The organism is Rhodohalobacter sp. (genome assembly GCF_034521535.1).
Classification (GTDB): domain Bacteria; phylum Bacteroidota; class Rhodothermia; order Balneolales; family Balneolaceae; genus Rhodohalobacter.
On sequence record NZ_JAXHMF010000006.1, the window covers coordinates 173015 to 230685 of the forward strand.

At 41.9% G+C, this 57671-nt stretch carries 52 protein-coding genes, 2 tRNA genes and 2 pseudogenes (2 of these 56 running past the window's edge); 23 read left to right on the forward strand and 33 right to left on the reverse strand.

Features of this window, described 5'->3' with window-relative positions; translation table 11 throughout:
• Both leuS and U5K35_RS13090 read right to left on the reverse strand, forming a co-directional pair.
• A pseudogene (gene leuS, locus U5K35_RS13085) lies at positions 1 to 1670 on the reverse strand (leucine--tRNA ligase) (it extends 917 nt beyond the left edge of the window).
• A 116-nt stretch (positions 1671 to 1786) separates the two neighbouring features.
• Complete coding sequence (locus U5K35_RS13090) at positions 1787 to 2644, reverse strand: carbon-nitrogen hydrolase (protein WP_416221648.1); 858 nt, start codon at positions 2642 to 2644, stop codon at positions 1787 to 1789.
• Between the two features lie 280 nt (positions 2645 to 2924).
• Between U5K35_RS13090 and pckA the strand changes: the two genes are divergently transcribed.
• From pckA to U5K35_RS13120, 5 genes and pseudogenes are all read left to right on the forward strand, one after another.
• Positions 2925 to 4529 carry a phosphoenolpyruvate carboxykinase (ATP) gene (gene pckA, locus U5K35_RS13095; RefSeq protein WP_322571940.1) on the forward strand — a complete coding sequence of 535 codons (1605 nt, stop codon included), beginning with the start codon at positions 2925 to 2927 and terminating at the stop codon, positions 4527 to 4529.
• Positions 4530 to 4696: 167 nt separating this feature from the next.
• Positions 4697 to 5605, forward strand: coding sequence for a deoxyribose-phosphate aldolase (deoC, locus tag U5K35_RS13100; RefSeq protein ID WP_322571941.1), 909 nt, complete (start codon positions 4697 to 4699; stop codon positions 5603 to 5605).
• A gap of 61 nt (positions 5606 to 5666) precedes the next feature.
• Positions 5667 to 7188, forward strand: a pseudogene (locus U5K35_RS19785) (aldehyde dehydrogenase family protein).
• Between the two features lie 35 nt (positions 7189 to 7223).
• On the forward strand, positions 7224 to 8087 hold the full coding sequence (locus tag U5K35_RS13115; protein ID WP_322571944.1) for an aldehyde dehydrogenase family protein: 864 nt from the start codon (positions 7224 to 7226) through the stop codon (positions 8085 to 8087).
• A gap of 5 nt (positions 8088 to 8092) precedes the next feature.
• Complete coding sequence (locus tag U5K35_RS13120; protein ID WP_322571945.1) at positions 8093 to 8731, forward strand: SPOR domain-containing protein; 639 nt, start codon at positions 8093 to 8095, stop codon at positions 8729 to 8731.
• Positions 8732 to 8769: 38 nt separating this feature from the next.
• Here the strand turns inward: U5K35_RS13120 and ychF are convergent, their stop codons facing one another.
• The 3 genes from ychF to nusB are packed head-to-tail and all read right to left on the reverse strand — an operon-like array spanning position 8770 to position 10997.
• Positions 8770 to 9864, reverse strand: a complete 1095-nt coding sequence (ychF, locus tag U5K35_RS13125) for a redox-regulated ATPase YchF (protein ID WP_322571946.1) — start codon at positions 9862 to 9864, stop codon at positions 8770 to 8772.
• 11 nt (positions 9865 to 9875) lie between these two features.
• The gene (locus U5K35_RS13130; RefSeq protein ID WP_322571947.1) at positions 9876 to 10538 is read right to left on the reverse strand and encodes a metallophosphoesterase family protein; all 663 of its coding nucleotides are present in this window, start codon (positions 10536 to 10538) and stop codon (positions 9876 to 9878) included.
• 3 nt (positions 10539 to 10541) lie between these two features.
• Positions 10542 to 10997, reverse strand: a complete 456-nt coding sequence (gene nusB / locus U5K35_RS13135; protein ID WP_322571948.1) for a transcription antitermination factor NusB — start codon at positions 10995 to 10997, stop codon at positions 10542 to 10544.
• A 115-nt stretch (positions 10998 to 11112) separates the two neighbouring features.
• Here nusB and U5K35_RS13140 point away from each other — a divergent pair.
• Positions 11113 to 11186, forward strand: a tRNA-Val gene (locus tag U5K35_RS13140).
• Positions 11187 to 11409: 223 nt separating this feature from the next.
• On the opposite strand, the gene U5K35_RS13145 is transcribed toward U5K35_RS13140, so the two are convergent.
• A complete protein-coding gene (locus U5K35_RS13145) occupies positions 11410 to 11913 on the reverse strand; it encodes a hypothetical protein (RefSeq protein ID WP_322571949.1) in 504 nt (167 codons plus the stop codon).
• A 345-nt stretch (positions 11914 to 12258) separates the two neighbouring features.
• Here U5K35_RS13145 and U5K35_RS13150 point away from each other — a divergent pair, with 345 nt between their 5' ends.
• Positions 12259 to 14376, forward strand: coding sequence for a M3 family metallopeptidase (locus U5K35_RS13150; RefSeq protein ID WP_322571950.1), 2118 nt, complete (start codon positions 12259 to 12261; stop codon positions 14374 to 14376).
• A gap of 56 nt (positions 14377 to 14432) precedes the next feature.
• On the opposite strand, the gene U5K35_RS13155 is transcribed toward U5K35_RS13150, so the two are convergent.
• Positions 14433 to 16937, reverse strand: a complete 2505-nt coding sequence (locus tag U5K35_RS13155; RefSeq protein ID WP_322571951.1) for a PAS domain S-box protein — start codon at positions 16935 to 16937, stop codon at positions 14433 to 14435.
• A 148-nt stretch (positions 16938 to 17085) separates the two neighbouring features.
• Here U5K35_RS13155 and thrS point away from each other — a divergent pair, with 148 nt between their 5' ends.
• From thrS to U5K35_RS13215, 12 genes are all read left to right on the forward strand, one after another.
• A complete protein-coding gene (thrS, locus tag U5K35_RS13160; protein WP_322571952.1) occupies positions 17086 to 19035 on the forward strand; it encodes a threonine--tRNA ligase in 1950 nt (649 codons plus the stop codon).
• A gap of 18 nt (positions 19036 to 19053) precedes the next feature.
• The gene (gene infC, locus U5K35_RS13165; RefSeq protein ID WP_322572675.1) at positions 19054 to 19596 is read left to right on the forward strand and encodes a translation initiation factor IF-3; all 543 of its coding nucleotides are present in this window, start codon (positions 19054 to 19056) and stop codon (positions 19594 to 19596) included.
• A 72-nt stretch (positions 19597 to 19668) separates the two neighbouring features.
• On the forward strand, positions 19669 to 19872 hold the full coding sequence (rpmI, locus tag U5K35_RS13170) for a 50S ribosomal protein L35 (RefSeq protein ID WP_322571953.1): 204 nt from the start codon (positions 19669 to 19671) through the stop codon (positions 19870 to 19872).
• A 42-nt stretch (positions 19873 to 19914) separates the two neighbouring features.
• Positions 19915 to 20262 (forward strand): 50S ribosomal protein L20, encoded by a 348-nt coding sequence (gene rplT, locus U5K35_RS13175; RefSeq protein ID WP_322571954.1) that lies wholly within the window; start codon positions 19915 to 19917, stop codon positions 20260 to 20262.
• 116 nt (positions 20263 to 20378) lie between these two features.
• The gene (gene pheS / locus U5K35_RS13180; RefSeq protein WP_322571955.1) at positions 20379 to 21389 is read left to right on the forward strand and encodes a phenylalanine--tRNA ligase subunit alpha; all 1011 of its coding nucleotides are present in this window, start codon (positions 20379 to 20381) and stop codon (positions 21387 to 21389) included.
• A 58-nt stretch (positions 21390 to 21447) separates the two neighbouring features.
• A complete protein-coding gene (gene pheT / locus U5K35_RS13185; RefSeq protein ID WP_322571956.1) occupies positions 21448 to 23865 on the forward strand; it encodes a phenylalanine--tRNA ligase subunit beta in 2418 nt (805 codons plus the stop codon).
• Positions 23866 to 23878: 13 nt separating this feature from the next.
• The gene (locus U5K35_RS13190; RefSeq protein ID WP_322571957.1) at positions 23879 to 24127 is read left to right on the forward strand and encodes a hypothetical protein; all 249 of its coding nucleotides are present in this window, start codon (positions 23879 to 23881) and stop codon (positions 24125 to 24127) included.
• A 1-nt stretch (position 24128) separates the two neighbouring features.
• Positions 24129 to 24419: a cell division protein ZapA gene (locus tag U5K35_RS13195; protein ID WP_322571958.1), complete on the forward strand. Its 291-nt coding sequence runs from the start codon at positions 24129 to 24131 to the stop codon at positions 24417 to 24419.
• Positions 24420 to 24494: 75 nt separating this feature from the next.
• Positions 24495 to 25109, forward strand: a complete 615-nt coding sequence (gene trhA / locus U5K35_RS13200) for a PAQR family membrane homeostasis protein TrhA (protein ID WP_322571959.1) — start codon at positions 24495 to 24497, stop codon at positions 25107 to 25109.
• 86 nt (positions 25110 to 25195) lie between these two features.
• A complete protein-coding gene (locus U5K35_RS13205; protein WP_322571960.1) occupies positions 25196 to 26011 on the forward strand; it encodes a TIGR00282 family metallophosphoesterase in 816 nt (271 codons plus the stop codon).
• Positions 26008 to 26706, forward strand: coding sequence for an ABC transporter ATP-binding protein (locus tag U5K35_RS13210; protein WP_322571961.1), 699 nt, complete (start codon positions 26008 to 26010; stop codon positions 26704 to 26706). The genes U5K35_RS13205 and U5K35_RS13210 overlap by 4 nt, the downstream gene beginning before the upstream one ends.
• Positions 26707 to 26808: 102 nt before the next feature.
• On the forward strand, positions 26809 to 27495 hold the full coding sequence (locus tag U5K35_RS13215) for a tetratricopeptide repeat protein (protein ID WP_322571962.1): 687 nt from the start codon (positions 26809 to 26811) through the stop codon (positions 27493 to 27495).
• A gap of 94 nt (positions 27496 to 27589) precedes the next feature.
• On the opposite strand, the gene U5K35_RS19790 is transcribed toward U5K35_RS13215, so the two are convergent.
• The 19 genes from U5K35_RS19790 to U5K35_RS13305 all read right to left on the reverse strand — a co-directional run bounded on the left by U5K35_RS19790 (position 27590) and on the right by U5K35_RS13305 (position 49047).
• A complete protein-coding gene (locus U5K35_RS19790) occupies positions 27590 to 27760 on the reverse strand; it encodes a DUF433 domain-containing protein (RefSeq protein ID WP_416221649.1) in 171 nt (56 codons plus the stop codon).
• Positions 27754 to 28467, reverse strand: coding sequence for a hypothetical protein (locus U5K35_RS13220; RefSeq protein ID WP_322571963.1), 714 nt, complete (start codon positions 28465 to 28467; stop codon positions 27754 to 27756). Before U5K35_RS13220 ends, U5K35_RS19790 begins: the two co-directional genes overlap by 7 nt.
• Positions 28468 to 28698: 231 nt before the next feature.
• The gene (locus tag U5K35_RS13225) at positions 28699 to 29550 is read right to left on the reverse strand and encodes a DUF5694 domain-containing protein (protein WP_322571964.1); all 852 of its coding nucleotides are present in this window, start codon (positions 29548 to 29550) and stop codon (positions 28699 to 28701) included.
• Between the two features lie 230 nt (positions 29551 to 29780).
• Positions 29781 to 29960, reverse strand: a complete 180-nt coding sequence (locus U5K35_RS13230; protein WP_322571965.1) for a hypothetical protein — start codon at positions 29958 to 29960, stop codon at positions 29781 to 29783.
• 97 nt (positions 29961 to 30057) lie between these two features.
• Positions 30058 to 30831, reverse strand: coding sequence for a TerC family protein (locus U5K35_RS13235; RefSeq protein ID WP_322571966.1), 774 nt, complete (start codon positions 30829 to 30831; stop codon positions 30058 to 30060).
• A gap of 310 nt (positions 30832 to 31141) precedes the next feature.
• Positions 31142 to 32341 carry a 6-bladed beta-propeller gene (locus U5K35_RS13240; RefSeq protein WP_322571967.1) on the reverse strand — a complete coding sequence of 400 codons (1200 nt, stop codon included), beginning with the start codon at positions 32339 to 32341 and terminating at the stop codon, positions 31142 to 31144.
• A gap of 68 nt (positions 32342 to 32409) precedes the next feature.
• Positions 32410 to 35880 carry a methylmalonyl-CoA mutase family protein gene (locus U5K35_RS13245; RefSeq protein WP_322571968.1) on the reverse strand — a complete coding sequence of 1157 codons (3471 nt, stop codon included), beginning with the start codon at positions 35878 to 35880 and terminating at the stop codon, positions 32410 to 32412.
• A gap of 198 nt (positions 35881 to 36078) precedes the next feature.
• Entirely contained in the window at positions 36079 to 37029 is a 951-nt protein-coding gene (locus tag U5K35_RS13250; protein ID WP_322571969.1) for an alpha/beta hydrolase, read from the reverse strand.
• Between the two features lie 11 nt (positions 37030 to 37040).
• The gene (locus U5K35_RS13255) at positions 37041 to 38639 is read right to left on the reverse strand and encodes a hypothetical protein (protein ID WP_322571970.1); all 1599 of its coding nucleotides are present in this window, start codon (positions 38637 to 38639) and stop codon (positions 37041 to 37043) included.
• A gap of 120 nt (positions 38640 to 38759) precedes the next feature.
• On the reverse strand, positions 38760 to 39260 hold the full coding sequence (locus tag U5K35_RS13260) for a hypothetical protein (RefSeq protein WP_322571971.1): 501 nt from the start codon (positions 39258 to 39260) through the stop codon (positions 38760 to 38762).
• A 26-nt stretch (positions 39261 to 39286) separates the two neighbouring features.
• Entirely contained in the window at positions 39287 to 39709 is a 423-nt protein-coding gene (locus U5K35_RS13265; RefSeq protein WP_322571972.1) for a MaoC family dehydratase, read from the reverse strand.
• Positions 39706 to 41226 carry a long-chain fatty acid--CoA ligase gene (locus U5K35_RS13270; RefSeq protein ID WP_322571973.1) on the reverse strand — a complete coding sequence of 507 codons (1521 nt, stop codon included), beginning with the start codon at positions 41224 to 41226 and terminating at the stop codon, positions 39706 to 39708. The genes U5K35_RS13265 and U5K35_RS13270 overlap by 4 nt, the downstream gene beginning before the upstream one ends.
• Entirely contained in the window at positions 41223 to 42281 is a 1059-nt protein-coding gene (locus tag U5K35_RS13275) for an alpha/beta hydrolase (protein ID WP_322571974.1), read from the reverse strand. Before U5K35_RS13275 ends, U5K35_RS13270 begins: the two co-directional genes overlap by 4 nt.
• Entirely contained in the window at positions 42278 to 43831 is a 1554-nt protein-coding gene (locus U5K35_RS13280) for a sodium/pantothenate symporter (RefSeq protein ID WP_322571975.1), read from the reverse strand. The genes U5K35_RS13275 and U5K35_RS13280 overlap by 4 nt, the downstream gene beginning before the upstream one ends.
• A 30-nt stretch (positions 43832 to 43861) precedes the next feature.
• The gene (locus U5K35_RS13285; RefSeq protein ID WP_322571976.1) at positions 43862 to 44851 is read right to left on the reverse strand and encodes a ketoacyl-ACP synthase III; all 990 of its coding nucleotides are present in this window, start codon (positions 44849 to 44851) and stop codon (positions 43862 to 43864) included.
• The gene (gene fabG, locus U5K35_RS13290; protein ID WP_322571977.1) at positions 44848 to 45588 is read right to left on the reverse strand and encodes a 3-oxoacyl-ACP reductase FabG; all 741 of its coding nucleotides are present in this window, start codon (positions 45586 to 45588) and stop codon (positions 44848 to 44850) included. Before fabG ends, U5K35_RS13285 begins: the two co-directional genes overlap by 4 nt.
• 73 nt (positions 45589 to 45661) lie before the next feature.
• Positions 45662 to 46165 carry a hypothetical protein gene (locus U5K35_RS13295; protein WP_322571978.1) on the reverse strand — a complete coding sequence of 168 codons (504 nt, stop codon included), beginning with the start codon at positions 46163 to 46165 and terminating at the stop codon, positions 45662 to 45664.
• Between the two features lie 277 nt (positions 46166 to 46442).
• Positions 46443 to 47267 (reverse strand): mechanosensitive ion channel family protein, encoded by an 825-nt coding sequence (locus tag U5K35_RS13300; RefSeq protein ID WP_322571979.1) that lies wholly within the window; start codon positions 47265 to 47267, stop codon positions 46443 to 46445.
• A 31-nt stretch (positions 47268 to 47298) separates the two neighbouring features.
• On the reverse strand, positions 47299 to 49047 hold the full coding sequence (locus U5K35_RS13305; protein ID WP_322571980.1) for an Ig-like domain-containing protein: 1749 nt from the start codon (positions 49045 to 49047) through the stop codon (positions 47299 to 47301).
• A 128-nt stretch (positions 49048 to 49175) separates the two neighbouring features.
• Here U5K35_RS13305 and U5K35_RS13310 point away from each other — a divergent pair, with 128 nt between their 5' ends.
• From U5K35_RS13310 to U5K35_RS13325, 4 genes are all read left to right on the forward strand, one after another.
• Positions 49176 to 49982: a hypothetical protein gene (locus U5K35_RS13310; protein WP_322571981.1), complete on the forward strand. Its 807-nt coding sequence runs from the start codon at positions 49176 to 49178 to the stop codon at positions 49980 to 49982.
• 74 nt (positions 49983 to 50056) lie between these two features.
• Positions 50057 to 51463, forward strand: a complete 1407-nt coding sequence (locus U5K35_RS13315; protein WP_322571982.1) for a nicotinate phosphoribosyltransferase — start codon at positions 50057 to 50059, stop codon at positions 51461 to 51463.
• A gap of 4 nt (positions 51464 to 51467) precedes the next feature.
• On the forward strand, positions 51468 to 52082 hold the full coding sequence (gene pncA, locus U5K35_RS13320; RefSeq protein WP_322571983.1) for a bifunctional nicotinamidase/pyrazinamidase: 615 nt from the start codon (positions 51468 to 51470) through the stop codon (positions 52080 to 52082).
• Positions 52083 to 52135: 53 nt separating this feature from the next.
• Positions 52136 to 52222, forward strand: a tRNA-Ser gene (locus U5K35_RS13325).
• A 327-nt stretch (positions 52223 to 52549) separates the two neighbouring features.
• Here the strand turns inward: U5K35_RS13325 and U5K35_RS13330 are convergent.
• From U5K35_RS13330 to U5K35_RS13360, 7 genes are all read right to left on the reverse strand, one after another.
• The gene (locus tag U5K35_RS13330) at positions 52550 to 52882 is read right to left on the reverse strand and encodes a type II toxin-antitoxin system PemK/MazF family toxin (RefSeq protein WP_322571984.1); all 333 of its coding nucleotides are present in this window, start codon (positions 52880 to 52882) and stop codon (positions 52550 to 52552) included.
• Entirely contained in the window at positions 52875 to 53114 is a 240-nt protein-coding gene (locus tag U5K35_RS13335; RefSeq protein ID WP_322571985.1) for a hypothetical protein, read from the reverse strand. The genes U5K35_RS13330 and U5K35_RS13335 overlap by 8 nt, the downstream gene beginning before the upstream one ends.
• Positions 53115 to 53321: 207 nt before the next feature.
• The gene (locus U5K35_RS13340) at positions 53322 to 54002 is read right to left on the reverse strand and encodes a hypothetical protein (RefSeq protein WP_322571986.1); all 681 of its coding nucleotides are present in this window, start codon (positions 54000 to 54002) and stop codon (positions 53322 to 53324) included.
• Positions 54003 to 54082: 80 nt separating this feature from the next.
• Complete coding sequence (murQ, locus tag U5K35_RS13345; protein ID WP_322571987.1) at positions 54083 to 55006, reverse strand: N-acetylmuramic acid 6-phosphate etherase; 924 nt, start codon at positions 55004 to 55006, stop codon at positions 54083 to 54085.
• A 3-nt stretch (positions 55007 to 55009) separates the two neighbouring features.
• Complete coding sequence (gene accC, locus U5K35_RS13350; RefSeq protein ID WP_322571988.1) at positions 55010 to 56509, reverse strand: acetyl-CoA carboxylase biotin carboxylase subunit; 1500 nt, start codon at positions 56507 to 56509, stop codon at positions 55010 to 55012.
• Between the two features lie 9 nt (positions 56510 to 56518).
• A complete protein-coding gene (locus tag U5K35_RS13355; protein ID WP_322571989.1) occupies positions 56519 to 57232 on the reverse strand; it encodes an alpha/beta hydrolase-fold protein in 714 nt (237 codons plus the stop codon).
• Between the two features lie 251 nt (positions 57233 to 57483).
• Positions 57484 to 57671, reverse strand: partial view of a phytoene/squalene synthase family protein gene (locus U5K35_RS13360; RefSeq protein ID WP_322571990.1) — the 3' end only. Its footprint extends 808 nt past the window's final position; only the last 188 of its 996 coding nucleotides appear in the window; the start codon falls outside the window, past its right edge — the gene reads right to left on this strand; its stop codon occupies positions 57484 to 57486.

The window sequence follows — 57671 nt, forward strand, 5'->3', positions numbered from 1 at the left end:
CTGTACTTACCACACCGCAGTCGAACAAAACTTTATGCCAAAAACGTGCATAAAGAAGGTGTAATACGGAGTGTTCCGCTCCGCCGACATAGAGATCAACCGGCATCCAGTATTTCTCTTCGTCTGCTTCCACCGGTCCGCCGTCAAATTCAGGACTGATATATCTAAGGTAGTACCAGCATGAACCCGCCCATTGAGGCATGGTGTTGGTTTCACGAATAGCTTCTTTACCTGTTTCGGGATCGGTAGTCTTTACCCACTCTTCCGCCCTTGCCAGCGGCGGTTCACCTGATTTAGTAGGCTGAAAATCATCAACTTCGGGTAACGTTCACCGGAAGTTCTGATTCAGGAAGCGGTTTGGGTTCTCCGTCCACATGAATAATGGGAAACGGTTCACCCCAGTAGCGCTGACGGGAGAATAACCAGTCGCGAAGTTTGAAGTTCACACTTTTCTTTCCAACTCCATTCTCTTCAAGCCAGTCCGTGATTTTCTCTTTTGCCTCAGCTATGTGAAGGCCATTCAGAAAATCACTGTTGATAGCCGGACCATCTTCCGTGTAAGCTTTTCCATCAAAATCCTCAGGCGGTTGAACGGTGCGAACAATTGGCAGATCAAATTTTTCGGCGAACTCCCAGTCTCTTTCATCCTGTCCCGGTACCGCCATGATTGCACCTGTTCCATAATGTGCCAGTACATAGTCAGCTACCCAAATCGGGATCTCTTTTCCATTCACAGGATTGATGGCGTAGGCTCCGGTAAATACTCCGGTTTTATTCTTCACTTCCTGCCGTTCCAGATCGGACTTATGCCCTGCTTTCTCAACGTATACCTCAACTTCGGGTCGCTGTTCTTTTGTTGTAATCTCTTTTACAAGATGATGCTCAGGCGCAAGCACCATATAAGTTGCCCCAAAAAGTGTATCCGGGCGCGTAGTGAATACTCTCAGCTTATCATCGTAATCCTTAATCTGAAAATCCAGCTCTGCTCCAATGGATTTCCCTATCCAGTTCCGCTGCATCTCTTTGGTTGAATCCGGCCATTCAAGATCATCCAGATCTTTCAACAGCCTCTCTGCATATTCAGTTATTTTTAAAACCCACTGGCGCATCGGTTTTCTAACCACCGGATATCCGCCAACTTCACTCTTGCCGTCAATCACCTCTTCATTCGCAAGAACAGTTCCGAGTTCGGGACACCAGTTAACAGGCACTTCATCTTCGTACGCTAATCCTTTATTGTAGAGCTGCAAAAAGATCCACTGAGTCCATTTGTAGTAATCGGGATCCGTGGTATTAACTTCCCGGTCCCAGTCATAAGAAAAGCCGAGCATTTGAAGCTGCTCTCTGAACCGGTTGATATTCTTCTCGGTCGTATCTCGCGGATGTGTGCCCGTTTTTACAGCATACTGCTCAGCCGGAAGTCCAAAAGCATCCCATCCAATCGGGTGTAACACGTTGAACCCCTTCATCCTTTTGTATCGAGCTAAAATATCTGTAGCCGTGTATCCTTCAGGGTGACCAACATGCAAACCGGACCCGCTTGGATACGGAAACATATCCAGGATATAGTACTTAGGCTTGTCTTGATCTTCGGGTGTTTTAAACGTTTTATTTTCCAGCCAGTATTTTTGCCAGCGGGTCTCAACTTTTGAAGGATCGTACGAACTCATTAATTCTTTATGATTACGTTAATTTGATCAGTGAAATCGATTTATCAGTAGCTAGTAAAGATAAAGAAATAATAGGTCAGGGTCATCTCTATCTCAGCCACGATTGGAATGTGATATTATTTAAATCGCTTCAGAATATCCTGATAGGAATCAATTCTGCGATCTCTGAAGAAAGGCCAGGTTTGTCGCTGTTTTTCTATGGATTTCAGATCAAGATTTATATTTAGAATTTCTTCCTCTTCTCCCGCCTGTGCAAGAATCTGTCCGAATGGTCCTGCTACAAATGAGTTGCCCCAAAACCTGGTACCCGATTCCACTCCTACCCTATTGATTCCGGCAACGAAGCATCCGTTGGCAATGGCATGACTTCGCTGAATGGTTAGCCAGGCATCCATAAATTCCTTCTTTTCCACATCGCTCTCTTCAGGCAACGTGCCGATAGCCGTTGGATAGACCAGTATCTCGGCTCCGTCAAGTGCAGCAAGGCGGGCTGCTTCGGGAAACCACTGATCCCAGCAGATCAGAGTGCCAATTTTACCCGCTGAGGTGTCAAAAACCTTATATCCTTTATCTCCGGGCGTGAAGTAGAACTTTTCAAAAAATCCTGGATCGTCGGGTATGTGCATTTTCCGATATGTTCCCAAAATGCTTCCATCCTTTTCAAAAACGACCATCGTATTGAAATATACACCGGGTGCTTTCTTTTCGAACATTGGAAGTAAAAGAACGATTTTAAGTTCAGCAGCCAGACTGCTAAATCGTTTGGTTACAGGCCCCGGAATCGGCTCAGCCCAGTCGAAATATTTCTGATCGATTTCCCGGCAGAAATAGGTAGTGTGAAACAACTCCTGAAGGGCAACAACCTCAGCCCCATTCTCAGCTGATTTTCTAATCAATAATTCGGCCTTCTCAATATTCTCGTCGATGTTTGTACTGCAGCTGTTTTGTATAGCAGAAAATTTCACGATGCTCAGAAATGATTTAAAAATTACCTGTAGATCTGTTTAAAAATGAATGTAAGAAAATTGATTGTAATACCCATTTAAGTTCAATCCGGCATTTGTAGTAAATAGCTTTTGAAAGCGCTTTTCTTTTCAAAATACGAGGGGAAAGCTATACCTTATGTCAACCATAACATGTAATCTGCCAATTCATCACCACCGGGGTATTTTGGGTGGTTTAATAAAGATGAAAGCCGGTACAATCTGCTAACTGATTTCTCTAAGAACTAAATCTTTAAAGAAAAGCATACTAATGAAAATCGACTACAAAAATCAGCCGAAAAGCAATATTGGGCTCGATTATCTTGGACTAAAAAATACTGATAAAGCACTGTGGAATCTGAACCCTTCTCAGCTTTATGAGCAAGCACTGAATAACGGAGAGGCGAAACTTACTGACAAAATGGTTCTTTTGGTTCAGACCGGAAAATATACAGGCCGCTCACCAAAAGATAAATTTCTCATTGAACAGCCATCAGTTAATGATGATATCGATTGGGGACCCATCAACCAGCCTATTTCTGAAGATGTATTTGATAATCTGCACAAAAAAGTGGTTGACTATCTGGACGGTAAAAAACTGTACGTGAAAGATCTTTATGCAGGCGCTGATCCTAAATATAGGCTAAATGTGCGCATAGTCAGTGAGGCTGCCTACCATGGTCTGTTTTCTCACAACATGTTTATCAATCCGTCAGACGAAGAGCTCAAAACTCATGAACCCGAGTTTACTGTTCTTGCCGCACCGAATTTTGAGGCAGACCCTGAAGTTGATGGCACACGTTCCGGTACATTTATTTTCTGCAATTTTGAGAAAAAAATCATTCTTATTGGCGGTACGCTTTACTCAGGTGAAGTGAAGAAAGGTATTTTTGCCGTTATGAATTATCTTTTGCCCAAAAAGAACGTCATGGCAATGCACTGTTCTGCAAATGTGGACAAAGACGGTAAAACCGCTGTCTTTTTTGGATTATCGGGAACCGGTAAAACCACACTGTCTGCCGATTCCAGTAAAACATTGATCGGTGACGACGAACATGGTTGGAGTGATGATGGAATCTTTAATATCGAAGGCGGATGCTACGCTAAGACCATCAATCTCTCCCCTGAAAATGAACCCGAGATTTTTCAGACAACTCAAATGCCCGGCACAATTTTAGAAAATGTTGTTCTGGATAAAAATAGAGTCCCCGATTTTACTGATGACAGCCTGACACAAAATACGCGGTGTGCCTACCCGATTCACTACATCCCAAATGCAAGTGATACAGGGCGTGGCGGTCATCCCAAAAATGTAATCTTCCTTACAGCTGATGCATTCGGTGTACTCCCTCCCATTTCAAAACTTACCCCGGAACAGGCTATGTATCACTTTATAAGCGGATACACGGCCAAAGTTGCAGGAACTGAGCGTGGAGTTACAGAACCTCAAGCCACATTTTCGGCATGTTTTGGAGCTCCTTTTATGCCTCTGCATCCAACAGTTTATGCTGAACTGCTTGCTGAAAAGATCAGAAAGCACAATTCAAACGTATGGCTGGTAAATACCGGCTGGACCGGTGGAATGTACGGTGTAGGTAACAGAATGAAGCTTTCTCATACACGAAAAATGCTGAATGAAGCATTGGAAGGGAATCTGGATGATCAGGAATTTTTCACTGAACCGATTTTTGGACTTCAAGTACCAACATCCATAGAAGGCGTTCCGGACAAAGTACTTCAACCAAAACAGACATGGTCTGACAAAGACGCTTATGACAAGAAAGCTTCTGAGTTAGCCGGAATGTTTAAAGAGAATTTCAGAAAATTTAGCGACCAGGCCAGTGAGGACCTCCTTGCCGCCGGACCGAATATCTAAATTTTCAGAATCATTTACTCAAAACCCCGGTTTTACATTAAGTAGGCCGGGGTTTTTTATTTCTTCATGTTTTTCTTACACGTCAGGATATCTCTATTGAATACTTTTAGACAGTGTTGAATATCCTTACATTTACATCAAATAAATTGAATAAGAGATTTAATTGAATGAAAACAGAACAACTGCCGGATTTTAACAGTACTGTCTCGATTGACAAAGTAGGTGTTGAAGAACGCGTTAGCCGATTAAATACGAGAAGTATCAAAAAAGAGTCGAAAATGCAGGCTTTGAAGCTTGCATTGAGCATGATCGATCTTACCACTCTTGAAGGAAAAGATTCGGAAGGGAAAGTAATCCAACTTTGCAGCAAGGCCCGAACACCTTATGCGCCGATGCCCGATCTACCCTCTGTAGCCGCTGTTTGTGTATATCCAAGCATGGTTAAAACCGCAAAAAATGCTTTGAAAGGAACGAGAATAAATGTTGCCAGCGTTGCCACTGCATTTCCCAGCGGAATGGCATCACGTCAAGTAAAGCTGGAGGACACAAAATTTGCAGTTGATGCCGGTGCGGATGAAATTGATATGGTAATTTCTCGCGGAGAATTTTTAAAAGGAAACTACAATTTCGTTTTTGATGAAATTGCTTCCATAAAAGAAGCGTGCGGTGATGCACATCTTAAAGTAATTCTTGAAACCGGTGAGCTGGAGACGTATGAAAATGTCCGAAAAGCCAGCGACATCGCCATGTATGCCGGTGCTGATTTCATCAAAACTTCAACCGGTAAGATTTCACCCGCTGCAACACAGCCCGTAACTCTTGTTATGCTGGAAGCTATTCGGGACTACTATCAGGCTACCGGAAAAATGATAGGAATGAAACCTGCCGGCGGAATCCGGAAGGCGAAACAGGCTTTACAATATCTGGTTTTGGTTAAAGAAACACTTGGTGCCGCCTGGCTTACTCCCGAGTGGTTTAGATTTGGTGCCAGCTCCTTAACGAACGATCTTTTGATGCAGATTGTGAAACAGGAAACCGGTGTGTATCAAAGTTCGCACTACTTTTCTAATGACTAACTACTGCTGTACAACACTTTACTAAGAATATCTATTTTTTATATAAGTATAATTTCACACTATGGCTCAATCAACAAAAGAGAAGTCGCAAAACGGAGAAGTTAAACCAACCTCTCCAAACTCAGATCTGAAACTGGACTTCGATTCTTTTTGGTCCTACAGCGATGCACCCGAAAGCAGCGATCATATTAAATTGAAAGAAAAGTATGATCTGTTTATTAATGGAGAGTTTGTTGCCGGGAAAAAAGGCCGGATGATGAGTACCATCAACCCGGCTACCGAAAAGCCCCTGGCAGAATTTACTGAAGCAACTTCTGAAGATGTTGACCTTGCGGTGAAATCAGCCCGAAAGGCTTATGACAGAACATGGAGCAAACTGTCAGGTAAAGAGAGAGGAAAATATATCTATCGCCTCGCCAGAATGATGCAGGAGCATGCGAAAGATCTGGCAATTATTGAATCCATGGATGGCGGAAAACCAATTCGTGAATCCCGCGATGTGGATGTTCCGTTAGCAGCAGCTTACTTTTTCTACTATGCCGGCTGGGCTGACAAATTGGATTACGCGTTTCCCGGCCGTAAAGCTGAACCTGTCGGTGTGTGCGGACAAATCATACCATGGAATTTTCCGCTGTTGATGCTATCCTGGAAAATCGCTCCTGCCCTTGCTGCAGGAAATACCGTTGTTCTCAAACCTGCAGAAACCACTCCCCTAACAGCCCTCAAATTTGCGGAAATATGTCAGGATGCGGGTTTACCGGACGGTGTGGTTAATATTGTTACCGGAGCCGGCCAAACGGGCGCAGCCATTGTAGATCATCCTGATGTGGATAAAATAGCTTTTACCGGCTCTACCGAAGTTGGGAAGATTATTCAAAAATCCCTGGCCGGTACAGATAAGAAATTCACTCTTAGAACTGGGTGGAAAAGGGCCAAATATCGTATTTGAAGATGCTCCAATAGATCAGGCCGTTGAAGGAATCATAAATTCAATATTCTTCAATCAAGGCCATGTATGCTGTGCAGGATCACGGCTTTTGGTTCAGGAAGGTATTGCAGACAAACTTCTCAAAAAACTAAAAGAGCGAATGGAGACATTGATTGTTGGTGATCCGCTTGATAAAAACACCGACATTGGCGCCATCAACTCTAAAATGCAGTACGATAAGATCAACGAATATCTTGAAATTGGAGTAAACGAAGGTGCTACCATTCATCAAAGTAGCGTTGAACTTCCGGAGAATGGTTACTTCTGCAAACCGACCCTGTTTACAGATGTGGGCCAGAGTAACCGAATTGTCCAGGAAGAGATATTTGGACCTGTATTGACCATTCAAACCTTCAGAACGCCGGAAGAAGCCATCGATAAAGCAAACAACACACCGTTTGGGCTTGCCGGTGGAATCTGGACGGACAAAGGATCAAAGATTTTTAAGATGAGCCAAAAAATGCGATCCGGAGTGGTTTGGGCCAATACCTACAATAAATTTGATCCTACTTCTCCATTTGGCGGATATAAAGAGAGTGGAATGGGCCGGGAAGGTGGCTTGCATGGACTCTATCCCTATGTAAATCTGAAATAACGGAAAAGAAATTCAAGTTTAATTAATTCATCACCATGTCAGATAGAATTGAAGTATTAAAAACCTACAAAACATATGTGGGCGGTAAATTTCCAAGAAGTGAATCGGGAAAAACGTATCCCATCAAAGATGCATCCGGCAGTGTAATTGCCAATGCCTGCCGATGTACCCGTAAAGACGTTCGTGATGCCATGCTGCCGGCCCGATCTGCTTTTGGTGACTGGAGCAACCGATCCGGTTACAACCGCGGACAAATCCTCTATCGGATTGCTGAAATGCTGGAAGGCAGAAAAGAGCAATTCATTAACGAACTTGAACTGGGTGGCATGAAACCCAAAGCAGCCGAAGAAGAAGTGGATTTGTCTATTGACAGATTGGTTTACTATGCCGGTTGGACAGATAAATATCCTCAGGTGTTCGGAACAATCAATCCTGTGGCAAGCCAGCACTTTAACTTCACATCACCCGAACCAACCGGGGTCGTTGCGATCATCAGTACGGATGAATCTCCTCTCCTGTCTATTGTATCACAGGTAGCACCGGTCATAGCAGGTGGAAATACATGTGTGGTGTTGGCGTCCGAAGTTAATCCACTTGTAGTTGTCAGCTTTGGTGAGGTACTAAACTCATCTGATGTTCCCGGTGGAGTGGTAAACATACTGACTGGCTTCAGAGATGAAATGCTTGACCATCTTACAAAACATATGGACGTGAACGCCGTTTTCAATTCTATTGATGATCAGGAAACAAGGAAACTTATTGACCTGAATGCATCTATAAGTGTGAAACGCGTACATCACTACCCTGTTGAAGACTGGAATGATGAAAAACACGAAAATCCATACCTGATACTTGAATTTCAGGAAAGTAAAACCACATGGCATCCGGCCGGCGTATAGTCAATATGAAAAAACTGATCCTAAGCTTATTATTTTTTCCACTTCTGTTAAGCTGCTCTACTACAGAGTCTGTAACAGAAGACGATGATCGTAACGGCACAGAACGCTCTCCTTACCTTGAAATTTCTGATGAAGCCCTGGAAGAGTTTGCCCTTGAGGAGCTGGATGAATTTGAACGTACACTTTATCTGAACAGAACCCGGTTAACAGATCGCTTTGCTACTATTCAGCATGATATGCCTGAACTTTTCACGAGGGAAGTGGCAGTTGAAGAAAGAGAAACCGATCAATTTGCCGGCTACAGGGTTCAAATACTATCAACGCGCGATGTGATACATGCTGATACGACCCGGGATAATTTCGTGGCTTGGTCAGATACAACTATGGAAGCGTACAAGCCAAACGCATACATTCATTTTCGTCAGCCTTATTACCGTGTACAAGCCGGTGATTTTCAAAATCGGGAGAAAGCGATAGAGTTTTCACGACTCATTAAGCAGCAATATCCGGAAGCATGGGTCGTGCACGATCGAATAGAACCTCAAAATGTACCGGCAGATACCACTACATTTCGCTTTAGAGAAATTATCAACGAAGTCGATCCTGAATCAGAGCAAAACGCACAAGAAAATGATATCCGGTAAGTATTTTGTGCAGGAGTAATAATTTGTGCTATTCAAGCCTAGACATTAAATCTGAATAGCATCACATCACCGTCTTTTACAGTATACTCCTTGCCTTCCTGTCTCATTTTACCGGCTTCTTTTGCAGCTTTTTCGGACTTTAACTCTGCATAGTCATCAAATGAGATGGTTTCAGCCCGGATAAATCCTTTCTCAAAATCGGTATGAATTACCCCGGCAGCTTGGGGCGCTTTTGTACCCTCTGTGATAGTCCAGGCACGAACTTCTTTTGGCCCTGCAGTAAAGTAGGTTATGAGACCCAGGTTTTTGTAAGCGGCCTGAATCAAACGGTCCAGCCCGGCAGACTCTACTCCGAGTTCCTCCAAAAACATCTCCTTTTCTTCCTCGTCCAGCTCTGCAATTTCCGCTTCAATTTTTGCACAAAACGTTACGATCTCGTCATCAAACTTGTCGGCAATTTTGCGAACCGTTTCTACATACTCGTTTCCGCTGTTCAATTCATCTTCTGCTACATTACAAGCGTATAAAACAGGTTTGTCGGATAAAAGTGACAGATCACGATACGCTTTTCTCTCCTCTGCATCAGCTTCAAATGTGCGGGCACTGTTGCCATCACCTAAATGATCTGCCAGTTTTTGTATAACCTCGAGATCGGCTAGTATTTTTTTATCACCGCTTTTGGATTCTTTTTTTAGTTTTTCCAGGCGTTTCTCAACCGATTCCAGATCTTTAAGAATCAACTCATCCTCAATGATGTGAATATCGCGCTCGGGGTCAACAGAACCTTCAACATGAATGATATCATCATCATCAAAACATCGAACAACGTGTACCAGCAAATCCACTTCACGTATGTGTGAAAGGAAAGCATTCCCTTTTCCTTTTCCCTCTGATGCACCTTTAACCAATCCGGCGATGTCTACAAACTCAATGGTAGCCGGCACGGTTTCTTTTGGGTCTATGAGATTTGTAAGTGTGTTTAGCCGCTCATCAGGAACGGTAACCAGACCTACATTTGGATCGATTGTGCAAAATGGAAAGTTCGCTGATTCTGCTCCTGCATTGCTCAGGGCGTTAAAAAGTGTGGATTTACCGACGTTTGGCAATCCAACAATACCACATTTTAAATTCATAAATATTGAGCTTAAATATCGAGTGAAGTTTGTTGTATAAATTTTTGATCGGGTAGAATTACGGCGGTCAATTTTCCATAACCTAGTTTTTCATAAACACAACCGGTATCTATGCCAATCATTTTTTTCTTTTGGATAGGATGAGGTCTTGGAGTGTGGCCAAAAACAACCGTTTTTTCCCAGGGAGTCTCAAACGAATCTATGTGATCTCTTCCCCAAAGGAAAAAATCATGAAACTCATCAGATTCTGTACTTTTACTTATGGGTTGAAAAGGAGGCACTCCTGCATGAACAAAAAAGTAGTCGTCAGTTTCGTAATAAAGCTCTGTATTCTTGTAGAACTCTATGTGATCTTCCGGCAGCTGTTCAACACCTTCCGCATCATATGACTGAAGTGTTGTATCACCGCCATTGAGCAGCCAATTATAATCTCTTTTCGATTCGAGAGAATCTATAAGCATCTGTTCGTGATTTCCTCTCAGAAATATACATTCCCTCTCCTTTTGAGCTTCTAAAAGAAAATCGACAACCCCTTTCGAGTCAGGGCCGCGGTCAATATAATCGCCAATAAATATAAAGGTTGAATCGGAGTACGCATCGAGCTTATTCCATAGCGCTATTAACGATTGAGAACACCCATGTATATCTCCTATTGCAATAAGTTGGTTAGACATTAATTAAGAGGATTCAATAAGGCCTCTGCCTTTTTTTGTGATTTTTCCATCTTCTGAGAGCTGATTCAAAACCGCATCTAAAATACCGTTTACAAAATTTCCGCTTTTCCTGGTAGAGTACTCTTTAGCTAACTCAATAGATTCATTTATTGTTACTTTTGTCGGTACTTCTTTAAAGTGGAGAAATTCAGAAATTGCCATTCTCAGAATTAACTTATCTAGAGTGGCAAGGCGCTCAACCTTCCAGTTTTTAATATGTTTTTGTATGATCTCGTCGTATTCGTGAGCGTTATCTACTGTGATAAGTAAAAGTTTTTCGGCAAACTTCACAGCATTTGTGTCGTCTGTTAAATCAGCTTTGATAATATTTTTAGTAACATCCTGTGTACGGCTTTTTCCAATTTCTACAGCATATATAGCTTTCAATGCTGATTCCCGGGCTGCTCTTCTGTTTGACATACTTTTGTATAAATTTTCAAAGACTTTAAAAATACAAAGCTTTCTGTTCAGCCGAAAGAAAAGTCAATGATTTCTTTTGCTATTCAAACGTTCTGTATCGTATATTTGAATTCTTGGGTTCATAGCTCAGTTGGTTAGAGCGCTACATTGACATTGTAGAGGTCGGCAGTTCGAATCTGCCTGAACCCACATTTAAATCTTCCCCTTCTACTAAATCTCTTATTTTGAGATTAGCCCAAATGTTTCATTAAAGAGTTTCTTTTCTGTTTTAGGCGTTATCTGAGTCAAAAGATCAAATAACAATTGCCAGATAAGCCGATAGTTTACCAAAGCTCCGTATTTATATAGATAAGCGAAGATACCTTCCCGGAAGTGTCAAAAATTTTATTTTCGACTACATATTTTTGGGAAATTAATTTTCGGAGCGTTCCTGAACAAATAGCTCGTTCAAAAGCTTCAGGTTGATAGAGTCGCGATATGTGACCGTTCTCTCTCCTTTCATGGCTGTAATCACAAAGTGTGCCGTGTCAGAACAATGAATAACATTTTCCCAGGTCTGATCGCATGCAAAAATCTCTGTAGAAACTGAGTCTGCATTATGGGTTATTTCAAATGTAACTCTGTGCACATCAGGTGAGGATTGACGATGTTCCCAATCAACATTTTCTATTAATTCATCAGCTAAAAATAGGTCCGATGAATCAGCAAATGATTGATTTAAAGAGAGCGAATCCGACAATTGGTTTTCTATTAAATAATCAGGTGAGGTTGGAGTATATTGAATCATCACTTTTTGTTGAAAACGATCCGAATCAGAAAGAGAATTCTGGAAGTGTGAATTACATCCAAAATTAATAATAGCCGCAACAATAAGGAATATACCCACTGTATTGGAAAATGTATTAATCAACTTCATTTTAATCCTCTGATTAGAATACCCTTTAAAATCAGGACGTTGCCAACTCCTGTGTGCTGTTCTGCAGGATCTCTACTTCTGCAGTGTCTGATTGCTAAATCGTACATGAATGTAATAATTTTATTGAACTCTTACTTATAATAACGAGTCAATAAAGCCTTTATTAGAAAATTTTCACGTAGGTATTTTTTACTACTTCTGAGGTGCTTTATAAGCTATAGAATCCGACAATGAGCAGAATTAATAGACAGATTGCCGAAACAATTTTTCTTACCAAAATTGCCTTGTATTCTAATAGAGTAGGCTTTAGTTTATTTAATATATCCATCAAAATTAATTTCTATTATGAAAAAAACAGCAATATTAATTCTATTCATCCCAGCCCTGTGGATTGCAGGGTGTAGCAGTAATGATACTACTATGAGTGAAAATCCATTTTATACAGAAAGCACGCTTCCGTTTGAAGCACCGGACTTTGATGTCATTGAAAACCGGCATTTCATGCCTGCGTTTGAACGCGGAATGGAGGAACAATTAAGTGAGATTGACAGCATTGCAACTCAGGATTCTGAACCTACATTCGAGAATACGATTGTGGCGATGGAGCTGAGCGGTGATCTACTTACCAGAGTACAAAGAGTATTTTATAATCTCACTTCCGCACATACGAATGAAGAGATTCAGAATATTCAATCTGAACTTGCCCCAAAACTGGCTGCTCATTCAGATAACATCTACCTGAACAGGGATCTGTTTAACAGAGTTGAAACACTTTATCAAAATATTGATCAATTGAACCTCGATGAAGAGTCGGAAAAACTTCTTTCTGACACCTATCGTGACTTTGTCCGTGCAGGTGCGCAATTAACGGAAGAGCAGCAATCACGAATGAGACAGATCAATGAGCGCATATCTTCACTGACAACCGAATTTCAAGAAAAACTTCTGGAAATGACCCGGGAACGAGCAGTAGTTGTTGAAGATGTGGATATGCTTGAAGGTTTAAGCGATGATCGAATCGCCTCTGCAAAACAAGCGGCCGAAGAGCGAGGCCTTGAAGACAGCTATTTAATCAATATATCCAATACAACCCGCCATCCTCTTCTCTCCTCCTTAGATAATCGGGAAATGAGAAAACAAATATGGGAAGCATCTGCTTATCGTGGACTTGGCGAAAATGGCGGAATTGATACCCGTCCCATCGTACTTGAGCTTGCAGAGCTAAGAGCTGAACGCGCAAATCTACTGGGATACGATACCTATGCAGACTATGCACTGGAACCTCAAACCGGTGAATCACCCGAAAGAGTTCTAGATCTTCTAAAAGACCTCATCCCTCCTGTTATAAGAAACAGTGACGTTGAAGCTGAACTGATCAAAGAATTTATGATCCAGGACGGAATCGAAGATGATCTTCAACCGTGGGACTGGGAGTACTATGCAGAAAAAGTGAGACAGGATCGATATGATATCAACGAAAGTGAAGTTAGGAAGTACTTTGAGCTTGATAAAGTCCTTAACGACGGAGTTTTCTACACAATGGAAAGACTCTTCGGAATCACATTTGAAGAGAGATTTGACCTGCCCGTTTATCATGAAGATGTTCGGGTTTGGAATGTAATGGATGAGGACGGTTCACAAATAGGACTTTTTTACGGCGATTTCTTCAGTCGTGACTCCAAACGCGGTGGTGCCTGGATGAACTCCTTTGTTGTACAGTCTCATCTCAAGGAGAAAAAACCGGTGGTTGTTAATGTTCTAAATATTACTCCACCTGCCGAAGGAGAACCGGCTCTTGTTAGTTTTAGCAACGTCACTACACTCTTTCACGAAATGGGACATGCCGTACACGGATTATTTTCTGATGTAACCTACCCTTCCCTGGCAGGAACGTCCGTTCCACGCGATTTTGTGGAATTTCCTTCCACATTTCAGGAAGACTGGGCTACCCTTCCTGAGGTACTTGAAAATTACGCTGTTCACCACGAAACCGGAGAGCGGCTACCTCAGGATCTTCTGGATAAACTGATTGAAGCACGGAATTTTAATCAGGGATTTGATACCTATGAATATCTAGCAGCAACACTTTTAGATATGGAATGGCATCTTCTTGAACCTTCTGAAATTCCTTCAGATGTAGTGGCGTTTGAGCAAGCTTCACTTGCTAAGTATAATCTGGCGAATCCTGCAATACCACCGAGATATAAATCACCTTATTTCTCACACATCTTCTCCGGCGGATATTCAGCAAATTATTATGCTTACATCTGGAGTGAAATCCTCGCCGCAGATGCATTTTCATTTATGAAAAATCAGGGCGGATTAACTCGTGAGAACGGGGATCGATTCAGAAATTATATTTTGTCACAAGGTGGAAGTGATGAGGCGATGGATCTATACAGAGAATATAGAGGTGATGAACCGGATGTTCAGCATCTCCTGGAAAGACGTGGCCTTAACTAAACCCTTTCACTTTTTAGTATTTTAACACAAGCCTCGCCTGATTCAGGTGGGGCTTTTTATTTTTCGAGATCAAACGAAAACTGATATGATGTTCCGCTTTCTCCGTTCACGGTCATCTCAGCATCGATCTGACGACTCAACGTCTTAATCAATGTTAAGCCCAGTGAGGATTTCCCAAGCTTATCAAAATCATCCGGTAGTCCTACCCCATTATCTTTTACCTGAAGATTTACCTGATCATTATCACCCAGATTTAATGAAATCCGTATCGAAGCTTCTTTTGTAGAATTATCTCCAAAAGCGTGTTTATAGCAGTTTGTAAGAATTTCATTCAGCATCAGTCCACACGGAATCGCTTGTGTAATCGTAAATTCAATCTCCTCGAGTTCTAAATCCAGCTCCATCGGTCTCGACTTGTTTCGGTGTGATTTATCAATCACATCAACCAATTCGCGGATGTAACGGGAAAAATCGATACTTGATAACGTCTCATTCTGATAGAGTTTCTCATGTATCAGTGCCATTGTGTTAATTCGCATCTGGCTATCCTTCAGAGCATCCCGCACATCACTATTTTCTGTACTGTGTGATTGAAGCTCCAGCAGGCCGGTAATTACCGCCAGATTGTTTTTCACCCTGTGGTGAATTTCTGCCAGCAATACCTCTTTTTCCTTCAAGGAACTCTTCAGGTTCGATTCAGCCTCTTTTTGATCGGTGATGTCTACATAGATTCCGAAGATTGCTATCGTTTTGCCATCAACCTTAACCGGCACACCGTAAATGAGTACATCTACAAAGCTGCCATCCTTTTTTCTGCGAACTCCTGTTATTTCAAATGTCTCTGTACTGTTTGAAAGTTTTCTTGCAACATCCAGATCTTGAGCAGGCGCTATCAGGTCATCAATATTTACACCCCTGATTTCATCAATATTGTACTCAAATATCTCTTCAAAGCTTCTATTCACCATTTGAACTTCATTCTGGCTGTCCAGCATAGCAATTCCAACCGGAGCATTCTGGAAAAGCTGCCTGAATAGCTCCTCATTATGTCGCAACTCCTTCTGTTGATCGTGCTGAGTACTTATATCCCTCGCAACTGCAATAACTGCATTTTTACCGAAGTATTTACCCGGAGTTAAAGTCACCTCAATTGGAAATACTTCTCCGTTTTTTCGCACGGCCCACCACTCGAAACGCTGTCTTTCTCCATTTAAAGCACTTTCAATGTATTCGAAGGTTTGTTTTTCATCTACCTTACCCGGAGCGGCAAACATCATAGGATCATTTCCAATCAGTTCTTCCCGGTTGTATCCGAATATCTCTTCTGCCGTTTTATTTACTTCCGCAAACTTTCCGTTTTCATCATGGATGTAAATGGCATCACCAATTGAGTTAAATAGATCTCTATAGCTTTGTATGGACTGATTGAGTTTACCTTGAACCTCCATCTGCTTGGTTTGATCAATAACTACACCCATGATAGCCAGCTCTCCCTTCAGCACTATTTTTGATCCATAGATCTTTACAAAAATCTCAGAACCATTCTTCGAATTAGCTCTGACTTCCACTTCAAATGAATCAATTTCTGAATTATTGAACCTCTCGCGTATCATTACCAGTTTATTCACATCCTCCTTGTGAATCAGTTCAAATGGATCAAAATTGTTCATTAATTCCCATTTGCTGTATCCGGAAATTTTAGAAAACATCGGATTTACATAAAGCAGTTTTCCCTTTTGAATTAAATAAACGCCTACGGTGGATGCTTCACTCAACACTCTGAATCGCTGTTCCGAATCTTTAAGCCTCTCTTCCGCAAGTTTACTCTCGGTATCGTCTTCAATCAGTGAAAGAATACTGATCAGCTTTCCACTCTGATCGTAATTGGCTGAGTTGTGCCAGTTGGTGTGAATTTCTTCTCCTTTGTCATTTTTAACTACAGAACTGAAGGTGAAATAGGTAGTATGATGAGCGGCCATCTCTTGAATTTTACCTTCAATAAATGGTTTCATCCCATTCTCAACTATACCGGATGTGAATAGTGAATTCCCTAAAATGTTTTCAAAGTTCCACCCAAAAATCTCCTCTGCCTTAGGCGACCAATCCCTTATTTTTGCCTTCCTATCCCACTCTACGGTAGCAAGCGGAAGCTGTTCTTTGTAAGAATCTATTCTTGGAAGATGATGGAGGTTTTTATTCAACTCGGGAATTTCTTCTGAAATATCATGCAAAACACAGAGCTGAATATTTTTTCCATCCTTCTTCATTTGATGGAATGTAAACTGAACATAAAATGAAGAACCATCTTTCCTGTAGTGCTTCCAGATAGCAGGCAGCTTAAACTGCTCATCATTCGATAATTGATCGGCTACACTTTCCCGGTACTTATCACCAAGGTCAGTAATTTTTTTACTTCTAAACTCTTCTTCGCTATACTGATATTTTTCTATGCACGCACTATTAACCTCAAGTATATCAAGAGTATAATAATCATAGATTAGCATGCACTCATCGGCAAAAAAACTGCCATCGGGTGCAAAATTTTGAGCAGGTTTATCCATCACGATGATATTCTTTACAATACTTTTCTGAATAGAATTCTGAAACCAATTTCATTCAGAGATAACAGTTTAAAGGATTGTCAGGATTTTGTATTTTAAGGCGTTCACATGTTAATGAATTAAAGTTTTACCTCACAGACAAAATTTAATGCCAGATAATTTTATTACGCTCACCTTTCCTGACGGTGCGAAAAAAGAGTACGAAAAAGGGATATCAGGATATGAAGTTGCAGAAAGCATTTCCAAGGGATTAGCTCGCAACGCATTAAGTGTAACCGTCAACGGTTCTATTAAAGATCTTGACGCACCTATCACAGAAAATGGAACCATTGAAATTAATACGTGGGATTCTGAAGACGGACAGTATACATTCTGGCACTCCTCGGCTCACTTGCTCGCAGAGGCCGTACAGGATCTTTATCCGGAAGCCAAGTTTGGAATAGGCCCTCCAATCGAAAATGGATTTTATTACGATATAGACTTTGGAGATAAGACTGTTGGTTTAGATGACCTTCCGGAAATTGAGGAGAAGATGATTGAACTTGCCCGAAATAAATCGGAGTTCAAGCGGCGTGAAGTATCTAAAGAAGAAGCCCTCTCCTTCTACAAAGAGAAAGGAAATGAGTATAAAGTAGATCTGATTGAAGATCTGGAAGACGGAACAATCACTTTTTACGAGCAGGGAGAATTTACGGATCTCTGCAAAGGTCCGCATATTCCCAATACTTCACTGATCAAAGCAGCTAAGCTGACCAGTATTTCCGGGGCTTATTGGCGCGGTGATGTAGACAGTGAACAGCTTACTAGAATTTACGGGATTACTTTTCCCAAGCAGAAGATGCTAAAGGAACATCTTGAGCAGCTTGAAGAGGCCAAAAAACGGGATCACAAGAAGCTTGGCAAAGAACTTGGCATTTACATGATGGACCGTATGGTTGGCTCCGGCCTTCCGATGTGGCTTCCAAATGGAACCGTATTAAGAAGAACCCTGGAAGCTTTTCTGCGTGATGAGCAGAAAAAACGAGGGTACAAAGAGGTCATTACACCTCACATTGCAAATATTGAACTTTACGAAACATCCGGACACTATCCCTATTACAAGGATTCGCAGTTTGATCCGATGGAAGTTGACGATGAGAAGTACATGCTCAAACCGATGAACTGTCCGCATCATCACAGAATTTATTCCAACGAACTGCGCAGTTACCGGGATCTTCCCCTTCGTTTGGCCGAGTTCGGTTCAGTTTACAGATACGAGCAGAGTGGTGAATTAAACGGTCTTTCCAGAGTGCGGGGTTTTACCCAGGATGACGCACATATTTACTGTACTCACGATCAGCTAAAAGATGAGATTAAGAACACCATTGAGCTGACTCAGTTTGTGTTTAGTACGTTCGGCATGCCGGTTGATATTCGTCTCTCCTTCAGGGATGATAACGACAAAAAATATGGCGGCAATAACGAATATTGGGAACGTGCTCAGAAAGAGATCAGAGAAGTAGCCGATGAGATGGAGCTTGATTATAAGATCGCAATTGGTGAAGCCAGTTTCTATGGTCCAAAAATTGACTTTATTATCCGGGATGCTATCGGACGTAAATGGCAGCTTGGAACCGTACAGGTAGATTATGTGATGCCGGAGCGGTTTGATCTGACCTATGTGGGATCAGACAACAATAAGCACAGACCGGTGATTATCCACAGGGCACCTTTTGGGTCTATGGAAAGATTTGTAAGTATTTTGATTGAACATTTTGCAGGAGATTTTCCGCTTTGGCTCTCACCTCTTCAGATGAAAGTGCTGCCTATTTCGGAGGATTTCAACGAATATGCAGAGAAGTGCGCTGCCAAATTTGAAAAAGAAGGTGTTCGGGTAGAAACCGATACACGATCTGAAATGATTGGCGGAAAAATTAGGGATGCAGAAAATGCAAAAATTCCCTATATGTTAATAGTTGGAGCCAAAGAGCAGGAAAACGACACCGTATCGGTTAGAAGACACAAAAAAGGCGATATTGGAACGTTTTCGCTAGATGAATTTTTCAACAATGTGATGGAAGAGATAAACTCAAAGTCACTAACTTCTAATCATAACTAAAAATACAGAGGATTACTTATCGCAAGACCACGACCAACAAGAAGACCACGGAATGACGACAAACCGAGGGTGAACAATGAAATTCGGGCTTCAGAAGTGAGGTTAATTAGACCTGATGAAGAGCACGAAATCGTTTCAGTTGAAAAAGCCCTTGAAATTGCAGAGTCATTCAAGATGGACTTAGTAGAAGTTGCGCCGAATGCAAATCCACCCGTTTGTAAGGTGATCGACTTCGGTAAGTTCATGTACGAAAAGAAGAAAAAGGAGAAAGAAGCCAAGAAAAAACAACATACCATTCAGGTGAAAGAGTTGCGGTTTCGCCCTACCACTGATGATCACGATCTGGAGTTTAAAACACGCCATGCAAGGGAGTTTTTGGAAGATGGCGACAAAGTTAAAGCTACCGTTCAGTTCAGAGGCCGGGACATGCTCTATACAGAACAAGGTGAAGAGCTTCTCAATAATCTCGCTGAAGAACTTAGTGACGTAAGTAAAATTGAATCGAAGCCTACCCTGGAAGGCCGTAGAATGATCATGATACTTTCACCATCAAAAGATTAAAGTTTGACTTTTATCAGAACTCAAACATTTTTATCTTTCTGTTCTTTATAATTTCAGACAATTACGCTAATTATGCCTAAAATGAAATCGAACAGTGGCGCCAAAAAGCGTTTTAAAATTACCGGTTCCGGTAAAATTAAGCGCAAGAAAGCTTATAAGCGTCATATTTTGACTAAGAAAACATCGAAGCGGAAAAATAACCTCGGAAAAGATGCATTGGTTGACAAAGCTGATGAGTCTTCAATCAAGGATATGCTCCCTTACGGTGGTAAGTAAAGTAATTTAATTAAATCAATAACATTTAAACGTTAAGTAAAAATGCCACGATCTAGAAATCTGGTGGCTTCCCGTCGCCGTCGCCGAAAAATATTAAGTAAGGCGAAAGGCTATTGGGGCAGACGCAAAAACGTTTACACCGTTGCCAAAAATGCGGTAGAAAAAGGTCTTCAGTACCAATACCGCGACAGAAAGGTTCGTAAAAGAATGTTTCGTCGGCTTTGGATTACGCGTATAAATGCAGCTGCTCGATTAAACGGAACCACTTATGCCAAGTTTATTCACGGCATGAAGCAAAATAACATAGAGATTAATCGAAAAATGTTGGCCGACATCGCTGTTCGCGATCCGGAGACATTCGCTGCTATTGTCAAAGAAGCAGTAAACTAATTGTTATTTCATGTTTATAGCCGGCAGATCTTATAAGGTTTGCCGGTTTTTTTTTATCTAATTTTGAAGCTACAATCTATAACCCCCTTCACAAAGACTTTAAAGCGAATATCGGCATGATCGACACCATTGATAAGATCAAAAAAGAGATTCAGGATTTTAAAATAACCAACGAAGAAGAGCTGGAAGCTTTCCGTTTGGAGTTTCTTTCCAGAAATGGAAAAGTCCAAAACATGTTCGGTATGATGGGTAAAGTACCCAATGAGAAAAAGGCCGAGGTTGGAAAAGCGATGAACGGCGTTAAAGTTCTCGCTCAACAGAAATTTGATGATGCTCAGCTGAATCTCAAAAAATCTTCCCAAAAGGAATTCGGTGCCGCCGATGACATCACACTGCCTGTAGAACCTACCTACAGTGGGTCTTACCATCCGCTTACTCAAGCACTTAACGAGATGAAGCAGATATTTTTGAGACTTGGTTTCAACATTGCTGACGGACCGGAATTAGAGGATGATTTTCACAATTTTACGGCTTTGAACTTCCCGCCTGATCACCCGGCACGTGATATGCAGGATACTTTTTTCGTTAGAAAAACAGATGATCAAAGCGAACAGGATTTGGTTTTAAGAACTCATACCTCCCCTGTTCAAATCCGTTTGATGAAAGACCAGAAGCCGCCATTGCGATCTATCATGCCGGGACGCGTTTATAGAAATGAGGCCGTTACCGCAAAATCCTATTTTCAGTTTAACCAGGTTGAAGGGTTATATGTTGATAAGAATGTAAATATGGGCGAGCTGATTGAAACGCTTGTCATGTTTGCAAAACTGATGTATGGCAGTGATGTTAAATATCGCGTGCGTCCCTCCTTTTTCCCGTTTACCGAACCGAGTATTGAAATGGATGTATGGTGGGAGAATGAAAAAGGCGGTCAGTGGCTCGAAATCCTGGGTGCGGGAATGGTTGACCCTAACGTTTTTGAATCGGTTGACGTGGATCCCGAAATATATACCGGTTTTGCCTTTGGAATGGGTGTAGATCGAATTGCGATGCTTCGCTACGGAATTGATGACATTCGACTGCTTTATGAAAACGACCTCCGATTTCTGGAGCAATTTAAGTCGTAATAAGTATATCTACCATTCAAAACAATTTCTGATTACCAAAAATCTATAGTTTTACTGTATGGACATCTCTTACAACTGGTTAAAACAGTACATTGATATTGATTTAACACCGGAAGAAACCGCTGACAAGCTGACTCTTTCCGGACTTGAAGTGGAAGGCCTGGAACAGATCGGATCCGATTTTGAGGGATTTGTGGTCGGCGAAGTTCTTGAAGTGAAATCCCATCCTAATGCGGACAAACTCCAAATTTGTGATGTTAACCTGGGTGATAAAGAAGTTCAAATCATCTGCGGTGCTCCTAATGTTGCGGCCGGACAAAAAGTACCCGTAGCTACCGTCGGATCTGTCATGCCGGTTCCAATGGAAGATGGAAGCTATCTGAAAATTAAGAAAGCTAAACTCCGCGGTGAAAAATCAAACGGAATGATCTGCTCTGAATCTGAACTTGGACTGAGTGATGACCACTCCGGGATTATGGTACTCAATTCAGATTTGAAAATTGGGACTCCGCTGAAGGAAGCGTTAAATGTAGAAAAAGACACCATTATTGAAATCGGTCTTACCCCCAATCGCCCTGATGCAGCTTGCCATGTTGGCGTGGCCCGAGACTTATCAGCACTGACAGGTAAGCCCCTCAAAAATCCATATACCGACCTGACAGCCAAAGATGGATCCATTGATGAACATATCAACATCTCTATCAAGGATGAAGATAAGTGCCATCGCTATGTAGGAATGATGGTTAAGGGTGTGGAAATTAAAGAGTCACCTGCCTGGCTCAAGCAGCGATTAAGTGCTATTGGTCTGCGTCCCCGAAATAATGTGGTGGACATCACCAACTACGTACTGCACGAAATCGGACAGCCACTTCACGCTTTCGATTACGATAAAATTGCTAACAAAAAGATTGAAGTTAAAACCTTTGACAAGAATATTAAATTCACCACCCTGGATGACGTTGAGCGCAATGTACCAAAAGGCTCTCTGTTTATCTGCGACGGAAACGGTCCTGTGGCAATCGCCGGAGTAATGGGCGGTGAAAACAGTGAAGTGTCCGATTCAACTACAAACATTCTGATAGAGAGTGCCTATTTTGAACCCTCTTCCATCAGAAAGACTTCAAAAAGCCTGGCGCTCCAAACTGACAGCTCCTATCGCTTTGAACGAGGCATTGATCCTGAAATTCAACTGAAAGCGGCTCAGCGGGCAGCTGAGTTGATTGTGGAGTTAGCCGGCGGGGAAATTGTTGAAGGCTTCACAGACGCTCATCCGGTTAAATTCGAGCAGAGAGAAGTTACGCTTCGTCTTTCACGAATCAACCACGTGTTGGGCACAAGCCTAAGCCTGAAAGACGCTGAAAAGATTCTAAATGATCTGGAGTTTGAAACTACACTTTCAGGGAAAGAAGAACTGAACTGCAAGGTTCCTTCATTCCGACCGGATGTATCCCGTGAAATTGATCTGATTGAGGAAGTAGGCCGTATATTTGACTACAATAACATTCCTACACCGACAACATCTCCGTTTTTTACTCCTGAGACACTTTCAGAAACTGAAGTTTACCATCAAAAAATACGTGAATTTGCCCGTAGTTTAAGCTACAAGGAGATTACAACAAACTCCCTCCTGTCTCAAAATGAAGCGGATGTGCTGGCTGACAAAGAACTTCAGATTGCAACGCTTAATCCCGTTTCTCAGGAGAATACAACACTGAGGACACATCTTTACGGCGGGTTTTTAAAATCAGTGCGATATAATTTAAACCGGAACGCCGAAAATATTCGATTCTTTGAAATCGGCCATGTTTTCAGAAATTCCGACAAGGATAACAGCACATGGATTAAGGGTGTTCAAGAACACACACGTCTCTTAATGGGTGTTTGTGGTCAGAAGAAAACTGCAGACTGGCTTGGTTCCAAAGAGCCATACTCTGTTTTTGACATCAAGTCGGATCTTGAATCTTTGATACGATACTTGAGTATCGACAAGCAAATTGCTCGGGAAGCTGTGGATAACTACACTCTTCATTATACTTTGGATGGGAAAAAAGTAGCCACCCTCCTTCAAGTTGATGAAGAGAAGCTCAAGAGTTTTGATGTTGAGCAGGATGTGTTTGTTGCTGAAGTTGATCTCACAACACTTTTTGAGCTGGGTGCCGGCCGAACCGAGACCACATATTCTCCGGTAGCAAAATTCCCGTCTTTCGAATTTGACGCGGCATTTACCGTCGATAAATCCATCCGCGCGGGTGAACTCTCATCGGCAATTCATAAATCTGCGGATGAAACCCTGAAATCCGTTTCGGTTTTTGATGTTTATGAGGGTAAAAATATCGGAGAAGAGAAAAAAAGTATTGCATTTCGTCTCACTTTTTTAGATCCTAATAAAACGTTGACAATCAAAGATGTAGAACCGAAAGTTCAAAAAATTGTTCAATCTTTGGAGAACGACTTTGGAGCAAAACTGAGATCTTAAAAAAGCTAACACTATGGCTGTCAGTGATATTCAAAAGGAGACCTTTTTCAATCTTCTTGAACAGATTCGTACAGAGGTTCAAACTCTGCGAAAGAAAAATAAAGATCTGAGTCGCGATAACCTGAAGCTGAAGTCGAAACTTGAAGAGATCCAGAAGGAACAGACAGACATCTTCTCTTCTATCAGTGAATCGGAGCGCATAGCCATGAGGCACAAAGTTGACGGACTAATCGAGAAATTGGATAAACACTTAAACAGCTAGTATGGAGTCCATAAAAGTAAACATCATGGGTAAGCAGATTCCTCTTAGAGTAGAGGAAAGTGAAGTTGAAAATACCCGGAACATTGCTCAATATGTGGATGAAAAGTTCAGGCTTTATAGAAATCAATTGTCCAATCAGCCCGACTCTACCGTAATGATTTTAGCTTGTTTGAATATTGCTGAAGAGGTATTCGAATTGCGATCCAAACTGCAGCATCAGGATGATAAAGAGAGTGAATTGATGGATCACGTAAATCAAAAACTTGAAGATTTTATCAACGATTTATCATAATTTTTATTTAATAGAATCTTTTACCGGTATTTCTCGTTCTTGGCTTAAAGCAACTACTATTTTTCATTATATCTGATGTATAAAGGCGAACGCTTCAACTCCATTTCCCACCTGATAGGCACGATTGCTGCAGTTGTCGGTTTCTTTGTTTTAATGTATATAGCCGTGAGTCAGGGTGATCCATGGAAAATCGCTTCCTTTACTATCTATGGAGTTACGTTAATTATGCTCTATCTATTTTCTACTCTTTATCACAGCTTTAGAGGGCGCTGGAAAAAAATCTTTCAAAAATTTGATCACATTGCCATCTATCTGCTGATCGCGGGTTCCTATACCCCTTTTACACTGGTAACCCTTCCGGATAGCGTGGGCTGGACTTTTTTCGCAGTCATCTGGGGACTGGCCATGATTGGAATTGTTATCGACCTGCTTCCTCAAAAAGGGCATAGAATATTACCGCTTATTATTTACCTACTGATGGGATGGCTTGTTATGTTGGTTATTGAGCCGCTGACTCAAAATTTACCTTCTTTGGGTTTCGAGTTTCTGATCGCCGGAGGAATGTTTTATACCATGGGTGTGATCTTTTATGTGCTCGACAGCAAACACAAGCTTGCTCACGGAATCTGGCATCTATTTGTTCTCGCAGGAAGTGTGAGTCATTTTATTACTGTAGCAATGTTTGTTTGATTATTGCCTCGCCAACCATTTGTTATGGTTCTGCCCTCTACTTTCGTTACCTTTCCGCTGATTTTTTAATGATTTAAATTTTTTAGATGTCCAAAAAGCTTAAGATTTTTTTTATTTCTGATATTGTTGGCGAATCCGGTTTAAATTTACTCGAAACCATGTTCCCACCCATCCGCGACAAATACTCACCTGATTTTATTATTGCAAACGCTGAAAACTCTCATGAGGGACGCGGAGTAAACCGTTCTATTGTACAGCGGCTATACGATTTGGATGTTGATGTGATTACAGGCGGAAATCATTCATTCGACAAATGGAAGATATTTTCATATATGAAAACAGATGAAAAACTGCTGCGTCCAATGAACTACCCTAAAGGAAATGCCGGATATGGTTATGGAATTTATTCTGTTAAAGATTCAGACCTGAAAATCGGAGTTTTAAATCTTCAGGGCAGAACATTCATGCCGCAAATCGACGATCCTTTTTCTACCGGGGACTGGGCATTAGAGAGAATCAAACAGGAAACAGATATTGTTTTTGTTGACTTTCATGCTGAAGCTACTGCAGAAAAGCTGGCTTTTGCATGGGATTTTGACGGTAAAGTCTCGGCCGTGATTGGAACTCATACTCACATTCCCACCAATGATGCGAGAATTCTGCCTAAAGGCACCGGATATCTGACAGACGCCGGAATGACCGGCCCCTTTGATTCTGTAATTGGAATGAATAAAAAAACCTCGATCAATCGCTTTCGATTGGGTACTCCGCAAAGATATCAAGTAGCTGATAAAGACAATCGCATGTGTGGCGTCTACCTCGAAATAGATCCGGGTACAGCAAAATGTACACACATTGAACCTGTGATTTTCCCTGAATTTAATAACACATCTACATCATGAGCTCATCTGATTCAATCGTTCTTCAGTGTGAGAATATCCACAAGAAATTTAAATCTGAATCCGGAACAGAGGATCTGCACATTCTCAAAGGCGTTGATTTAAGTGTCAAGTCTGCTGAAATGATCTCTATTGTGGGCTCGAGCGGTTGCGGAAAAAGTACATTACTCCATATTCTTGGAGGGCTGGATCACCCAAACGATGGCTCCGTTTACTGGAATGGTGAATCCATTTATGATTACAAAAAGGATAACCTGGCAGATTTAAGAAATAAAAGTGTAGGCTTTGTCTTTCAATTTCATCACTTGCTTCCGGAGTTTACGGCCATCGAGAACGTAATGATGCCTGCTTTGATCAAGGGAGAGAATCAGAAAGTGGCTGATGAAAGAGCAGCAGGTTTACTTGATCGGTTTGGATTGCAAGATCGAATTTATCACCGGCCATCCCAGCTTTCCGGCGGAGAACAACAGCGGGTATCTATGGCGAGAGCTTTAATGAACAATCCCTCCATAATTTTGGCAGATGAACCGACCGGGAATCTGGATGAAAAGAATACCGAAATTATTCTGGACCTGCTTTTTGAGCTTAGAGAAACAGAACAGGTAACCCTGGTTCTAATCACTCATGAAAAGGAGATCGCTCACCGCTGCGATACCCTCTACTCTCTTCAGTCCGGTGTGCTTGAAAAAGAAAACTGACCTTACTTAAAACTTGGTTAAATGCACAAACAATGATATTTTTGAAAGTCTAAATATCATCCTAAAAATCTACTACAGAAACAGTAATATTACATTAGCAGAATGAGTAAACGACTGAAAAACGAAGAACTGGAACAGGATCTACTGATTGAATACACTTCCAGATTTGTACACTTCTACAATCAAAATAAAGCAGCCGTATTAGGTGGTGGAATTGGTATTGTACTGGTGATAGGGTTAACCATTGGATATTTCGTGTATTCTGCTCAACAAGAAACCCAGGCACAAAATCTGCTGGGTATTGCAGAACAGGCTCTTCTTGAGGGAAATTATGAAACTGCTCTAAATGGTAACGAAGAAGAGTTTACTCTCGGTTTTGTTCAGATTGCTGATAACTACCCCAGAACAGATGCCGGTAACCTTGCCAACTATTATGCCGCTATTTCCGAATTTGAGCTTGGCAACCTGGAATCAGCTTTGAATTACATTGAAAACTTCAAGAAGCCCGAAGGAATTATCGGCGTATCCCCTGCTACTTTTCACGCCACCGTTCTTTTAGAATTAAATAAATACGAAGAAGCAGCGTCCATGTTTGAAGAAGCCGCAAACTGGGATGAGAATAGTGCCACTACTCCATTAAATCTTTATGAAGCAGCTCTTGCTTATCAAGAAGCCGGTTCAAACCAAGAGGCTAACAGAGTTTTAGATCAAATCTTACAGGACTATCCTAACAGCCAGACTGCAAGTAAAGCACAACGCCTGAAAGGTTCGTTAGCAGTAAGAGGCTAATACCTATTTCTTAAATGAATTTTCAAAAGAGTGATTCTAACTAAAAGGATCACTCTTTTTTTATTTCTCAGTTCGCGATAACCGGGCGGCATATTCAAGACAGGCTAATAAAGCTTCTCTCCAAATCCGGATAACCAGCCAATATTTCATCAATTCTCATATCCGAAGCCAATAAATCCGGCATGGTGTCAACCGGATAACGTAATCCACAAATCGTTGGTTTGCCGTGACAAATATCCTGTTTTATCGTAATTCTATTTAATATTCTGACAAAACAGTTTTGATTACCTTTCCTGTTTCGTCGAGCAGTTCAAGTTTAGGAGTATTCACAGAGTCTACATAAAGTCGCAGCCGGTCTGTCCCAAATTTATCCTGGATGAATACGCCGGTTTCTGTGTTGTAATTTCTTCCAATAAACATTCTGGGCGCAGTTATGGGTTTTCCGTTATTTCTTTCCTGTAAATAGTCCAGTTTTTGCTGGTAGGTATATCCTTCACTGTCCAGGGAATCCATAACGCTATCCAAAACAGGCAGTGTAAACTCCTTATCTCTGTCCCATAGCTGCAGGCCATAGCGATTACTTCCATCCTCTTTGGTATAATGCATGTACTGCATCACCTGATCGTTTTTGTATTGATCAACTGATAATACAAATGTGGCTCCCTCTTCTTCATTTCCCGAATAAAGGAGTCCACCAACTTCGTCTTGTTCCTCGTTAAAAAAGATAATTCCCGGATCTCTGACTCTTTCATCTAAACGCTCACCGTTCATCATACCAGGGTGCTGCTCGCTGCTGTTACTGATTACCATTTTCAGGCTACCGTCAGGTTCCACAATATTGATACGTTCAACGGTAATTTCTTTAAGATTTTGGTTGCTGCCATGTATAGTAAATCCTGACAGTAAAACAGTGATGACAAAAAAGGTCAGCGTGATGGCATAAATGATTAAAAACAGAGTTGTCTTTTTCATGATATGTAGAAATGAATTTATCGAATAGTGAAACGACGCGGCATGTTAACCGTGTGGTGAGCTATAGATTCAGTTTGAAGAACACATGAAACTACAATTGCAAGCTGGTTAAGTTCACATTTGTATTACGTTTAACTGATAGGATGTTAGATTGCATTGTCAACCTATTGCTCTTTTTTCTTTAAATGAAGTATGACTCTAAAGTCAAAGACATGACTAATCTAAATACGTTTATTTCATCAGGTACTTTAATGGGCTTTCAACTTCATAAAAACCGGATTCTTTGGCGAATTGATTTAATAAATAGTTATGTCCAGCCCCATAAACGACAAGAATTCGATCGTCCGGTGATTCTGTAAAACGAATAATATTCGTTAAGATTTTTAAATTACGCTCGTACCACCAAGACAAATAATTGGCACCTACATATTCATCTTCCTTGCCAATGCGGAGAAATTTAAAATAACCCTGATGACTTTTTTTGTTAGCAACAGGTTCATTCCTTGCCATTAAGTTTTCAGTTATCGTTCGGGATGTTATTTTTTCAGCTGAATTTTTTGCAATATCCTCATTGTCCTCATATAAATTATTTAGATACTCATTTAACCGGGGATGTTGCCTGGAATAGCTTTCGTAGTTGTATAAAGGATCTTCCGGAAATATCCCCCAATCAATACAAAAGACTTTTTTATGCCCTGATTCCTTTGCCAGGCGATAACCTATTTGATGAACTTCACTTCTTGTGAGTTCAAAGTTTCCCGACAGGTAATCATTATATTGCTCGACAATTTTGGATTGATTTTTATAATCACACTCCAAAGCGATTTTTGTTGGTTTAAATGTTTTAAGCTTATCGATTAGTTCAAGCATCTGTCTTTGCCTTTCGGGCGAAGTTACATCATCCACATCAATATTGATGACATTACTGCTTGTTGTAGCCATGTGATAGGTTCCAAGAATAACCAACGTTGGTTTATTATTAGCGGTTTGTTCAACATGACCGAATTGAGCTTTTGTAATTGCAGGAATACTAATCAAAAACAATAACTCCCAAAAAACGAATATGAATGTGTGATTTTTCATAATCAGAAATTAAGTTTATTACTGCAGTTCTATTTTAATACTGAAAGAACTTCTAAAGGTTACAAACTATTTAAAAGATATGCCTGATTATTGGGCAATAAGCCCTGAATGTTTATTCCAACTATCTTGATCGTGCTGAAACCGCGATGAAGAAATAAACTCCTCCAAGCAGCAGAAAAGACAGCCAGGCAAGAGCGTATAGCGTTGCCGTGGCTTAAAGCCGAAGGAAGCTACGATTGGTAGACGTCGATCAAGTGGATCGTAGCAAACAGATATGCTTTCACCCACTTCGTAAAGTTCTCCTCCTGCGCCAATTTTGTTTGTAAAGTGCTGCTTAGACCAGGTTGGTCCGTAAACTCCATAACTGGGTAGTAGAGCAGCTCTGAGGTCTTTCGCGGTGCTGACTTCATAGTCTCGGTTTCATAGTCAACAACAACGCCCTGACCCTTAATGCGCTTGATAAAGCGGAATTCTGACCAGTATCAGACTGATTATACTCTCTACAGGCTATCGCTCATCGTCCGATTTATCCGGCCCATCCTCAAACCGTTTTCTTAATTTAACCGGCTCGCTGGCATCCTTTTTCTTTCGAATTCTCATATTGATGATCTCCACTAACAGTGAGAAGAATACAGCAAAGTAGATATACCCTTTAGGTACGTGGACGTCAAATGCTTCAATCATCAGCATAAAGCCGATTAAGATGAGGAAAGAGAGCGATAGTATTTCCAGGGTTGGGTGCTTTTTAATGAATTCGCTTATGGTCTTGGCAAACACGATCATCACTCCAATAGAAATTGTGATGGCAATAATCATCAGTAATACCTCTTCAGTGAGGCCGATTGCAGTGAGAATACTGTCGAAAGAAAAGATAATATCTAACGCGACGATCTGGAAAAGAACCCGCCCGAAAGTTAAAAGTTGTTTTTTCCCTTTTTCATCATGCTGCCCCTCCATTTTATGGTGAATTTCAACCGTACTTTTGAATATGAGAAAGATGCCACCGGCAAAAAGAATTATGTCTCTGACACTAAAATCATTGTCAAATAGAGAAAATAGCGGCTCGGTAAACCCGATGATCCAGCTAATACTCAGAAGCATCGCAATTCGAAACACAAGTGCTAAAATAAGTCCGGTGGTTCTTGCTTTCTGCTGCTGATTGACCGGCAGTTTGTTCGATACAATGGAGATGAAGATGATGTTATCGACACCGAGAACAATTTCAAGAAAAGTGAGGGTTAGGAGGGCAATCCAGCTTTCGGGGCTAAGAAAAATTTCCATATAATAATTTTGAATTATTTTATCTCTTTAAGTTTATCCAAGATACAGATTGAAATCGAATTCTACAGTAGTAGAGACGATAAGAGTATTGATGGCAAGATATGTCTCAATTCTTTAATTTTTTTATTAGATCAAAAGATTAAGCATGGAATCATAGACGATTGTCTTAGTCTTGTTGCTTAAATCAGTATGAATTGTTAATCAGCTTTTGAACCAATCTGATTATTATCCATACTCATTTATTCTTTTTGACGATTATAGTCTTCCCGTTTTATAACGGCTCTTGGATTGTGCTGCAAGTTCGTTAATTTTATATTCGACTCCGTTGCCAGAGCTGGTCAGCACGAAGCCATTGTATTGTTATGATTACTTCTTCGATACTCATTCCCAAAACAACCAGAAGTTTCTTAAGCGCTGGTTGATTATTCGATTCAGTAACGTATAAATACCCTTCTTTATCTACCCATACTATATCATTATCCGGGGGGAAACCCGTATTTAGTTCTTCAATGACTCCAAATTTTTCAAGCCGTCCCTTTTGGAAGTCAAAAATTTCTACCACAAAATTTAAAGACGTCTTTTCATCATCTGCATCTCGCCAATATGTATGAGCAAACCTGCCATTGTTGAGCAAATAGAGCCCACGAGATCTTGAATGAATTTCAATGCCTATCAACCCCTGTCCTTCAGGATGGATGCTGGAATAACTTGCTTTATTATGAGTTTCAGATGTTGTTTCATGGATTGAATACGATTTTTCAATATTCTGATACCCACTCAATTTCTCTCTCATTTGCCACTCATTATCCATACGCTCATATATAAATATTTCCCCTTCATAAACCTCTGGCGTATAGGCCACTAAATTATCATTTAACGCGATTGCTGATCCTTCCATCATGCTCGACAATAGTGAGCTAAACTTCTGATCAGTTTCAAAAACATCTGCTTCATGAATCAAACTTTCAGTAATTTCTTGCTGATCAATATCAAACTCATGAATGATATAGTCATTTTTTAACATCGGCATTAATATTGAGTTCGAACTCAGCATTCGAAACCATTTTGTCGAACTGCTAAAATCCATTGTAATAGTTTCACCAATCTCGCCATTGCTTTGAAACGTAATGGCTCGGGCCAACATATAATCATACGCGAATAGCTTCCCGTCGTCTAAAATTGCCATTCCATAAATGGATTGAAATTCGCCTGGACCTCTTCCTTCACCCCCAAGCGTGTTTAATAGATTGCCTTGATTATCAAATTTATAGATGATGGATTGCCATGGATCAACTGAGTAGATAATACCATCATCTGATACAACAGTCCGACCAAGCTCGCTAAATGTTAATTTTTGCTCAGGTATGTCATTTTGATCGGAAGTAATACTGAAGAGTTCTTTGACCTCTACAGTTCTGTTGTGATAATCAGAAGTTTGTTTGCCGTGTTCATTGCACCCAATCTTTATCAACAGAACCAATGAGAAGGAATTAAAGATGAATACTCTCATAAATTGATTATTAGTAATTATAACATATACTTATACGACACAAATCTTACAGTCAATCTCCAATAACATTACATGTTCCGACGATACTGCCCGCCCACTTCGTAAAGCGCTTGTGATATCTGGCCCAGTGAAGCTACTTTCACTGTTTCCATCAGTTCTTCGAAGAGATTACCGTTTTGCCGGGCCACTTTTTTCAGTCGTTCCAGTGCTTCATCGGCTTCATTTTTATTTCGCTCCTGAAATGCTTCCAGATTATTGATCTGCTGCTTTTTCTCCTCTTCAGTGGAGCGTATCAAATCAACTTCCCGTTCGTCTTCTTCAGAAGTGCCTTCGCTCTTGAATGTATTCACGCCGATAATCGGTAGCTCACCGCTGTGTTTTTGTGATTCGTAATAGAGGCTCTCCTCCTGAATCTTTCCACGCTGATACATACTCTCCATGGCGCCCAATACTCCACCGCGATCCGTAATTCGGTCGAACTCTCTTAAAATTGCTTCCTCAACCAGGTCGGTGAGCTCTTCAATGATATAGGATCCCTGAAGTGGATTTTCGTTCTTTGTCATGCCCATCTCCTTGTTGATGATGAGCTGAATGGCAAGCGCCCTCCGTACAGATGCTTCAGTTGGAGTTGTAATGGCCTCATCATAGGCATTGGTATGCAATGAGTTGCAGTTATCGTAGATGGCCATTAACGCCTGAAGCGTTGTACGAATATCATTAAACTGAATTTCCTGGGCGTGAAGTGAGCGTCCGCTGGTTTGGATATGGTATTTCAGCTTCTGAGAACGCTCATTCGCCTCATATTTATTCTTCATGGCAATTGCCCAAATTCTTCTGGCAACTCGGCCAATAACCGCATATTCCGGATCAAGTCCGTTGCTGAAGAAGAACGACAGGTTATGCGCAAAATCATCAACATCGAGTCCACGGGAAAGATAATATTCTACATAAGTAAATCCGTTGGACAGCGTAAATGCTGCCTGTGTGATCGGGTTAGCACCTGCTTCCGCAATGTGATACCCGGAAATAGATACCGAGTAATAATTTCTGACACTGTGATCGGTGAAGTATTTCTGCATATCCCCCATCATTTTCAAGGCAAATTCTGTAGAGAAAATACAAGTATTCTGCGCCTGATCCTCTTTTAGGATATCAGCCTGAACCGTACCCCGAACAACTCTGAGAGCCTGCTCCTTAATTTTTTGATACGTTTCATTGTCAATAAGCTGATCACCTGATATTCCCAGTGTGCCCAGCCCGAAGCCATCACTGTTTGAAGGGAGATCTTCGGCATACCCCGGTGCAGGAAGCTTTTTCTGCTTGAATATCGAATCAATTTTCTTTTTAGCTTCGTCCCATTTGCCCTTTTCCTTCAAATACCGCTCAACCTCCTGATCAATCGCGGTATTCATAAACATTGCCAGGATCATCGGAGCCGGGCCGTTTATGGTCATCGACACAGAAGTAGTGGGTTCTGTCAGTTCAAACCCTGAATAGAGCTTTTTCATGTCATCCAGCGTACAGATACTCACACCGGAATTTCCAATCTTTCCGTAAATATCGGGCCGGTAAGCCGGATCTTCACCGTAGAGCGTAACGGAATCAAATGCTGTTGAAAGACGTGCAGCCGGCATTCCCTCACTCACGTAGTGAAAACGCTTGTTGGTACGCTCGGGAGTTCCTTCACCGGCAAACATTCGGGTTGGATCCTCTCCCTCCCGCTTAAATGGAAATACACCGGCAGTGAAAGGGAAATATCCCGGCAGGTTTTCCTTTAAGGCGAACTTCAACCGATCTCCAAGATTTTTTGTTTTGGGCATGGAAATACGCGGTATCTTGGTCCCACTAAGGGATTCCCTAAACAGTTCATTTTTAATGACTTTGTTTCGAATTTTTACATCAAATGAATCTTTACGATAGCGATCATAAAGATCATCCCAGCCATCAAGTATTCTCTTTGGAAGCGGATCGAGCTTCACCGACCAATGCTCTTCCATCTCCTCCATTTTTGAAATCATCAACTCTTTCTCATCCGGATTCCAGTTCTTAACCTGTTCGATCGTACCGCGAACCTGATCAAGCTTTGAAGCGATATCTACCTGCTCATCCGTCCATTGATGATAATTCTCAATCGTTTCAGTAATTTCAGAAAGGTAGCGCTGTCGCTTTCCGGGAATGACGGCCTGCGTATGGAGATCCTCGGCGGGCTCACTATTTGTATATAACTCAGGAGTCCATCCAAGTTCAAAATGATGGTTTACTCTGTCTACAATCGCAGCAAAGAGCCTGTGTACACCTTCATCATTGAATTGAGCCGCGATGGTCGGATAGACCGGCATCTCTTTCGGATCGGTGTGAAACTCACCCCTGTTTCGCTGAATCTGTTTTCTGATATCGCGCAGCGCATCCAGAGATCCCTTCTTCTCAAATTTGTTCAACACTACAATTTCAGCCAGATCAAGCATATTGATCTTTTCAAGCTGGGTAGCCGCGCCATATTCGTGGGTCATAACATAAATTGGAATATCACAGATATCCACAATCTCAGTTCCACTCTGACCAATACCGCTTGTTTCAACGATAATCAGGTCAAAACCGGCAGCTTTGTAAATTTCGATCGCTCCCTTAACTGAATCACTGATCGCCTTATTCGAAGCTCGGGTAGCCATGCTCCTCATATAAACCTGCGGAGTATCGATGCTGTTCATTCGAATGCGATCCCCTAAAAGAGCTCCGCCGGTTCGCAATTTAGAAGGGTCAATTGAAATCACACCGATGTTCAGTTCCTTAAACTCGGTAATAAACCGGCGAATAATTTCATCCGTAAGTGAACTTTTTCCTGCCCCACCGGTTCCCGTTATTCCAAGTACAGGAATTGATTTATCTGATTGACCTACATTTTTTCCAGATAGTTTTAAACCCGTCTCATCAAATGAAGCGATATTGCTTTTTTGATTCTCCAAAGCCGATATCGTTCGGGCAATGGCGTTTGTCTCTTGTTGAGTAATTCCGGCAGGATCAACCGGAGATACCTCAGCGGTATCAAAATCGCACTGCTCCATCATGTAGTTAATCATTCCCTGAAGCCCCATCGTGCTTCCATCATCAACAGAAAAAATACGGGTAATGCCGTATTCGTGAAGCTCTTTAATTTCGCGGTCTACAATCACACCACCACCGCCGCCAAAAACTTTGATATGCGAAGCATCATTCTCCTCCAGAAGATCAATCATATATTTGAAATACTCCATGTGCCCGCCCTGATAGGAACTGATTGCAATCCCCTGGGCATCCTCCTGGATGGCACAGTTTACAATTTCGTGGACCGAACGGTTATGACCCAGATGAATCACCTCAGCTCCAGTACCCTGTAGAATACGCCGCATGATGTTTATACTGGCATCGTGACCATCAAACAGACTCGCTGCTGTTACAAACCGTATTTTATGCGTTGGAGTGTATTTTTCAGATGACTGAGCTCCGTTTGCCGCGGACTTTTTGGATGAAGAGCCTTTCTTTGTAATAGTTCCTTCTGACATAAAACGTAGTCTGGTTATTATAAATTCTGAGTAATGGAAGCGATTTCAAAGATAGGCAATTTATGGGAAAATATTGAGCACCGGATGTGAGTTTGCAGGCAGAAAGCCTCTAAGGAGTGAAGAGAGAAGTGATTTTATAATTCCGAAAAAACCCTCCTGGAGTAAACAACTCTTGGAGGGTTTTAAATTTAACTAGAACTACCGGATAGACTGCAAGATCGTGCGGTTAAACTCTTCCGGCTTTTCGATCATAACCATATGGCCGGCGTCGTCAATCTCAACAAGGGAACTATTGGGAATCAACTGATCACCTTTTTCAAAAACTTCGGAAGGGAAACCCGGATTGAGATATCGGTTCGGAATGAGTCCGTCGTATTTGCCGTAAATGATGACTGTTGGCACATTCAGGTCAGATAAGAAGCCTGATGTCGGTTCATCAATCATGGCGCTGACTGAGTTTACAACAGTGTATGCAAATTCACGCATCTCCGGCTCGTCTTTTGCCATTCTCACCCTCTCTTCAACCATCCACTCCCATTCAGGACTCCATTTGTAGAAATTTATGGAAAGATTAGCTCTTACCTGCGGTTCGGTTGCATTAACAATTCCGTCGATTGAAAATGCATTGGCCAGCCATGCCCCTTCACCCGGTGCAAACGTTTCAATACCGGCAGGTGCCGCCAGGATCAGCTGATCAATCGCATCAGGATAGTTTAATGCCAGAGTGATACCGATTTGTCCTCCCATAGAATGTCCTATATAAATTACATTCTCAAGAGAGAGTTCATCCATCAAATTCACAAGCTCTTTAGCATAATAGTCCATTCCATATGGATAATCTCCTTTATCAGACTTTCCGTAGCCCGGCAGATCAATCGCCACCACCCTGTAATCCTGTGCAAGGGCATCTATGTTGTATCGCCAGAAACCGGCATTACTGGCCAATCCATGGACCAGAAGTAGGGTCTTATCTCCTGAACCCTCATCAATGTAGGCTATGGACGGCTCTGATTCGGTAAACTGCACATCATAGCCATAATCAATATCCTCAAATGGCAGCGGATCGCTGTCGGCATAACGAATACCAGAACACCCGGCAATGAAGAGTGCAGCGAGGAAAATTGAGCATAAGAAATATAATCTATTCATCTTGGTCTCCTTTAATTGAACATTAACCAACTCAGTGACATGAACACCACCCAGGGATCTTGCGGGTCTGTACCCTGAAAGGTTGATGCGGGTGCATCATAAAAATCACCTGTAAATGCATAGCCGGCATTTAACCCCAGCGTCAGAAATACCTTCAGGTCATATTTCAGTTCCGCATTAATCTCAGTTCCGATGTGATTTCCTCCTCCGGCCAGCGTATAGTTGCTGAATGCAATTGCTCCGCCGAGTTTGGCTCTGAATTTATGTGGGATCAGATCTTTCATCACATTCACCGTTCCTCCTGCAACTCCCAGCCCCATATTTGAAATATCATGAACCATCGAGTAGTAGCGGCTTACGACCTGTGGATCGGGAAATAGGAGAAGAGAGCGATGAGCACTGTATATGCCTACAGGTGAACCCCATACGTTTCCGGTATAAACACTGTTTATCGTACCATTTGATACTCCATCCCCGTCTCCTGTGGTAAAGATTGCCTCTGCCCAGATTTTGTCATTATTCGTCATACCGTATCGATAGGACACAGAAGCATTCGACGATAAACCAAACATGTCAATGTTGTCCACGTCCGGGTTTTCCGGACTGACAACTCCCAGGTTGGCTATGACATATGCATCAAACTGCAGTGAACCGTGAATAAAATTACGGTTCCAGTTCATATTGGAACCCAGCCAGGCGATGTCTGCTTTGTATCTCTGGTTTGATCCCGGAAACTGAATGCGCGGCGCTCCGTTATATTCGGCAAGTGCACTGGTTAATCCCTGACCCAGAATGGAGATCCCTCCTGCCCCTTTTGCTGTATCTCGCAGGTACCAGGCGCTGAATCCAAGTTCAAGTTTATGGTGAGGGCGAGTCATAATATCCGCCATCGTAATAAAAACATCCTGGTCGCGACTTACCTGATTCTCCCATAATTGAAAGATCCCAAGCCGTGCGTTTATCGCCTGATGAGGCCTTGCAAACCAGCTGACACCGGTCGCCTGGGTGCCCCAGAAAGAGAGCTTATAGCCTGTATTCTGAAACAAGTCCAGTCCTTCAACATTGGGGTCATACGGGCTGTCAAAAATGCGCTGCATGCCGATAACCAGGTTCCACCAGCTGTCTTTTGGCCTTAAATCCACGTTAGCCATCAACGTCTGTAAATTCACCTGTCCACCACTAAGGCCCCCACCTCGGTTGTTTCCAACACCGTATGACTGATCGCCCCAGGTATAATCAATCTTAAAAAGACCGCGAAACGTGGCATATCCATCCAGTATGTTTGGTCTGTAGATGAACAATGGAACAAAACGCTGTTCCGTATAAAAAGCAGTACGATCCACGGTTTCGGTAGAGTTTCGGCCAAACATCCGGCCAATAACCTGCCCCTGAAGCACATCATTTGTCGGGGTTACGTTAGATAAAGTTGTTCTTAGGAATGAGTAACCGATAAATTGAAGCTGACGCGGTAACGGATCACTCAGGCGCTCTTTTTCTGCCAGTTCCTTTTCAGTTTTTGAAATATTCTGATCATCAGCGGCACGTTCCCGCATCTGAGCATGAGCTGTCGCCAAGGATAGCAGCAGAATAGTTAAAATTATTTTTTTCATGTCAATAGGGTTACGGAATGTTGTTGTTGAACATCAGTTTGATTTGATCCGGCTATCAGAATCGGTCCCGTTTATATAAAAAAACACGGATGTTACTGAAACATCCGTGCAATTTACATGCTATTGCTTTACAAAGGTTTGTACCCAATAAGTACCGGTTTGTTGGCCACCGATTACCGTACTGCCAAAGCCGCCTTCCACTGTAGGTGCAGTTGCCCCGATATCCGGGTCAGTCTGAATCACCTCATAAGTCATGGTGTTGCCGTCAATCTCAAATACACCTTCTGAAACAACGGATACAGGCTGTGCTTGCTCAAGCCGAATGGATCTGATTCCTGATGAGGTCTCCTCACCTGTTTCATAAGTTCCTGTAAAGGTCACTTCCGATCCGCTTTCGTCTACTGAAACCACTACGTATGAGTTATCCTCATTAAATACTGCTGTAATGCTTTCGGTACTAGCAAGATCTTGCAAGCCCTGAGCTACATTATCACCTTCTGAAATCCAATCTCCTACAATTGGATCTACAGGATCAATATCGTCGTTCGAAGTGCTGGTTCCGCAAGCGTAGCCCATAAAAGCCAGACCTGCTACCATAAGAATTATTGTTAATCGTTTCATGTTAATCACCTTAGTTCTAGTTGTGTTTATTGTTGTTTTGATGGTAATAAGAGGGATATTCCTTCGGCTACCAGTTCTCTGCTTTGATTGGTGCAGCCGGTTCGAAAAATCACGCGGTTATTATCTTTTAAAATTTCTTTCACTTCTACAAAAGCCGTTACGGTATCACCGATAAAAACCGGTTTCAAGTACTTCAATTCTTGTGAAGCGTAAAGAGCACCGGGACCCGGCAGCTTCATCCCAAGAACTGCAGATATTAAACCCGATAACATAGCACCGTGTACAAGCGGCTTGCCAAACATTGTTCCGGCTGCATACTCTTCATCTAGATGAAGCGGATTCATGTCTCCGGTGAGTTCGGCAAACTGAATGACATCTTCCCTGGATATCATTTTTGAATACTCTGCCTGCTGGCCAATTTTCAGGTCGTCAATTGTTTTTAGTTTCATGACTTCTCCGTATCCCTGAGTTTACGTTTCAATATTTTACCACTGTCGCTTTTTGGCAGCTCATTCAGAAACTCGTAGTGTTTGGGCACTTTGTATTTGGCCAATTGACTATAGCCCCACTCAATCAGTTCTTCCGGTGTAGCGCTCTCACCTTTTTCCAGCACGATAAAAGCTTTTCCGCTTTCTCCCCATTTTTTGTCCGGCACCCCTATCACTGCGATATCCCATACGGCCGGATGTTTTCTGAAGGTATGTTCTACTTCTGCCGGATAAACATTTTCCGCTCCGCTGATAAACATCTCTTTTTTGCGGTCAATCACGTAGAAGTAGCCCTCTTCATCAACCCGCACAATGTCTCCGGTATACACCCAATCATCCTTGATCGCTTTTTTAGTTTCCTCCGGATTGTTCCAGTACTCCTTCATTCGGACCGGTCCCCGAAGAATCAACTCGCCTGGCTCTCCCTGTGTAACGTCCTCTCCATTATCATCCACTACCCTTGTATCAATATAGAAATTTGGAAATCCTATGGACCCGATCTTCCGTACAGAGTCATCTTCATTAAGGGAAAAAACATTTGGCCCGAACTCAGTTAAACCGTATCCCTGCCTCACGGGTACTCCTTTGTCCTGCCATATCTCTATCAGGTTTACAGGCATCGGTTCCCCGCCCACAATCGCATACCGTACCGATTCAAGAGAACTGCTTTTAAATGAATCCGCCTGATACATCATATCCATCATGGTCGGTACACCAAATAGAATCGTTACCTTTTCTTCATCACACAGCTGAAGGATTTTGTCAGCATCAAACTTCTTCATCAGAAGCAGTGTGGCTCCGCGATGCAGCATCGGTGTGGTGAGAACGTTCCAACCGCCCGTGTGGAAAAACGGGGCAAACGTGACCGTTACATCATTCTGGGTCAGGTTCAGCCTCAGGCCGGTATTGATCGAATTCCAGAAAAGCATCTTGTTGGTAATTACAGCTCCTTTCGGCTTTCCTGTTGTACCGGAGGTATAGAGAATCATACAAGCATCTTCAAACTCACCGGCATGTTCAATCTCCTGAGTTTCTCCCCCCTCATTAAACAGAACGCTCAGACCGTCATCACCATCAAAAGACACGATGTGTTCAGGCCTGTGATCAATTTTTTGAATTGTTTCTGAGAACTCTTCCCCATAGATCAGCAATTTGGCATCGGTATCATCAAGCTGATATGAGATCTCAGGTGCAGCCAGCCTATAGTTGAGTGGCAACATAATCGCTCCCAGCTTCTGTATGGCAAAGAAAAGTATGACATACTCTATACTGTTAATTGAGAGAATGGCGACCCTGTCCCCTTTCTGAATGCCATAATCACTTCGCAGAATACCGGCAGCACGATTCACACAAGCGTTCAGACCGCTGTAGCTCAGTTCAGAACCGTCTTCAACACTTTTAATGGCGGTTTTAGCAGGCGCATAAAGTGCCCATCGTTTGATCCAGTCAATCTCTATATGATTCTCTGTTCTACTCATTCTGACTCCTTATTCAAATGATTAATGAAATGCTTTAAAAATTCTTCAGGTTTCTCAATAAAGGGAGTGTGTCCGGTATCTTCCATCACCACTTCATTATAAACTCCACCTTTCTCTTCATAATTTTTTAGAACTGCGCGCGTCTGGCTCACCATCGGTTGCGGCGGAAACAGGTCTTTTCCCGGATAGCCCGGTATGAGACCTGAACTTCCCAGGGTTCCCATGTCAAACAGGGAGTGATCCGATACAATTTTATCATCAGATCCCCTGATCCACAAGATGGGCGGTTTCACTTTTGCATTTATAATTTTTCCTGCCAAACCTTTTAAGTATAATGGAGAGCAAGCATTGACAGGTCCGAAACTTCCAGGTGCCATAAATGGCCAGTTCTTTGATGAGCTGGAATCACCCGGGTATCTTTGATCACCAATTTTCATTTCCAATACACCATCCAATAGTTCTTCTTCACGCTCCGGCCGAAACGGTGGCTTCCAATAATAACTGTTCATCACAGATCTGGGACTTTCGTTTGGATCGTTTTCTGTACGATCCTTCTCCAGGATTTTTCTGGCAAAACCCGGATTTGCAACTCCGGCACCGGTACCTGCATAATCTGCCACTGTCGGTTCACCTTCCTCACCTTTAGTACCACCAAACCCATAAGGAGAAACTGGATTAATCAGCGTAACAGAACGTATTCTTGAACTGAATTCAGCAAGTAATCCGTAAACAACTCCGCCACCCATGCTGTGTCCTGCTACATGAAATCGGTCTGTTCCAAGGTGATCCATCAAACCGATTATATCTTCGGTTTGCTCCATAAAGCCCCGAGTGGCATCGATCAACTTGTCTTCTGTTTTTCCGTAACCCCGAAGATCAGGGGCAATCAAGTTAAATTGGGCCGGAAGCTTCTCCATGACTTCTCTCCAAAAAACTGATGAAGATGCATTTCCGTGAACTAAAAGAATTACATCGCCACTCACATCTCCGTCGCGCTGAAGAGCGTGGATTTTTAATCGGTCGGTTTTGTAATATGTTGATTCGATCGGATTCATTTCTCCTCCACCTGATCTTTCGGTGTTGGACTTTCATCCACGGGTTTGATTGATTTTCCTTCAAAAAATGAGATTACCAGAACAGTGAGTACCGAGAAGATTATAGCCACTGCGGCCGCTACACCGGGATTTTCTCCGGTTGATTGCGTGAAAGGAACCGGGAGCATCGCATAATACATTGTAAAATGGGTCATCACAGCTACAACAGATGCAGAAAAAACGGCTTTCAGACTTACATTCTTGAAGAACATCCCGAACATTATTGGTACAAATGCCGCAGAGAAGTATGCATAAACTCCATTCTGAGCAAAAATCCCAACACTCAGTTTTGGATTTACGATCTGATCCCAGGAAATTATAATCGTTGCAATTGCCATCAGCACAATGACCCCTTTATTGATCATCACCGACCGGTTTCTCTCACTGTTCATGCCAAGTCTATCGCCGGCAAGCGGTTGTAAAATATCTTTCGTAACGGTTGTGGAGAGAGTCTGGATAAGGCTTTCCAGGGTTGAAAGTCCGGCAGAGATAAGTCCCATCACTACAATCAATCCAATAAATACCGGAAACTCCCGAACCACATACGCCGAAACAAGATCATCCATTGCAAGAGGTTCTCCGCCAAAAGTAAGATCTGGAAAGCTCAGGCGAATGTAGAGTCCGACTGATACAACCGAGAAGAAAATTAATTGGGTGATTATACCCGTGGTCAGATATTTATTTACATCGTCATCGCTTTTCAACAGAAGTGATTTCGTGATAATATGCGGCTGACAAATGATGGCTATGCCTACAATAAACTGTGCGATAAATATTTCAAAATAATCGCGGAAGAGAAAACTGTCGTCGTTTGTGGTTGAAATAAGTTTTGGGTCAATTGCCGCAAGTTTATCCAGAAAGGCATGAACACCGTTACTGAAATGTTCGTAACCTGATCCTAAAAGAATGAATGCAACGATCAGCATTAATACGGCCTGAATCGCATTGGTATATACCATAGAGTTGGCACCGCCAAACATCATATAGCCAAAAACAAATGTCACAATGCCAATCAGCGCATAAAATTCTGGAATATTAAGCGTGTTTGCCAGTACCTTGGTCAGACCAACACTGATCAATACAACAAAGGTAATGAGCAGAAGCGAGAGGAAGCCGAAAAAAATGCCGAATTTCTTGCTTTGGTATCGCGTTTCCATCCATTGCGCCATTGTTAGCGCCTTTACCAGCTTTCCGTGTTTACGGAATCCTTTGGTCAGGACAATTAGGGAGAGCAATGCTGCTATAGGAAGTGCAATGGCCATCGACAGAATACCGCTTATTCCGTAAAGAGCTACAAATCCCGGATTGATGATAAACGTAGCGGCACTGGTGATGGATGCGGCAAGCGATAATCCCACTGCATAGGGCGAGAACATAATGCTTCCCAGCGCGTAATCGTCAATATCCTTGACATTTTTTGCGCCACGAATCACAAAAAAGAGAATCGTCAGTGCGTAAATTCCTAACAGAATCCACCCTGCCGTTACCATTTGTTCAGATGCCAGTTCCATTATCTTAGTTCATCTTGGTTATCTTATTTGTTACCACCGGAATGCATTACAGGCAAAGGTCAGACCTCCGCCGGATCCCATCATCACAATGATATCGCCTTTGTTTAGCTCTTCATCGCGTACGGAGATATCCATGGCCATACCGATTGCCGCAGATCCGGTATACCCATATTTACTCATGATGGTTGTTGCGGTATCTCTCGGCAGCCCCAGATTGTCCATCGTTTCCCAAATCTGATTGATGTTGATCTGAGTCATATATGCCCGTTTAATTTCGCTCACATCGAATCTACCACGCTGAGCTACCGTTTTGATCATGTCAGTCCACATGATTGGATTGAGTTCCTTGGGGAATTTTTTAGCAAAGACCAGCTTGTGCATGTTGGTTTTAAGACTCTCTTCATCAACGGGATGAGCTGATCCTCCGTGATAGATTCCCATATAATCATTGTATTCACCGCGTGTTCTCATGTCGGATGCAAGATGGTGTGAGGTCTCGGAGGTCGTAGCTTTCAACACAGCAGCTGAAGCACCGTCCGCAAAGAGCGTCACCGTTTTTTTATCATCCAGATTCAGGTATCGGCTCATCCCGTAAGCTCCGATTACCACTACATGTTCATAGTTCTGATCCGCTTTGATAAAATTTACGGCCGTATCCGTGGCAGCCACGAAACCTGCACAAGCAGTATTCAGGTCAAAACTGGCTGCATTTTTCAGGCCGGCTTCATAACTAACTACTGATGCGGTTGACGGGGAGATAAATTCGGGGGTATCGGTTGAGATGATCAACAGGTCAACCTCTTCAGCGCCTATTCCCGCCATCTCTAAAGCACGCTCAGTTGCTAGCACACAGAAATCACTTAATTTTTCGCCTTCACTCATCCAGCGGCGCTCTTTGATCGTCAAATTTTCCTGAAGCCAGGTATCCACATCCTCGCCAAGACGATCGTTGAACCACTGATTTGGTACTACCCTGTCGGGCACGGCCATTCCGGTACCTATGATCCTGGCATTTCTCATGAGATGATACCTCCATCCACACTGATCACGGTTCCTGTAATAAATGAAGCTTTGGCGGACGCCAGAAACGTGTAGGCATTGGCGATATCTTGCGGTTTGCCCATTCTTCCCAGCGGTGTTTTCCCAACCATGTGCTCAATCACATTTTCAGGCATTTTCTGTACCATCTCAGTTGCGATAAAACCCGGAGCTACTGCATTCACCCGTATACCCTTCGAACCCAGCTCCCTGGCCCATGTTTTAGTCATACCAATCACGCCCGCCTTTGTGGCTACATAGTTTGTCTGACCAAAATTACCATACAAGCCTACCACAGAACTGGCATTTAAAATGACGCCTTGGCCGGCTTCCAGCATATGATTAACAATTTGACGCGTACAGTTAAATACACCTGTCAAATTCACATCAATTACATTCTGCCAGGTTTCCGGATCCATTTTCTTCAATGTTTTATCCAATGTGATCCCGGCGTTGTTGATTAGCACGTCTATCCTGCCATAGGTGTCAATAATCTCCTGAACCGCATTGCCAACCTGTTCAAATTGGGTCACATCTACCTTCTGGAACATGCACGAGACATGATCCGCTTTCAATTCATCTATGAGTTCTTTACCGGCAATATCATTCAGGTCCCAGATTACAACTGTACCACCGAGTTCAGCGAAAGCTTTGGCGGTCGCTTTCCCGATTCCTGCCGCTCCGCCCGTGATTAGTATAACTTGATCTTTAAATTCCATTTTGTTTTATATGTTTGAAAAATTTCAAATGTTATTTATGAAAAAAACAAGCCTGTCTTTGATACCCTAAAACCTAAATTTGCGGGGTCTTCTTCAGTTGCGGTTTAATCGTTTCCTGCCAGGCATCCAGGAAATTTCTGTTGTACTCATTCATCAGCTCGTAAAACTGTTTCATCTCCTCCATGCGACTCTTGATATGATCTGTCTGATTATCCTTCATGTCCAGATGTTCAACCAATTCGCTGAATTGCGCTGCCATCTGCATATTCTTTTTCATAGAAGCTGCGTAATTGGCAAAAGCCTGCCCGAAGATATCTGGTGAGGCTCTGTAAAAATCTTTTCTCTCTCCCGGTATCCAAACCTTTTCAATCAGGTTGTGATCTTTCAGTTTTCGAGATATTTGAGAAATGGGGCCTTTACTCATCTGAAGCCTTTCGGAGATCTGATCCAATGAAAGCGGTTCCGGGGATGCGATCAACAATGCTACGATCTTGCCCATTAAAGAACTATGACCCTGCTTGGCATATGCTTCTGAATATGCATTGATGAGCTGTTGAATCAAATCCTGTTTATTCATCTGTGCCTCACAGTGTTTGTTTCATTTGATATATTTCAAATTATACGAAATCACTTTACAACGCAAATAAATTTAAACCAAAATGCTTAGAAAGCTACTGACAGACAGGCTATAATATTGTTATTTTTTACTTTAGACGAACTAAAAAAGAAAAAGTTCAGAACTCTTTTTGGAAATAAATTTGATGGCAGAAATCGTATAGCGTTCAGGTAACTTTGACCGGCCATTTAACAATTTTAAAAATAACTCTCTCCTACTCTTATCTTTTTTCAGAGCTTTAGATCTCCTCTTCAGATTTCAAATAACTAATTGTTCTTTGGGGGAATGGGATGACCACACCTTCTTTATCAAATCGTTTTTTAATACTTTCCGTGACATCACACTGTAATATAAACGCATCCTGTGCATTGTCGGCCCAAGCCCAGCCACGAACCGTTACCGAAGAATCCAAGAGGCTCAGCACTTTAACAAGAACTCTTGGAACGTTGTTTTCAAGATCTTCCGGCTTTCGTATATCAATATTCAGTGGGTGGTTTTCGATCTCTTCGGCTATAATCTTTTTTGCCAGGTCGATATCCGATCCATAACTGATCCCCACGTCAATGAAGCGGCATATCCTTGAATCACTAAAGTTGGAGTTGATCAATACTTCTTCACTGATAACTGAATTTGGAATGATAATTCGCTGATTTTCAAAATTACGAATCACCGTATGCCTCAGGCTAATATCCTCCACTATGCCTCTCAGATCGGTTCTAAGTGTGATTCTATCATTAATCACATACGGTTTATAAATCACGATAAAGAGTCCGCTAATGATATTTGCCAATGCCTGTTGAGATGCAAAACCAACAGCAATCGCCAAAATTCCGGCACCTGCCACCAGTGATTGCGCAATGTGTTCGAGAGCCGGAATTCTCCATATTGCAAAACTAAAACCGACTATATAGATAATTGTGGATAAAGAGTGCTCAATAAATTTATAGTTCGTCAGATCTTCATCTTGAGTTACCTTTTTAGCTATAAACTTTTTAAATAGACTTTTAGAAACTCTTGCTAAAACTATAGTTACAATTATTATTATAACTACAGTTATTGGCATTTGATATTGAATAAGGAAATCTGATAGTATATTAAGTATCATTTTGAGTAGTATCTTCGATGGAATTTTCAGTCTCTATTTCCGGGATTTGAGGCAGCTCGATTGAACCTGCATCCCGGTTGGGAAATGTAATTTCTGTTTCTGATGTAAATCCTTCTCTTACAGGTATGGATCTTTGAACAACGTAGGGTTCAGGTTTTTGATATGGTTCTACAGATCCGAAATCCCATTTGTTGTTTTCGTTTTCATCCTGATAGATAACAGCCCTGTATTCCAAAGGAGGAAGATTTTCAATTTCAATCATTGATCCGGTAAATGTAGTATCAACAACAATACTCCTGTCCACATCTTGAACCCTCAGACGCAGTGGCAGTTCATCCCGGGCGTTTTCAATCGTAAACTCGATACTACCCAATTGATTTCTCTGCCAGATTTCAGGGTTGATTCTCAAATACTCTGATTCCCATGGATCCCAGACTCTTATTTCATATCTAAGACCACTCTCCCACACACTGTCTTTTGGAGAAACTCGCAATATATGACGCTCAATTTCAAAATTGGGCCAGTCCTCAAACATTTGATCCCCTTCAAAAACCAATAATGAATCGGAAATAGTATCATCATCTATAAATTTGGAATAGGTTATTTCAAGCGGTTCATCCGGAAATAATCCATTTTCTGAATTATGTGATATGGGCCTTAATGCGCTGGTATCAGGCTCCGATGAACCTACAAAAGGATCGATGTTCACCTCTAAAGAGTTGCCTGCCAGATCTGAAAATTCGTTAGGCAGTACTGTGAAAAACTGACCTTCTTCCATAGGCTGCTCCGACTCGGCAAAGAAAACGGTCGCATCAGATTCTTGCTTGTATAGCGGATATGCGGTTGTAACACTGCTGCCAAGAGTGTCCTCAATAGTTATGAATGCATTCGATGACCACTCTACCTCTTCACTGTTTCTGATTCTCAATCTTCTCTCAGACAGCAGCCCAACACCTTCCAAAACCGGTGCTACGGTATCAGGCATTGAGACAAATAGAGTCCCCAAATCAAATTCACCGTTTTGCTGCAACTCAAATCGTTCGAATGAAAACGGTTGTGCATCTTCCCGCTGCTGCTCCCAGATACGATTCCGATTCACATCATTCACCCAGATTGCCCTGTATTCACCTTCACTCAAATAACCAAAGTTCACAACTCCTGACGTATCACTTTCAGCCACATAATTGGCCCGTGATGAGAAATCTACGGGTTCACGATATAAAAAGACTCTTCTGCCACTCTCCCCGGCTCCGGTTTCAGCATCCAGTACTTTTGCCGTTACTGAACCTTCATCCAATACGTCTCCGGTTGAAAGTGCGAGATCAAATGAGCTCGACATCTTATTTCGTTGAGTGTCTGTGACATCCAGTCCAAGCTTCACAACCAAGGTTGTATTTTCAGGGAGGTCTTCCTCAAAAGAGATGATCGCTGTTTTCCTACTGAAATTGACCTCAAACGGGATAGCCAGATCCGGTTCTATGCTTACATTTTGCCGAACCGAGTTTCTGTCTACAAATTGATCGAACGTGAAACGCACCTCATCACCCGAAAAGTTGGTTGTGCCGACCTCAGGAGTCGTTTCAATAACTTCAGGCCCTTGTCTGTCGGGCGGACCCCCTGACGGAGCTACCGGCGTGGCACAGTTAACGGCAATGATCAATGATACGAGAAGTGTGAATCCAAAATAGAAAGCCCTTTTCAGGCCTGATTTTTGATCTGATTGTTGTTCTCTGTTCATGTAATTTATGGACTGCAATGTTAGTGCTGCAAATATATGGAATTTGAGCTTCGATTCTTATTGTTCCGGTTCATTTATTTATCAGTAAAATCAATTTGACAGTCGATTCACCACAATTTATGACCCCAGTGATAAAGATCTTTGACCTCTACCTTAAAAGCAGTATCCATGTGGGACTGGCTGTAAGCAGTTTTACGGCACTAACGTATCTTCATCTCGGGAGTCCGGTCAATACTGAACTTCTGTTTTTCTGCTTCTTCAGTTCCGTCGTTGCCTACAATTCAATCAAATACCTGGAATTGTTTGTACAAGGTAAAAACTCACTTTCCACAAATTTAAAAGTCATTCTGATTGTTTCGGTCCTGGCTTTGGCAGGTACGGCCTATTTCATTCAAATATTTGGATGGATTGAATTACTTTTTCTGGCAGCCTTGAGCCTTATCTCCTACCTCTATTCCCACACGCTGCTCAACAGATTTAGAAGTCTGAGAAGTATAACGGGTATTAAAATAGTAATTATCGCAGCCGTTTGGACCGGTTTAACGGTTATACTTCCCGGGTTAAGTGAAAATCTTGCGAATGAACTACGTTTATGGGTAGAAGCATTTCAACGATTTCTGCTGGTTATCATCCTAACATTACCTTTTGATTTGAGGGATCTTCGAGCTGACATCGGAGAAATTAAAACCGTACCTCAACTAATCGGTATCAAACAGACCAAAATTCTCAGTGGTGCACTGTGCTCCCTGATTATTATTTCAGAGCTGATGTTTCCATACAAAGCGATGTCATCAGGTATCATTTTGACAGCCGTTACAATTTTGCTTTTTATAATAACCGCTAAACTTGCCGTTTATCAATCGGAATACTTGGCATCTTTCTGGGTTGAAGGAATTCCCATCGCATGGTTTGTTATACTTTATTTATGGTTATGAGTTAAATTACAGCTTTAGGATTGTCGCACACTTCCCTATTTTCAATCTTTTAATAATGCATCTAAGAATTAATTATGTACATCAATAAGCCTGCGTCTTATACTGATTATTATGAACTCACAATGGCGCAAGGATATTTCCTCTCCGGTGAGTATAAAAAAGCAGCCGGGTTTGATTACTTCTTCAGAAAAATCCCTTTTAAAGGCGGCTATGTAATTTTTGCCGGTTTAAACGAACTGATCAATACAATTAAAAATCTCGACTTCAGTGATGAAGAAATTGAGTATTTGAGAAAAGAAGGTTTTCAGGAAGAGTTTTTAGAATACCTGAAAACCTTTGAGTTTAAGGGCAGTATATACAGCGTGAAAGAAGGCGAAATTGTATTTCCAACGGAGCCGATTTTAAGAGTTGAAGGTAATCTTCTTGAAACTCAGCTCATAGAGACCCTTTTGCTCAACATCCTGAATTTCCAATCTTTAATCGCCACAAAAGCGGCTCGGATCAAGTTGGCCGCAGGCGAAAAGTCAGTAGTCCTGGACTTTGGGTTACGAAGATCTCAGGGGCTTGGCGGTATCCACGCAACACGCGCGGCAATGATCGGAGGGTTTGACGGAACTTCAAATGTGTACTCGGCACAACGTTTTAACGTGCCTGCTGGCGGAACAATGGCTCACTCCTGGGTTCAATCATTTGATTCAGAACTCGACTCCTTTCGTACGTATGCCAAATACTACCCGGATGATACCACCCTGCTCGTTGACACATACGATACATTGGGATGCGGAGTTCCAAATGCCATCAAAGTGGCCAAAGAGCTGGAAAAGCGCGGTCATAAAATGAAAGCAATCCGTCTTGACAGCGGTGACCTTGCCTATTTCTCCAAACAATCCCGTAGAATGCTGGATGATGCCGGCTTAGAGTACGTTAAAATTGCCGCCTCAAATCAGCTGGATGAACGGGTTATTCATAGTTTAAAGACACAAAACGCACCTATTGATATATTCGGCGTGGGAACTCGACTGGTAACCGGACACACATCACCCGCTCTGGATGGCGTATATAAACTAAATTCGGTGAGCGGTGAACCAAAGCTGAAAATTTCTGAAAATATTGAGAAGATCACACTCCCCGGTAACAAAAAGATTTACCGATACTGCAATGATGATGGCACTTTTTACGGGGATGCCGTTCTGTTTGATGACGAGAAAGTTATTGAACGAATGCATCACCCTACATTTCCGGCCAAGAAAAGTGATCTAACCAGCAGAACTTATGAAGAGCTTTTGAAACCCGTTATCAAACAGGGAAAAATAGTGAGTGAATTGTCTGATATTCAGGAAATTGCCGATTACGCTAAAACCCGTCTGTCACTGCTTCACCCGGAATATAAACGACTCGAAAATCCACACATCTATAAGGTGGGTATAAGTACCAAACTGATGGAAAAACGAGATGTACTTTTAAAACTTTTTAAACCCTGAAAGCATGAAAGCACTGTTAATCGTTGATATTCAATACGATTTTTGTCAAGGCGGAGCCTTAGCTGTTCCCGATGGAGACACAATCATTCCTACCGTTAATAAGCTTATTGATCACTTTGATGTGATTGTACAAACCCAGGATTGGCATCCGGAAGGCCACTCCTCTTTTGCGTCATCCCACCAAGACAAAGAGCCTTTTGATACGGTTGAGATGGATTACGGAACTCAGGTACTCTGGCCGGACCACTGCGTTCAGGGATCGAAAGGTGCCGAGTTTCATGAGGATCTGAACACCCTCAAATCTCAGGTAATCATTCGCAAAGGATTTCGTAGAGCGATTGATTCGTACTCCACATTTTTTGAGAATGATCAAAAAACAGCCACCGGTTTAACCGGTTATCTGAAACAGCGTGGAATTACGGACCTCTACACGGTTGGACTGGCTACTGATTTTTGTGTGAAATGGTCTATTCTGGACGGTATAGATGAAGGATTTAATATGCATATTGTAGAAGATGCCGTAAAAGGCATTGATTTGGATGGCTCATTGGATGAAGCCTGGGATGAGATGAAAAAGAAAGGCGTTAAGGTAACTCAGTCAGAGGATATTTTATCATAACTTTCGTTGAATCTGCTGACTGAAACTCCTATATTTTCAGTCTTGGATTTTTTGGAGAGATGCCAGAGTGGTCGAATGGGCTCGCCTGGAAAGCGAGTGTGCCCGCAAGGGTACCAAGGGTTCGAATCCCTTTCTCTCCGCACTTATATTTAATATACTTCTACTATATTTCAACCCCTCTTAAATACTTCTTTTTGCACAAGAGGGAAGAGAAGCCTGCCCCGCCGAAGGGAAATCAAGCCGACAGGCGCAGATCGGGGAATCCCTTTCTCTCCCTACATTCTTCGTCAGACGGCTTGAGTCCGTCAGACGAATGCCCACACCGCGCAAACTGAATATAATAAATACTGTTTCACCTTTCATATCTTAATCGGCTCTTTCATATACGATCTCAATAAATCTTTTGCGACCGTCACTTCCGGAAGTTAAACTTCTTCAAAACATTTCCAGTCTATCATAAATGATACTCAAAACGAGCTTTTGACTGTCTGAATAATTTCTCGAAGCGCCTGTTGTTTTAAGAAATTAAATTTTCTTTTTATTAATGATTTTCTGATCGTCACGATTTTATTACATCGCACTTCGGATTGAACAGGCAAGGCTTCATCTGTATCTTTCTCCTCAAGTTGATAAGAAAAGTCATTATCACGAATTGTACTTGTTACCGGGCAAATTAAAACATCTTCATCCAGATCATTGGACTTTTGATTTGAAACAATAACTGCCGGACGGTATTTATACTTCTTCAGATTATCTGAAAAAGGATAGGGTACTATAATAATATCTCCCTGTTTATACATATCCCTTTTGTTTGAAAAACTCATCCCAATGTTCGTTTTCGGGAGTGTCCCACAACTCTTCGAGCGATTTTTCAGATAATTCAGTTAAATCGGATGATTTTTCAACCTCTTCAAAAGACAGTTCATCTTCCAGAATCATCTTTTTTATTTCCACACGAGTCTCTTTAGGCAGTGTGTTATATAAATCAAGTACAGCTTTAGCCTGACGTGAAATTTTATTTTTTGTAATCATTTCATTTCACCGGTAAAAAATAAGTAAATATTCCGTTTATGTATCGATAACGATAACAGTAATCAATTATCACAATATTCAAAAATTTCAAGCTCAATTATACAGCTATATTTCTATTGAAAACATGAAAACCACCGTGGAAAATCAACAAACTTCATACACCGTAAACCCGAAACCGTAAACCGTATACCGCTACATTCAGCTCACTTAATAATTAAAACGCTGTCTTGTAAATGCTTTTACGGGCTCCCCGTCCTGTCGGGCCGGACGAAATCGCCACTGCATGGCCGCGCGTAATACGGCATCCATCAGCCCGTATTGAACAAATGGTAACTCTTCGTAACTGTCTCCGGCTTCATTATAGAGACGAATTTCCATCACACTGGCCTCCTCAACATTTCCTTCCCGATCAACCAAAAAGTTTACAATCATCTCCAGCCTGCCTTTGTACTCTTCAGGAACGGCATCCGGTGCTGTAGCTTCAACTATCCGAACCACTGTTGGCGGTATTTGTGGATTACCTACAATACGCTCCTCATCACCAAATTCACCGGTGCCGAATCCCTCTTCCAATTCGGGTAAATCCGGAAGATCTAAATCGAGTTCCACATCCAGCTCAATTTCTACAGTTTCCTCACTTGGAACCGGATTGGGTAAAATAGGTCTGGGTGGCGGTGGCGGTGATGTTTCCTGCCTGGTAATCTCAATTTCATCCAGAAAAACTTGCTCCTGCGGCGGTATCTCAAAATTTAATTGTGGATTGTACTCATCTGCAGGCCAAAATCTTATCATAATGATCAGCAAGACTTCTACTATAACTATGGCAAGCAGATACCGGTTGCGATAAACCGGCTCTGGGATTCTGCGTTCTGTAGATTCTTGAGTCAAATTCTGAAAAATATGATTGAAGCTTAACGAGTGACTAAACTAACGAATTATAGCCTGATTTGATTTGACTGAAGAGAAAATTATTTCAAATCGATTAAGGCTCTTCGGATGAAGCCGTCATGTTTCAAAAGCTCTTTCTCAGCCTGAGGTTTATCCATGTTACCCAAAGCCATCAAAAGTGCCGTTTTGACGTGATAATCAGCTTTATCTAAATATACCGTTGCTTCTTTGTACTCAAGGCCGGCAAGCATCATTACAATTCGTTTGGCTCTCTCTTCCAGTTTTTTATTCGTCAACTGTAAATCTACCATAACGTTCTGATACACTTTACCCAAACGAATCATCGCCCCGGTAGTAAGCATATTGAGAACCATTTTTTGAGCAGTAGCACTTTTCATTCGGGTACTTCCCATAATCACTTCCGGTCCAACCGGAATATCAATCATATGATCTACCTCAAGATCAACCTGGTCAGAAGAGACAGTGGTTACAAAAATCGTTGGCGATCCTATTTTTTTAGCTTTTTTGATAACACCGTGAACGTATGGAGTACGACCGCTTGCAGCTAAGCCCACTATAATATCATTAGAGTTTACATTTAACCGATCTAACTCGCTTTCTCCCTCTTCTTCGCTATCCTCCGCTCCCTCCTGGGCAACAAACATCGCTTCTTTACCACCGGCTATAAACCCTTGGACGGTTTGGGGATCGGTTCCAAAGGTGGGCGGACATTCGGATGCGTCCAAAACTCCTAATCTACCGCTGGTTCCTGCTCCAAAATAGAGCAATCTCCCTCCTACTTTTAACCCGGATACAATCGTATCAATAGCCGAGGCAATTTCATCTAACCGAAGTTCAACGCTTTCAGCAACTTTTTTATCCTCAGAATTTATGATAGAGACTATCTTACGGGAATCTGCTAAATCGATCTCCCTGCTGGCAGGATTCCGTTGCTCAGTTAAAAGTTTTTCCAGCTGCTTAAATAAGGTTTGATCTTCCTTCACAAATTACTTTGTTCTGTTTTTCCACCAATTATCTGCAGAAGGTTCTGCAATAACTGATTTTTGATTACCTTCGGCCTCATTTGACCTGCCTTTGAGAAGTGAAGATACGATAGAAATGACTTCCTGATTGTCGTTTTTATGAAGCGTATCTACAACCGGTGTAAAATAATTTTGAACAAAATGTGTATCGTAACTCCCGTTTACGAATGATTCATGCTGAAGCGTAAACTCACAAAACGGTATAGTTGTACGTACACCAGATATTTCATATTCATCCAATGCGCGCAACATTCTTCTTATGGCAGATTTTCGATCTACTCCATGAGCACACAGTTTGGAGATCATCGGGTCATAATTGATGGTCACTTCCTGACCCTCTTCCACACCTGCATCCACTCTTACACCCGGTCCGGCAGGAATTCTGTGCCTGTGAAGAACACCTGTGCTGGGTAAAAAGTTATCAGACGAGTCCTCTGCATAAATTCTGCACTCAATAGCATGCCCATTTGCTTTGATATCATCCTGCGTGAAGGGTAAATCTTTACCCTCTGCAATATCTATCTGTAAAGCAACCAGATCGAGTCCTGTAATCAGTTCTGTTACAGGATGCTCTACCTGAAGCCTTGTATTCATCTCCAGGAAATAAAAATTGAGATGTTTATCAATTAAAAACTCTACCGTTCCTGCCCCAACATATTTACACGCTTTCGCAGCATTTACAGCCGCCAGTCCCATTTCTTTTCTAAGCTCTGGAGTTAAAACAGATGAGGGCGCTTCTTCAACTACTTTTTGATGTCGCCTCTGAATAGAACATTCCCGCTCAAACAGATGAACAGTGTTTCCTTGCTCGTCAGCTATAATCTGAAATTCTATATGCCGGGGTCCTTCGAGATATTTTTCAATGTAAACCCGGTCGTCACCAAACGCATTTTTTGCTTCTGATTTGGCCGCTTTCACACTTTTATCAAAATCTGCAGAATCGTGTACAATCCGCATTCCCTTACCACCGCCACCGGCTGCTGCTTTTACTAACACCGGATATCCGATTTCATCAGCTATCTCCCGGGCTTTATCGATGTCCTTCATTGCAGACTCCGTTCCGGGTGGATATGGGACGTTAGCTTTTGCCATCAGCTCACGAGCTTTGGTTTTATCTCCCATTAAGTCGATTGCGTCGGGTTTTGGCCCGATAAATATGATACCGGCTTCCTTGCATTTTTCTGCAAACACGGCATTTTCGCTTAGAAAACCATATCCGGGATGAATTGCGTCTGCACCCGTATCTTTCGCCGCCGATATAATTTTTTCCATAGACAGGTAGCTCTCCGAAGATGCGGCTTCGCCTATAAAGACAGACTCATCAGCAGCTACTACATGAGGTGCAGTGGCATCGGGTCTGGAAAAGACGGCTACAGTTTTAACATTTTTTTCTTTGCAGCTTCGAATAACACGCAGGGCAATCTCCCCGCGATTTGCGATAAGAACCTTTTTTATTTGAGGCATGAATAGATTTTAAAACAGGTTTTCTTTGAACATGGAAGGAATTAGTGACCATGGATTCTTCGTTTCTTCTTCCCAAACATAGTGTTCATGGTCTATAAATTTCAACCATAATATTTCACTCATTTTTTCTGTAGCGTCACGATTTGGATCATTAAGATAACTTAAAAGTCGAATATCGACTGTAGAAATATCTCTTAAAATCTCTTCGTCGTGCAGATTGGGTATGAATTCAATCGGGTTGTTGTAATAGCTGTTATCGTCCTTGAAACCGTCCAAATGCACATTGATATCATAATAGCCTGAAAGAGCCAGTACTTTATCCACCAGCTTTGGAAATTTAAGTGCAAAAACGAGAGAATGGTAAGCACCTAATCCGGCACCGGTTGTAATTAAATACGGATTTGTGTTGTACTCCTCAATAAAAGGCATCACTTCATCCTTGATATACATCTGATACTGATTCTCACGAATTACGCGAGTATATGGGTCTACATCTTTGTTGAGAAAACTTTCGTCATCAATATTGTCTACGCAAAAAAATTGATTATAACCCAGATCAATCTGTTCTTCGACAACATCCATAATCCCCTGATCTTCCCATTCAAGATAATTTCCGTGTTCTGTAGGAAAAATCAACACAGGTGTACCCTCCTTCCCAAACACCAGCATCTCCATTTCTCGGCCTAATGTTGGGCTTTTCCACTTTCTATATTCTCTTTGCATAGATCACTTTAATTTATCAGTTATTGAATACAGGCAGAATACAACTACTTAATTATACCAACTGCCATCCCAAAACGCACCAACTTATTTTTAAAAGCTCTTGCTGTATAAACATATTACTCACAAAATGTGAATCTGTAATAAAAAGCAGATTTTATTGGATTACAACATCACAAGAGCAGATGTAGAAAGATAGGAATTTTTTAATCTCTTGTAAGCGCTTTTCTATGATAGAGAAGAAGATTTCAAACTTATGCAGTTCTCAACGTGTACATCACTTTTGGAACCATTGAAAGCTTTTCAGTGGAGTTAAGGTAGGCTCTGTGTTGATAGACATTGAAGTTATTCTCTTCAATTTTGGAAAGAATTCGAGAGTAATTTTCACGCGCCAGGCAAACCGGTAATCTGCTATCTCTGCTGAGCATAGATATTCCTTTAT

Bases quoted from the DNA above. Each gene is read 5' to 3' on its own strand.
- pheS (WP_322571955.1), top strand. From the start codon at position 20,379: ATGATCGACACCATTGATAAGATCAAAAAAGAGATTCAGGATTTTAAA.
- U5K35_RS13280 (WP_322571975.1), bottom strand. From the start codon at position 43,831: ATGGAACTGGCATCTGAACAAATGGTAACGGCAGGGTGGATTCTGTTA.
- U5K35_RS13195 (WP_322571958.1), top strand. From the start codon at position 24,129: ATGGAGTCCATAAAAGTAAACATCATGGGTAAGCAGATTCCTCTTAGA.
- U5K35_RS13115 (WP_322571944.1), top strand. From the start codon at position 7,224: ATGTCAGATAGAATTGAAGTATTAAAAACCTACAAAACATATGTGGGC.
- U5K35_RS13240 (WP_322571967.1), bottom strand. From the start codon at position 32,341: ATGAGAGTATTCATCTTTAATTCCTTCTCATTGGTTCTGTTGATAAAG.
- U5K35_RS13355 (WP_322571989.1), bottom strand. From the start codon at position 57,232: ATGCAAAGAGAATATAGAAAGTGGAAAAGCCCAACATTAGGCCGAGAA.
- U5K35_RS13230 (WP_322571965.1), bottom strand. From the start codon at position 29,960: ATGAAGTCAGCACCGCGAAAGACCTCAGAGCTGCTCTACTACCCAGTT.
- U5K35_RS13275 (WP_322571974.1), bottom strand. From the start codon at position 42,281: ATGAATCCGATCGAATCAACATATTACAAAACCGACCGATTAAAAATC.
- thrS (WP_322571952.1), top strand. From the start codon at position 17,086: ATGCCAGATAATTTTATTACGCTCACCTTTCCTGACGGTGCGAAAAAA.
- U5K35_RS13265 (WP_322571972.1), bottom strand. From the start codon at position 39,709: ATGAAACTAAAAACAATTGACGACCTGAAAATTGGCCAGCAGGCAGAG.
- pckA (WP_322571940.1), top strand. From the start codon at position 2,925: ATGAAAATCGACTACAAAAATCAGCCGAAAAGCAATATTGGGCTCGAT.
- U5K35_RS13155 (WP_322571951.1), bottom strand. From the start codon at position 16,937: ATGGATAAACCTGCTCAAAATTTTGCACCCGATGGCAGTTTTTTTGCC.
- U5K35_RS13335 (WP_322571985.1), bottom strand. From the start codon at position 53,114: ATGATTACAAAAAATAAAATTTCACGTCAGGCTAAAGCTGTACTTGAT.
- U5K35_RS13250 (WP_322571969.1), bottom strand. From the start codon at position 37,029: ATGAATAGATTATATTTCTTATGCTCAATTTTCCTCGCTGCACTCTTC.
- U5K35_RS13300 (WP_322571979.1), bottom strand. From the start codon at position 47,267: ATGCCAATAACTGTAGTTATAATAATAATTGTAACTATAGTTTTAGCA.
- pncA (WP_322571983.1), top strand. From the start codon at position 51,468: ATGAAAGCACTGTTAATCGTTGATATTCAATACGATTTTTGTCAAGGC.
- U5K35_RS13145 (WP_322571949.1), bottom strand. From the start codon at position 11,913: ATGAAGTTGATTAATACATTTTCCAATACAGTGGGTATATTCCTTATT.
- U5K35_RS13210 (WP_322571961.1), top strand. From the start codon at position 26,008: ATGAGCTCATCTGATTCAATCGTTCTTCAGTGTGAGAATATCCACAAG.
- U5K35_RS13130 (WP_322571947.1), bottom strand. From the start codon at position 10,538: ATGTCTAACCAACTTATTGCAATAGGAGATATACATGGGTGTTCTCAA.
- U5K35_RS13120 (WP_322571945.1), top strand. From the start codon at position 8,093: ATGAAAAAACTGATCCTAAGCTTATTATTTTTTCCACTTCTGTTAAGC.
- U5K35_RS13315 (WP_322571982.1), top strand. From the start codon at position 50,057: ATGTACATCAATAAGCCTGCGTCTTATACTGATTATTATGAACTCACA.
- U5K35_RS13330 (WP_322571984.1), bottom strand. From the start codon at position 52,882: ATGTATAAACAGGGAGATATTATTATAGTACCCTATCCTTTTTCAGAT.
- U5K35_RS13225 (WP_322571964.1), bottom strand. From the start codon at position 29,550: ATGAAAAATCACACATTCATATTCGTTTTTTGGGAGTTATTGTTTTTG.
- deoC (WP_322571941.1), top strand. From the start codon at position 4,697: ATGAAAACAGAACAACTGCCGGATTTTAACAGTACTGTCTCGATTGAC.
- U5K35_RS13305 (WP_322571980.1), bottom strand. From the start codon at position 49,047: ATGAACAGAGAACAACAATCAGATCAAAAATCAGGCCTGAAAAGGGCT.
- fabG (WP_322571977.1), bottom strand. From the start codon at position 45,588: ATGGAATTTAAAGATCAAGTTATACTAATCACGGGCGGAGCGGCAGGA.
- U5K35_RS13255 (WP_322571970.1), bottom strand. From the start codon at position 38,639: ATGAAAAAAATAATTTTAACTATTCTGCTGCTATCCTTGGCGACAGCT.
- U5K35_RS13215 (WP_322571962.1), top strand. From the start codon at position 26,809: ATGAGTAAACGACTGAAAAACGAAGAACTGGAACAGGATCTACTGATT.
- accC (WP_322571988.1), bottom strand. From the start codon at position 56,509: ATGCCTCAAATAAAAAAGGTTCTTATCGCAAATCGCGGGGAGATTGCC.
- rpmI (WP_322571953.1), top strand. From the start codon at position 19,669: ATGCCTAAAATGAAATCGAACAGTGGCGCCAAAAAGCGTTTTAAAATT.
- U5K35_RS13285 (WP_322571976.1), bottom strand. From the start codon at position 44,851: ATGAGAAATGCCAGGATCATAGGTACCGGAATGGCCGTGCCCGACAGG.
- U5K35_RS13190 (WP_322571957.1), top strand. From the start codon at position 23,879: ATGGCTGTCAGTGATATTCAAAAGGAGACCTTTTTCAATCTTCTTGAA.
- pheT (WP_322571956.1), top strand. From the start codon at position 21,448: ATGGACATCTCTTACAACTGGTTAAAACAGTACATTGATATTGATTTA.
- trhA (WP_322571959.1), top strand. From the start codon at position 24,495: ATGTATAAAGGCGAACGCTTCAACTCCATTTCCCACCTGATAGGCACG.
- nusB (WP_322571948.1), bottom strand. From the start codon at position 10,997: ATGTCAAACAGAAGAGCAGCCCGGGAATCAGCATTGAAAGCTATATAT.
- U5K35_RS13235 (WP_322571966.1), bottom strand. From the start codon at position 30,831: ATGGAAATTTTTCTTAGCCCCGAAAGCTGGATTGCCCTCCTAACCCTC.
- U5K35_RS13295 (WP_322571978.1), bottom strand. From the start codon at position 46,165: ATGAATAAACAGGATTTGATTCAACAGCTCATCAATGCATATTCAGAA.
- U5K35_RS13270 (WP_322571973.1), bottom strand. From the start codon at position 41,226: ATGAGTAGAACAGAGAATCATATAGAGATTGACTGGATCAAACGATGG.
- rplT (WP_322571954.1), top strand. From the start codon at position 19,915: ATGCCACGATCTAGAAATCTGGTGGCTTCCCGTCGCCGTCGCCGAAAA.
- U5K35_RS13150 (WP_322571950.1), top strand. From the start codon at position 12,259: ATGAAAAAAACAGCAATATTAATTCTATTCATCCCAGCCCTGTGGATT.
- U5K35_RS13220 (WP_322571963.1), bottom strand. From the start codon at position 28,467: ATGAAAAAGACAACTCTGTTTTTAATCATTTATGCCATCACGCTGACC.
- U5K35_RS13205 (WP_322571960.1), top strand. From the start codon at position 25,196: ATGTCCAAAAAGCTTAAGATTTTTTTTATTTCTGATATTGTTGGCGAA.
- U5K35_RS13245 (WP_322571968.1), bottom strand. From the start codon at position 35,880: ATGTCAGAAGGAACTATTACAAAGAAAGGCTCTTCATCCAAAAAGTCC.
- U5K35_RS13260 (WP_322571971.1), bottom strand. From the start codon at position 39,260: ATGAAACGATTAACAATAATTCTTATGGTAGCAGGTCTGGCTTTTATG.
- ychF (WP_322571946.1), bottom strand. From the start codon at position 9,864: ATGAATTTAAAATGTGGTATTGTTGGATTGCCAAACGTCGGTAAATCC.